The organism is uncultured Sphingobacterium sp., assembly GCF_964277905.1.
GTDB classification, from domain to species: Bacteria; Bacteroidota; Bacteroidia; order Sphingobacteriales; family Sphingobacteriaceae; genus Sphingobacterium; species Sphingobacterium siyangense.
On record NZ_CAXYKD010000048.1, the window covers coordinates 230,685 to 288,355 of the forward strand.

General features: G+C 40.9%; 44 protein-coding genes (2 of these 44 cut by a window edge). 33 read left to right on the forward strand and 11 right to left on the reverse strand.

From position 1 onward, the window contains the following. The 9 genes from ACHWSC_RS22695 to ACHWSC_RS22735 all read left to right on the forward strand — a co-directional run. Positions 1-109, forward strand: the 3' end of a protein-coding gene (locus ACHWSC_RS22695; RefSeq protein ID WP_088161045.1) for a hypothetical protein. It extends 149 nt beyond the left edge of the window; the window shows 109 of its 258 coding nt (coding positions 150-258); its start codon lies off the left edge, out of view; its stop codon occupies positions 107-109. Between the two features lie 186 nt (positions 110-295). Then, complete coding sequence (serC, locus tag ACHWSC_RS22700; RefSeq protein WP_088161046.1) at positions 296-1,366, forward strand: 3-phosphoserine/phosphohydroxythreonine transaminase; 1,071 nt, start codon at positions 296-298, stop codon at positions 1,364-1,366. Between the two features lie 144 nt (positions 1,367-1,510). Continuing rightward, positions 1,511-2,458, forward strand: coding sequence for a D-2-hydroxyacid dehydrogenase (locus tag ACHWSC_RS22705; protein WP_075991985.1), 948 nt, complete (start codon positions 1,511-1,513; stop codon positions 2,456-2,458). A 125-nt stretch (positions 2,459-2,583) separates the two neighbouring features. Beyond that, entirely contained in the window at positions 2,584-3,897 is a 1,314-nt protein-coding gene (locus ACHWSC_RS22710) for an aspartate kinase (RefSeq protein ID WP_088161047.1), read from the forward strand. Positions 3,898-3,912: 15 nt separating this feature from the next. Further along, on the forward strand, positions 3,913-5,073 hold the full coding sequence (gene lysA / locus ACHWSC_RS22715; protein ID WP_075991987.1) for a diaminopimelate decarboxylase: 1,161 nt from the start codon (positions 3,913-3,915) through the stop codon (positions 5,071-5,073). 137 nt (positions 5,074-5,210) lie between these two features. Further along, positions 5,211-5,963, forward strand: a complete 753-nt coding sequence (locus ACHWSC_RS22720; protein WP_394678275.1) for a prolipoprotein diacylglyceryl transferase — start codon at positions 5,211-5,213, stop codon at positions 5,961-5,963. Between the two features lie 5 nt (positions 5,964-5,968). Continuing rightward, positions 5,969-6,208: a hypothetical protein gene (locus ACHWSC_RS22725; protein WP_046675824.1), complete on the forward strand. Its 240-nt coding sequence runs from the start codon at positions 5,969-5,971 to the stop codon at positions 6,206-6,208. An 11-nt stretch (positions 6,209-6,219) separates the two neighbouring features. Further along, on the forward strand, positions 6,220-7,623 hold the full coding sequence (locus ACHWSC_RS22730) for a radical SAM protein (protein WP_120334702.1): 1,404 nt from the start codon (positions 6,220-6,222) through the stop codon (positions 7,621-7,623). Positions 7,624-7,738: 115 nt separating this feature from the next. Then, entirely contained in the window at positions 7,739-10,075 is a 2,337-nt protein-coding gene (locus ACHWSC_RS22735) for a mechanosensitive ion channel family protein (protein WP_145328515.1), read from the forward strand. Between the two features lie 55 nt (positions 10,076-10,130). Here ACHWSC_RS22735 and ACHWSC_RS22740 read toward each other — a convergent pair whose 3' ends face one another. Continuing rightward, a complete protein-coding gene (locus ACHWSC_RS22740) occupies positions 10,131-10,961 on the reverse strand; it encodes an AraC family transcriptional regulator (protein WP_120334700.1) in 831 nt (276 codons plus the stop codon). Positions 10,962-11,068: 107 nt separating this feature from the next. On the opposite strand from ACHWSC_RS22740, the gene ACHWSC_RS22745 reads away from it, so the two are divergent. Both ACHWSC_RS22745 and ACHWSC_RS22750 read left to right on the forward strand, forming a co-directional pair. Further along, a complete protein-coding gene (locus ACHWSC_RS22745) occupies positions 11,069-11,983 on the forward strand; it encodes an AEC family transporter (protein ID WP_248933427.1) in 915 nt (304 codons plus the stop codon). A 242-nt stretch (positions 11,984-12,225) separates the two neighbouring features. Beyond that, a complete protein-coding gene (locus ACHWSC_RS22750) occupies positions 12,226-12,672 on the forward strand; it encodes a DoxX family protein (RefSeq protein WP_075991990.1) in 447 nt (148 codons plus the stop codon). 38 nt (positions 12,673-12,710) lie between these two features. Here ACHWSC_RS22750 and purL read toward each other — a convergent pair whose 3' ends face one another. Then, the gene (gene purL / locus ACHWSC_RS22755) at positions 12,711-16,442 is read right to left on the reverse strand and encodes a phosphoribosylformylglycinamidine synthase (protein WP_145327470.1); all 3,732 of its coding nucleotides are present in this window, start codon (positions 16,440-16,442) and stop codon (positions 12,711-12,713) included. 509 nt (positions 16,443-16,951) lie between these two features. Here purL and pheT point away from each other — a divergent pair. The 4 genes from pheT (at position 16,952) to rny (ending at position 21,947) form a co-directional block, all read left to right on the forward strand. Next, on the forward strand, positions 16,952-19,348 hold the full coding sequence (gene pheT, locus ACHWSC_RS22760) for a phenylalanine--tRNA ligase subunit beta (RefSeq protein WP_394678276.1): 2,397 nt from the start codon (positions 16,952-16,954) through the stop codon (positions 19,346-19,348). A 40-nt stretch (positions 19,349-19,388) separates the two neighbouring features. Further along, positions 19,389-19,694, forward strand: coding sequence for a hypothetical protein (locus tag ACHWSC_RS22765; RefSeq protein WP_046675830.1), 306 nt, complete (start codon positions 19,389-19,391; stop codon positions 19,692-19,694). A 54-nt stretch (positions 19,695-19,748) separates the two neighbouring features. Then, the gene (locus ACHWSC_RS22770; RefSeq protein ID WP_046675831.1) at positions 19,749-20,039 is read left to right on the forward strand and encodes a cell division protein ZapA; all 291 of its coding nucleotides are present in this window, start codon (positions 19,749-19,751) and stop codon (positions 20,037-20,039) included. 354 nt (positions 20,040-20,393) lie between these two features. After that, complete coding sequence (gene rny / locus ACHWSC_RS22775; protein ID WP_088161054.1) at positions 20,394-21,947, forward strand: ribonuclease Y; 1,554 nt, start codon at positions 20,394-20,396, stop codon at positions 21,945-21,947. Positions 21,948-22,066: 119 nt separating this feature from the next. Here the strand turns inward: rny and ACHWSC_RS22780 are convergent, their stop codons facing one another. Beyond that, the gene (locus ACHWSC_RS22780) at positions 22,067-22,720 is read right to left on the reverse strand and encodes an HAD-IA family hydrolase (RefSeq protein WP_120334697.1); all 654 of its coding nucleotides are present in this window, start codon (positions 22,718-22,720) and stop codon (positions 22,067-22,069) included. Positions 22,721-22,861: 141 nt separating this feature from the next. Here ACHWSC_RS22780 and ACHWSC_RS22785 point away from each other — a divergent pair, with 141 nt between their 5' ends. Next, on the forward strand, positions 22,862-23,389 hold the full coding sequence (locus ACHWSC_RS22785; RefSeq protein ID WP_075991994.1) for an Mpo1-like protein: 528 nt from the start codon (positions 22,862-22,864) through the stop codon (positions 23,387-23,389). 143 nt (positions 23,390-23,532) lie between these two features. Here ACHWSC_RS22785 and ACHWSC_RS22790 read toward each other — a convergent pair whose 3' ends face one another. Together ACHWSC_RS22790 and ACHWSC_RS22795 are read right to left on the reverse strand one after the other, a co-directional pair. Beyond that, on the reverse strand, positions 23,533-24,858 hold the full coding sequence (locus ACHWSC_RS22790) for an ABC transporter permease (protein ID WP_201664871.1): 1,326 nt from the start codon (positions 24,856-24,858) through the stop codon (positions 23,533-23,535). Further along, a complete protein-coding gene (locus ACHWSC_RS22795) occupies positions 24,851-25,786 on the reverse strand; it encodes an ABC transporter ATP-binding protein (RefSeq protein WP_394678277.1) in 936 nt (311 codons plus the stop codon). Before ACHWSC_RS22795 ends, ACHWSC_RS22790 begins: the two co-directional genes overlap by 8 nt. Positions 25,787-26,091: 305 nt before the next feature. Here ACHWSC_RS22795 and yihA point away from each other — a divergent pair, with 305 nt between their 5' ends. The 3 genes from yihA (at position 26,092) to ACHWSC_RS22810 (ending at position 29,350) form a co-directional block, all read left to right on the forward strand. Then, the gene (gene yihA / locus ACHWSC_RS22800) at positions 26,092-26,721 is read left to right on the forward strand and encodes a ribosome biogenesis GTP-binding protein YihA/YsxC (RefSeq protein WP_075991997.1); all 630 of its coding nucleotides are present in this window, start codon (positions 26,092-26,094) and stop codon (positions 26,719-26,721) included. A 17-nt stretch (positions 26,722-26,738) separates the two neighbouring features. After that, a complete protein-coding gene (locus ACHWSC_RS22805) occupies positions 26,739-27,593 on the forward strand; it encodes a UbiA-like polyprenyltransferase (protein ID WP_394678278.1) in 855 nt (284 codons plus the stop codon). 80 nt (positions 27,594-27,673) lie between these two features. Beyond that, positions 27,674-29,350 carry a PNGase F N-terminal domain-containing protein gene (locus ACHWSC_RS22810; RefSeq protein WP_088161059.1) on the forward strand — a complete coding sequence of 559 codons (1,677 nt, stop codon included), beginning with the start codon at positions 27,674-27,676 and terminating at the stop codon, positions 29,348-29,350. Positions 29,351-29,426: 76 nt separating this feature from the next. On the opposite strand, the gene ACHWSC_RS22815 is transcribed toward ACHWSC_RS22810, so the two are convergent. Further along, complete coding sequence (locus tag ACHWSC_RS22815; RefSeq protein ID WP_046675839.1) at positions 29,427-29,885, reverse strand: Lrp/AsnC family transcriptional regulator; 459 nt, start codon at positions 29,883-29,885, stop codon at positions 29,427-29,429. Between the two features lie 160 nt (positions 29,886-30,045). Here ACHWSC_RS22815 and ACHWSC_RS22820 point away from each other — a divergent pair, with 160 nt between their 5' ends. Both ACHWSC_RS22820 and ACHWSC_RS22825 read left to right on the forward strand, forming a co-directional pair. Then, positions 30,046-31,113: a PLP-dependent cysteine synthase family protein gene (locus tag ACHWSC_RS22820; RefSeq protein WP_394678279.1), complete on the forward strand. Its 1,068-nt coding sequence runs from the start codon at positions 30,046-30,048 to the stop codon at positions 31,111-31,113. A gap of 99 nt (positions 31,114-31,212) precedes the next feature. After that, positions 31,213-32,901, forward strand: a complete 1,689-nt coding sequence (locus tag ACHWSC_RS22825; RefSeq protein ID WP_394678280.1) for a protein-disulfide reductase DsbD family protein — start codon at positions 31,213-31,215, stop codon at positions 32,899-32,901. A gap of 529 nt (positions 32,902-33,430) precedes the next feature. Here ACHWSC_RS22825 and ACHWSC_RS22830 read toward each other — a convergent pair. Both ACHWSC_RS22830 and ACHWSC_RS22835 read right to left on the reverse strand, forming a co-directional pair. Then, positions 33,431-35,953: a DUF5686 and carboxypeptidase-like regulatory domain-containing protein gene (locus ACHWSC_RS22830; protein WP_201668828.1), complete on the reverse strand. Its 2,523-nt coding sequence runs from the start codon at positions 35,951-35,953 to the stop codon at positions 33,431-33,433. Positions 35,954-36,329: 376 nt separating this feature from the next. Then, positions 36,330-38,009: an RluA family pseudouridine synthase gene (locus tag ACHWSC_RS22835; RefSeq protein ID WP_394678281.1), complete on the reverse strand. Its 1,680-nt coding sequence runs from the start codon at positions 38,007-38,009 to the stop codon at positions 36,330-36,332. Between the two features lie 339 nt (positions 38,010-38,348). On the opposite strand from ACHWSC_RS22835, the gene ACHWSC_RS22840 reads away from it, so the two are divergent. From ACHWSC_RS22840 to ACHWSC_RS22880, 9 genes are all read left to right on the forward strand, one after another. Further along, a complete protein-coding gene (locus ACHWSC_RS22840) occupies positions 38,349-38,822 on the forward strand; it encodes a Dps family protein (RefSeq protein WP_201664852.1) in 474 nt (157 codons plus the stop codon). Between the two features lie 148 nt (positions 38,823-38,970). Then, on the forward strand, positions 38,971-41,430 hold the full coding sequence (locus ACHWSC_RS22845; RefSeq protein WP_376749010.1) for a glycoside hydrolase family 31 protein: 2,460 nt from the start codon (positions 38,971-38,973) through the stop codon (positions 41,428-41,430). Positions 41,431-41,432: 2 nt separating this feature from the next. Beyond that, a complete protein-coding gene (gene glgB / locus ACHWSC_RS22850; protein WP_394678282.1) occupies positions 41,433-43,391 on the forward strand; it encodes a 1,4-alpha-glucan branching protein GlgB in 1,959 nt (652 codons plus the stop codon). A gap of 35 nt (positions 43,392-43,426) precedes the next feature. After that, entirely contained in the window at positions 43,427-44,839 is a 1,413-nt protein-coding gene (locus tag ACHWSC_RS22855) for a glycogen synthase (RefSeq protein WP_394678283.1), read from the forward strand. 6 nt (positions 44,840-44,845) lie between these two features. Further along, positions 44,846-46,129, forward strand: coding sequence for a glucose-1-phosphate adenylyltransferase (locus ACHWSC_RS22860; RefSeq protein ID WP_075992008.1), 1,284 nt, complete (start codon positions 44,846-44,848; stop codon positions 46,127-46,129). A 168-nt stretch (positions 46,130-46,297) separates the two neighbouring features. Beyond that, a complete protein-coding gene (locus ACHWSC_RS22865; RefSeq protein ID WP_088161069.1) occupies positions 46,298-47,059 on the forward strand; it encodes a hypothetical protein in 762 nt (253 codons plus the stop codon). Between the two features lies 1 nt (position 47,060). After that, on the forward strand, positions 47,061-47,843 hold the full coding sequence (locus ACHWSC_RS22870) for a zinc-dependent peptidase (RefSeq protein WP_394678284.1): 783 nt from the start codon (positions 47,061-47,063) through the stop codon (positions 47,841-47,843). A 129-nt stretch (positions 47,844-47,972) separates the two neighbouring features. Continuing rightward, positions 47,973-49,754, forward strand: coding sequence for a glycoside hydrolase domain-containing protein (locus ACHWSC_RS22875; RefSeq protein ID WP_394678285.1), 1,782 nt, complete (start codon positions 47,973-47,975; stop codon positions 49,752-49,754). Positions 49,755-50,056: 302 nt separating this feature from the next. Next, positions 50,057-51,790, forward strand: a complete 1,734-nt coding sequence (locus ACHWSC_RS22880) for a thiamine pyrophosphate-dependent enzyme (RefSeq protein ID WP_120334681.1) — start codon at positions 50,057-50,059, stop codon at positions 51,788-51,790. A gap of 155 nt (positions 51,791-51,945) precedes the next feature. Here ACHWSC_RS22880 and ACHWSC_RS22885 read toward each other — a convergent pair whose 3' ends face one another. Further along, positions 51,946-52,134: a hypothetical protein gene (locus ACHWSC_RS22885; protein ID WP_075992013.1), complete on the reverse strand. Its 189-nt coding sequence runs from the start codon at positions 52,132-52,134 to the stop codon at positions 51,946-51,948. 265 nt (positions 52,135-52,399) lie between these two features. On the opposite strand from ACHWSC_RS22885, the gene ACHWSC_RS22890 reads away from it, so the two are divergent. Beyond that, on the forward strand, positions 52,400-52,888 hold the full coding sequence (locus tag ACHWSC_RS22890; protein ID WP_394678286.1) for a hypothetical protein: 489 nt from the start codon (positions 52,400-52,402) through the stop codon (positions 52,886-52,888). Here ACHWSC_RS22890 and ACHWSC_RS22895 read toward each other — a convergent pair. Further along, positions 52,871-53,254: a diacylglycerol kinase gene (locus ACHWSC_RS22895; RefSeq protein WP_394678287.1), complete on the reverse strand. Its 384-nt coding sequence runs from the start codon at positions 53,252-53,254 to the stop codon at positions 52,871-52,873. The two genes, ACHWSC_RS22890 and ACHWSC_RS22895, sit on opposite strands and share 18 nt — an antisense overlap. A gap of 181 nt (positions 53,255-53,435) precedes the next feature. On the opposite strand from ACHWSC_RS22895, the gene ACHWSC_RS22900 reads away from it, so the two are divergent. Then, a complete protein-coding gene (locus ACHWSC_RS22900) occupies positions 53,436-54,614 on the forward strand; it encodes a MalY/PatB family protein (RefSeq protein WP_182981058.1) in 1,179 nt (392 codons plus the stop codon). Positions 54,615-54,778: 164 nt separating this feature from the next. Here the strand turns inward: ACHWSC_RS22900 and ACHWSC_RS22905 are convergent, their stop codons facing one another. Then, positions 54,779-56,941, reverse strand: a complete 2,163-nt coding sequence (locus ACHWSC_RS22905) for a S46 family peptidase (RefSeq protein WP_394678288.1) — start codon at positions 56,939-56,941, stop codon at positions 54,779-54,781. Positions 56,942-57,167: 226 nt separating this feature from the next. Between ACHWSC_RS22905 and ACHWSC_RS22910 the strand changes: the two genes are divergently transcribed. After that, a protein-coding gene (locus ACHWSC_RS22910) for a hydrogen peroxide-inducible genes activator (RefSeq protein WP_120334676.1) crosses the window boundary here: on the forward strand, positions 57,168-57,671 show its 5' portion. It continues 435 nt past the right edge of the window; only the first 504 of its 939 coding nucleotides appear in the window; its start codon is at positions 57,168-57,170; its stop codon lies beyond the right edge, outside the window.

Below are 57,671 nucleotides of genomic sequence, written 5' to 3' on the forward strand. Positions count from 1 at the left end.
TGCCTTTATTGGCGATCAATCCGCCCGTAATACCCATCTTCAACTCAAGGCTAAGGAGTATTTGCAAGATAATCAGGTAGATATGGCTTGGAAAGTGCTGCTTATTTGATGTTTTTTGCATTGAACTAGGTGTTTATTGTGCGATCTTTTTATTGAAATCATTTAGAATTTTATAAATTTTCAATAAAAAAACAGATTAGTTGAAAAATATATAATTTTATTTTACCTTTGGTTTTTAAACAACGGATTGCTTAGCTAGGGTTAAAGAATAGCAATCAAACAAACTATAACATCAATGAAACATAATTTTGGAGCAGGTCCATGTATTCTGCCAAAGGAAGTATTTCAACAAGCCTCAGAAGCTGTAATTGATTTTAACAACACCGGTTTATCAATTTTAGAGATCTCTCACCGTTCCAAAGAGTTTGAAGCAGTGATAGACGAAGCCACACAACTAGTACGCGAGTTATTGGCAGTACCTCAGGGATATTCGATTCTTTTCCTTCAAGGAGGGGCTAGTTTGCAATTTGCAATGGCGCCGTTGAATCTTTTACCTGAAGGAGGTAAAGCTGCTTATTTGGATACTGGTGTCTGGGCTACAAAAGCATTAAAAGAAGCTAAAAAATTCGGTACAGTAGATGTTGTAGCTTCGTCGATTGATAAAAATTATTCCTACATCCCTAAGGGATATGCCATCCCAACAGATGCTGCATATTTTCATTATACAGCTAACAATACCATTTACGGTACTGAGGTTTTTGATAAACCTGAAACGGCATTGCCAGTGGTTGTTGATATGTCTTCTGATATTTTCTCACGTGAGATCAATGTTGCTGACTATGATTTGATCTATGCTGGTGCTCAAAAAAATATGGGCCCTGCAGGTGTTACACTTGTGATTGTTAAAGATGACATCTTAGGTAAATCAGGACGTGTTCTTCCGTCGATGTTGGATTATCAATTGCATATCAATGGTGGTTCAATGTACAATACTCCACCGGTATATTCGATCTTTGTTTCGATGTTAAACCTTCGTTGGTTAAAAGCAAAGGGCGGTGTTTCTGTATTGGAGCAAGAGAATATCATCAAAGCTCGTGCTTTATACGATGAAATCGACCGTAACCCATTGTTCAAAGGTACTGCAGCTGTTGAAGATCGTTCACGCATGAATGTTACTTTTGTAATGGATACACCAGAGTTGGAAGCTGAATTTTTGGCTTTGGCAAAAGAGCGTAATTTGATCGGAATCAAAGGTCACCGTTCTGTAGGTGGATTTAGAGCTTCGATTTACAATGCTTTACCATTAAGTAGCGTAAATGCGTTGATTGATGCAATGAAAGAATTTGAGGACACGCATACGGCATAAGGCAGTGTGCATGTTGCTGAAATTTAGCAGTTGACAAACAGATAATTAGTTAGATTAAGAATTATAGAGGTCGTATCGTATTCACCTGGTTGGATCTTCCGATGAGTTGAACGGCACTGATACCTTTAAAAACGAATTATAAAGATGAAAATATTAGCGAATGACGGTATCGATCCACTAGGAAAGAAAATGTTGGAAGATGCAGGTCATAGTGTAGATACAACTCATATTCCGCAAGAAGAGCTTCCAGAAAAGCTCCTTGCTTATGATGCAATCACGGTACGTAGTGCAACTAAAGTACGTCAGGCCCTGATTGATGGCTGCCCTAACTTGAAAGTTATCGGCCGTGGTGGAGTAGGCATGGATAATATTGATGTAGACTACGCCCGTTCAAAAGGGATTGCTGTTGTCAATACCCCTGCAGCATCTTCTTTATCAGTTGCTGAGCTGGTTTTTGCTCACCTATTGAATGGTGTACGTTTCTTATACGATTCTAATAGAAAAATGCCTGTAGAGGGTAATACAAAATTTGGCGCCCTTAAAAAAGCTTATGGAGCTGGTACTGAGCTTCGTGGTAAGACGATCGGTATCGTTGGATTTGGTCGTATCGGTCGCGAAGTTGCCAAAATCGCCATTGGTCTGGGAATGGATGTGGTTTACACGGATTTGTTCGAAGGACCAAAAACATTGACCATAACACTTTCAGGTGGTATCCAAGTTGAGGTACCTATTCAACAAGTGGAGATGGACAACTTATTTAAAGTTTCAGATTTTATCTCTTTACACGTTCCATTTTTGGATAAACCAGCTATCGGAGCTGCAGAGTTCCCATTATTGAAAGATGGTGTTGGCTTAGTTAATGCCTCGAGAGGCGGCGTTATTGATGAATTGGAATTAGTGAAAGCATTGGATTCGGGTAAAGTTGCATTCGCCGGTTTAGATGTATTCGATAATGAACCTACTCCACGCGAAGAGATCTTAAAACATCCAAAAATTTCGTTGACGCCACATATTGGGGCGGCGACCAATGAAGCTCAAGAAAGAATCGGCGAAGAATTGGCCGGTCTACTGATCGAAAACTTGAAGAAGTAATTCTTCCGCATAACATATAAGATATGCGGCACAAAACTTTCATGATTTTGTGCCGCATTTTTTTTAATATAAATTCATGAATTGCCTATATTGGCACACAGAAATTTAATAATTGTAACTTCAGTATGAAAGTTTTAAAATTTGGTGGTACTTCCGTGGGAAGTGCAGCACGTATCAAAGGGTTGTTGGATATTGTAAACCCTGCTGAACGTCAGATCGTCGTATTGTCCGCAGTTGCTGGAACGACAAATGCTTTGGTTGAAATAGGTCAAGCTTACACAGCAGGTAAGAAGGACGAAGCTAAAGATTTGGTCAAGAAGCATAAGGATAAGTACGAAGACCTTATTAAAGAACTTTTCAGCACTGAACAAGGTTATAAAAATGGTAAAGAATTGATCGATTACCATTTTAATCTGATTTCTACCTTAGCCAATGAATTATTTACACCTATTGAAGAAAAAGTTATTCTGGCGCAAGGTGAATTGATGTCTACTGCTTTATGGCATTTCTATTTGAACGAAATCGGTATAAAATCCGTGTTGTTACCAGCACTGGATTTTATGAAAATTGATGAGGATAATGAGCCTATGGTGGAATACATTGGCGAAAAACTAAGTCATATTTTGGCACAGAGCCCAGAAAATACGTTATTTATCACACAAGGTTTTATTTGCCGAAATTCATTTGGTGAAATCGATAATTTGCGCCGTGGTGGTTCAGATTATACGGCTTCATTGATCGGCGCAGCAATCCGTGCGGAGGAAGTTCAGATCTGGACGGACATCGATGGGATGCACAATAATGATCCTCGTGTTGTCAAAGGAACAACACCGATTGCACATCTAAGCTTTGATGAAGCTGCGGAGCTGGCTTATTTTGGTGCTAAAATTTTACATCCACAATCGGTATTCCCAGCGCAAAAATATAACGTTCCAGTTCGGTTGTTGAACACGATGGAGCCCAATGCGAAAGGGACATTGATCAGTAAGGACGGTGCTCAGAAAGGTTGTATTCGCGCCATTGCCGCGAAAGACGGTATCACGGCAATCCACATCCATTCATCCCGTATGCTACTTGCCTATGGTTTCCTACGTCGTGTTTTTGAAATATTCGAACGTTATAAAACACCAATCGATATGATCACAACTTCGGAAGTGGCGGTATCGTTGACCATTGATGATACAACCAATTTGGCTGATATTATCAAAGAAGTGGAGGATTTTGGTTCTGTAACAGTAGATGGTGATCAGACCATTGTATGCGTTGTAGGCGATTTCGGTTTGAATAGCCATGGTTATGCTGCTCGCGTACTTGACGCTGTAAAACACCTTCCAGTTCGTATGATTTCTTACGGTGGTTCAGACTTTAACGTGTCGATTCTATTGAATTCAGATCATAAAACAGAAGCATTACGTTCATTGCACAATCGTTTATTTTAAGAAGTAGGTTTTTATATGATAAATACAGGTATCGCGGCGAAGTTTGCAGAGAAAGAAACGCCGTTTTATTATTATGATCTGAATGTGTTAAACAAGACCCTGGAGGCTGCGCATGCTGCGTCCCACAAACGGGGATTTCATGTTCACTATGCATTAAAGGCCAATTTTAATGACGAGTTATTGAAGGCGATTCAAGAGATCGGCTTTGGTGCGGATTGTGTGAGTGGCAATGAGGTAAAGAAAGCCATTGAATGTGGCTTTGATTCCAAGAAAGTCACTTTTGCGGGAGTTGGTAAATCTGATAAGGAAATCAATTATGCGCTCGATCAAAATATTTTTGCTTTTAATGTGGAGTCCATTCAGGAGCTTGAGGTCATCAATGAGCTTGCCTCAAAGAAAGGTGTAAAAGCAAATGTGGCTTTACGGATCAACCCAAATGTGGATGCACACACCCATCATTATATTACAACAGGGCTTGATGAAAACAAATTTGGTGTGCCCAATGCCGATTTGGAAAAATGTGCAGCCGTGCTTAAAAAATGTGAATCTATTGAATTGGTTGGTCTTCATTTTCACGTAGGTTCACAGATTACGGATATGACCGTATTCAAAAGCCTGTGCGTGAAGGTCAATGAATGGAAAAACTGGTTTGAGGAACGCGGTACACAAATCCGTGTATTGAATGTCGGTGGCGGATTGGGGATTGATTATAAAAATCCTGATGGAAATACAATTCCTGATTTTGAAGCTTATTTTGATATTTTCGACCGCTTCCTGGAGCGTACAGCACAGCAAGAAGTGCACTTTGAATTGGGGCGGGCTTTGGTCGCACAATGCGGAAGCCTTGTAAGCCGCGTGTTGTATGTCAAAAATGGTGTCAAGAAAAATTTCTTGGTATTGGATGCTGGAATGACTGAATTAATGCGCCCGGCCTTGTATCAGGCCTATCATAAAATTGAAAATATCAGCGCGACAGACAGCGCCGAATCCATTAACTACGATGTGGTTGGGCCAATCTGTGAATCGTCCGACTGCTTTGGTAAGGAAGTACCACTTCCGGTTTCAAAACGTGGCGACTTAATTGCCATTCGTTCTGCAGGTGCTTATGGCGAAGTGATGGCGTCGCGTTATAATCTACGTGAGGAAATACGCTTTGTATATAGCAATCAGCTATAAGCTCCCGTTTTTAGAATATTTATTTAAAAGCCAGTCTGTTCTTCAGACTGGCTTTTTGGTTTTAAGAGTTTTGTCCTATGTGCAGAAACTTTTGTTTATCATTTTCTTGATCGTCTTTCGTATACTTGTTTATGCTTATGGCGATTGAATTTCCGGTTACGATCGATTTGTTTGGGAAAACATTTCTCTTACATCCTTTTATGGAAGGATTGGGGATGTTTATTGGTATGCGTTATTATCAGTTGCTCAAATGGAAGGATCAGGAAAGTTTAGGGCATACCAATTCTCTTCTTATTGTTATTGCTGCCGGTCTAGGGGCTTTAATTGGCTCACATGTCATCGGTTCTCTCGAACGCCCGGCTGAATTGCTCAATGCGACACATAAATGGGCTTACGTCTGGGTGAACAATACGATAATCGGTGGTTTGGCGGGAGGTTTGGTTGCCGTGGAAGGGATGAAAAAGATCATGGGTAAAAAAGAAAGTACCGGTGATCGGATGGTCTTTCCCTTGATTAGTGCAATTTCCATTGGTAGGGTAGGTTGTTTTTATACGGGTGTATTCGAGCAGACCTATGGTTTACCCACAACGTCTCCATTGGGGATGTATCTGGGGGATGCCTATAAACGGCATCCGGTAGCGCTGTATGAAATCGCATTTTTACTGCTGTTATTTGTGGGACTCCAACTTTTTAAACGGCGATACAATTATCGAAATGGCGTGTTGTTTCAGCTTTTTATGCTTAGTTATTTTAGTTTTCGTTTCCTGTTGGACTTTATTAAGCCACGGGCAATTATACTTTTGGGGCTAAGTACCATACAAATTACCTGCATCGTGGTGATAATTTATTATATTTATTTATTAAAAAATGAACGTTTAATCAAAAAATAGAAATTATGTATTTGCTTGAGGGGTCATTTGGATCGGAAAGTACCGCGATGTTGGGACTTTTTCTACTTACTATAGGTGCTATTGTGATTGGTATTGCACTTTTGGTTATTATTATCGGCTCGATTATTAAAGCTGGAAATAAAGAATCAAAATTCAATGTCAATCCCTGGCTTAAAGTATTGTTGGGCGGAATTGGAGCAATGTTGGCAGGGGGACTTGCCTGTGGACTTACCTTTATGAACTAGAGATCAGCTTTATGCCAGTTAGAAACTATACATACTATGATTACACCATCAGCCTATGTCCAACATGCCTTTCGCGTGTTGGTGCCAAGATTATTATCGAGGATGAGCAGGTATTTATGACAAAAAACTGTCCTGATCATGGCTTTTTTAAAACACTGATTGCAACTGATGTTGACTATTATAAGAACATTCGGAATTATAATAAAGCCTCAGAAACACCTTTGAAATTTGATAATGAAGTACATTATGGCTGTCCCTATGATTGTGGCTTATGCGTCGATCATGAACAGCACAGTTGCCTTTCTATTATCGAAGTGACCGACCGCTGTAATTTGACCTGTCCAACCTGTTATGCCATGTCATCGCCCCATTATGGACGACATCGCTCGCTGGAAGAAATTGAACGGATGTTTGACAAAATCGTCGAAAGTGAAGGTGAACCGGATGTGGTTCAGATCAGCGGTGGAGAGCCAACCATACATCCTGATTTTTTTAAGATTTTAGACATTGCGAAGACAAAGCCTATTAAGCATCTCATGCTCAATACGAATGGGATCAGAATTGCAAATGATCCTGGTTTTGCTGAGCAACTCGCGACTTATGCGCCTGAATTTGAAATCTATCTCCAGTTCGATTCCTTTCGCCCATCGGTGCTTGAGAAATTCCGGGGCAAAGATCTTACGGATATCCGAAAAAAGGCCATAGACAAATTAAATGCACTCAATCTAAGTACAACCTTGGTCGTCGTCCTGGAAAAAGGAACCAACGATGATGAAATAGGGGAAATTTTGGATTACGCCTTACAACAGCGATGTGTACGGGGGGTAACCTTTCAACCGGTGGAAATTGCCGGTCGAAATGCGGCCGATGCACAGCAACATAAAATGACATTAACGGAGGTACGTCAGGAAATCCTGAATCAATATCCACTATTGGACCCACATGATATTATTCCTGTTCCTTGTAATCCTGATGCTTTGGCAATGGGCTATATACTGAAAATAGGAGCGGAGCGTATACCTTTGACCCGACATATTGATCCTGCTATTTTGTTAAATAGCCAATCGCGCAACACCATTGTATATGAACAGGACAAAGGTGTTCAGATGCAATTGCTGGATATATTTAGCACGGGAATTTCTGTGGATAAGGTAAAGCCAAAAGTAAACCAGTTGCTTTGCTGTTTACCCGAGGTCTGCGCACCTGATCTTGATTACGACAATCTTTTCCGAATTATCATTATGAATTTTATGGATGCCTATGATTTTGACGTTCGCGCAGTCAAAAAATCATGTGTCCATATCGTCAACAAAGACTTGAAATTAATTCCTTTTGAGACGATGAATTTATTTTATCGTGATGATAAAGTAAAACGACTGGAAGAACTAAAACTATCGGATGCTATTCGATTTTAACGGGAGATAAGTTATTTTTGTCGAAGAAATACCTTTGGTCTTTTCTTTGCAAGATGTAGTGTTCATCGCATTTGGCTACACATTGTCAGGTAAGGAAATCAACAAAATTAGAAGTATGAAATTGGGCATTGTTAAGCGTTTTATTTTTGTCTTAAGTCTCTTGGCTTTTCAGTTGCATGTGTTTGCACAGGATTCAGTTCAGGTTAGAAGAAATCAGAGTAACGATCGAACCGCGGCACATGTTGGCTTCAATAAAAGGTCAGCTGTGGATTCCACACGTGTTGGCAATGACTCCTTGCGCAATGACCTGAAGAAGGTCAATTTGACTTTTCTTGCTAATATTCGAACAGGTTCAATGGCGGATTTCGTTGCGCAACTGAATGAGAAATCCAATACGTATACTGCGACCAATACAGGATCGGCCAAAGACAGCATTGCTGCAATTAAAAATAGTATTCACGAAGAAATTAGGCAGCTGAAGTCTATTAAGGGCAGTATCAGTAATTATTCAAACAGTCTTAATATTACCCAGGATCAGATCAGAAATTTGGTCAACCGTTATGATATTAGTACCAGTAATCATAGTCGAGCGTACCAATACCTTGATAATGCTCAGCTCAAGCTGTCGGCAAAAATGGATTCTCTAGAAGCCATCAACCGTACGATAGATGAACTTATCGCCAAGAACCAACGCCATTTGCTGCGTCTGGATGCTGTGCATGAAGTGAAAAATGTAAGTAAAAAGGTCGATTCTACATCGAGCAAAAGTTCGATCTGGAAAGCGAATACGGCGGCGATTTCAAAGGATGTAATTTTAAACAATATACGGAGTAATTATAGTAACAATACAGCGATAGACAAATATGTTAATCGGACCGATTGGGCGAGCCGTATCCTATTGATTGTATTGGGATTGGGCTATTGCTACTGGATTGTGCGGGTGTCCTATATCCTTCGACAGAATGATCCTGAACATAAACTTGCGATTGATGCTATCGTTGGGAAAACAATTATTTTTCTCTTGACACTGTTGCCTTTTGTAAACTTCTTTACACCAAGTTTCATTCTGCAGGCTTCCCAATTGGTCATTATGTTAATCTTCATGTTTTTGCTAAGGCATCGCATGAGCGGGTTACAGCGTAAAATTGCCATTATCCTCATTGTATTCTATCTCCTGGATGTATTTGTCAATATGATCGTAAGCGATGACCTCTTTTTAAGGATCGTTTGTATCGCCTTTAATCTGATTGCACTGGGACTTGTTAGCTACACAAAGCGACGAATCAAAAATGCAGATAGTCCGGGGTATATCAGCAATTTTATTTATGTCGTTTTCGCTATCCTTAATATCACGGCAATTACCTTGAATGTGATTGGTCATGTTGAGCACTCGCGGAGCTTTAGTATTGCCTGTGCCGTTGGTTTAGTCCAATCCTTTACGTTGCAGTATTTTGCAGACATGATTAAGGCAGATGTACGTAATCAGTTTAAAAAAGATCGATTGACTGCAGGATTCTGGATGCGTTTTAACGAACAGCGTACATTGGCTATCATCACCGAAATTCTTCGGATCGTATGTGTGCTTTTGGCCATTATTGTGTTGGCAAACAACTTACAGTTTATAGAAACATTATTGGCCGCGAGCGAAGTCTTTTTTGGCAAAGTGCGCAGCATTGGAAGCATATCTTTTACACTCGGCAACCTTGTTGTGGCTGTTTTACTGCTTCTGGTGGCCAACTGGTTTCAAAAAAATATCAGTTTGATTGTTCTCGGCGGTGAAGACGGTCAGCTTAGCCAGGTCTATAATCAGAAGATGACCCTATTTCCGCTCTTTCGGTTGGCGATTATTCTGATTGGTTTTTTTATGGCAATCTCTGCCCTGGGAATGAGTTTGGATAAACTTACCGTTGTCATCGGAGCACTGAGTGTTGGTATCGGTCTGGGCATGCAGAATATCATCAATAATTTTGTATCGGGCATTATTCTGGTTTTTGACAAGCCATTTCGGGTGGGCGACCAAATTGAACTTGCCGACAAAAAAGGGCGGGTCAAAGAAATCGGTATACGTGCCAGTGTCCTCAAAACTGCAGATGGTGCCGACGTTATCATCCCAAATGGTGATTTACTCTCTGGAAGAGTCGTCAATTGGACTTTATCACAGGAATACAGTAAAACAAGCTTTGTACTCCATATCGATCGACAGGCCGATCTGGACAAAGCGAAAGAATGGATTAAAGATGCGATGATGTCCAGCCCACATTATATACAGGATAGAGATAGCGGGATCAGCATACAGGATATCAGTGCCGAGATGATCTACCTGAGTGTTTACTGCTGGGTAAACGCCGCAGCCAATGCCTCGTCGCTTAAAAACGATGTGCTGCTTGTGTTATACAAAAAGTTTGAAGCGGAGGGCTTGAAATTTTATAGTGTCATTCCACCCAAAAATTAGTTTATCAATTGACTTTTTCTGACGAGTATACATAATGGATTATCGGGAGCGCTTATTATTTAGTCAGATGGGTTCGGAAATATAACGGGCTGAATCCCTTGGCGCGTTTGTAGAAATGGGAAAGATGGCTCTCGTCGGTAAATCCGAGTTCTGCAGCAATTTGTTTCAAGGTATAATCTTTGGATTTAAGTCTGTTCTCGATGAGTTCGATTCGGTAGCTGTTGATATAGGCTCTCAAACTGGTGCCGAAGTTCTTCTTAAAGTAGATTCCAAAATAGGATGGAGCAATATTAAATTTCTGAGCCAGCAGGCTGACCTGAAGTTTTTCGGGCGAAAAAATATAGCGATGAATATAAGCCGAAATCGATCGGTCTACATATAGTTCATGCTGCTGGGGTAAGCGTTGTGTTTCTGATATTTCTTTGTAGAGCCCAAAGATCGCAACGAGTTGGTCAAATAGCCAATCAGAACGCTCGTTGACAGTGGCATTACTATACAGTCGGACAGCTTCCAGGATATGTGAATAAATCAGGCGATGGTGCTCGTCCATATACAGTTTGCGTTCCTTTAATCCTTTATCGTTCATTAGCTCCATAATCCACGCATAGCGCTTTAGATTACGTTTATTCTGCAGGAAGTAGGTGTCTGTAAATAAAATAAACAAAAAATGGGTCTTTTCTTCAATGTTAAAATAATGCTTGTCTGCCGGACTAATTAAGAACACATCGCCAGGTTCATAATTCAGTTCAAATTTGTTGATCACATGGGTTCCTTTGCCCGAACGAATATAAACAAGCTCATAATAATTTTGCTCGTGTGGAGGCAAATGAAAACTATCCTCAATAAATTCACTGATCCGTAAAGGTTCAAACTGTTTTTTGCGCATTGCTCTCCTGATATATATCTTTAAATGTACATAAAAATAATGTATTTGTACATGTTATTGCCTGCTCTACTATCGCACCTTTGTGTCGTATAAAATGATAAGAAAACATGATTAATTTTATAATGATTGCATTTTGCATCGCAGCGGGGATGTTGTTAAGGCGAACAAATTTAATTCATTCCGAAGCACATAAAGGGATCAATACCTGGATTCTTTATTTTGCCCTGCCGGCGGTGTCTTTCAAATATATTCCGAAGATCGTATGGTCATCAGAATTACTGTTTCCCGTGTTTTCGGCGATCCTCGTTTGGGCAGGCAGTTGGTTATTTATGGAAGTATACTGTCGGCGTAAAAATTATAAGCAGCGCTCCCGCAGTAGCTTGGAATTGGCAGCAGGTTATAGCAATACGTCCTTTATAGGCTTTCCATTGATCATAGCTTATTTTGGGGAAGCCCAGTTGCCGATTGCAATTATTTGCGACCAAACTACATTTATTCTACTTTCTACTGCCGGAATCATCAATGCACTAAAAGCGAATGTCCAGGATGGCGAAACGATCGATGTCAAATTTATGCTTCGAAAGTTAGTCAGCTTTCCACCCCTGATCGGTTGTATAACAGCCTTAATGCTGTCTCAATTTGTTGACCTTTCAGTTGCTGAGCCTTTTTTCGATAAGTTGGTGGCCACCGTTGGGCCCTTGGCCTTATTTTCTATTGGTTTACAGTTGAAGTTTGATGGTTGGCGACAACAGATTTCGCAGATCAGTACAGCGATGAGTTATAAATTGATTCTTGCCCCAGCATTGGTATTACTATTTGCATTACTACTTGGTGTGAAGGGAGCTGTTGCGCGGATCAGTATATTCGAAGCAGCTATGCCAACCTTGGTCACTTCGGGGATCATTGCCGAGCAATACCATCTGAATACCAAGCTGGTCAATCTGGTTATCGGTTTTAGTATTGTTGTGGGGCTGCTAACAACAGCATTTTGGGATTTTGTTATTCGACTTTTTTTCTCCTAACCTACAGTTGCGTTGATTGATTGATTGATTGATTGATTGATTGATTGATTGATTGATTGATTGATTGATTTTGAATACAGCGTAGGCCTGATTTGGCAGCGATTAGTCTTATCCGAAGTATTGTGTAGTCGTGGGGGTGTATTCACTTCGTAACATTTTGATAGTGAATCATCTCATGCGAACAACTTTTTTGCTGTTCAACTGTTATTAGGCTATAACCATCTATAAAAAGGAGGTATGTTATGAACCTGATACACAAAATTGAACATTGGGGCGATGCTCATCACCCACAATGGATTGATTACCTAAGAATAGCCTTAGGGGTCGTTATTTTTGCCAAAGGTGTAAGTTTCGTAAATGATAGGGATGTTGTTCAACATATGATTGAGCAAAGTAGTTTCCACTTATCATCATGGGGTGCTGTTCACTATGTGGTTTTTACCCATTTGGTGGGAGGGTTGTTCCTAATTTTAGGTTTTCAAACCCGTCTGGCCTCACTACTGCTATTTCCGGTACTGGTAGGGGCTGTATTTTTTGTTAATATCACCCACGGGTTTAGTTATTTGAATTCCGAATTGTGGCTTTCTATAGTCGTATTCTTTTTGCTGATCTTTTTTATGGTCATGGGCTCTGGAAAATACTCCCTAGATCAAATGATGAACAAACCAGGATACAAAAGGGATATCTAAAAAAAAGCTCCTTCATGCATGAAGGAGCTTTTCTTTTTTTATTTGCCTTGCTCGTCAATCCATTGGCGCGCATTAACGAATGCTTCAATCCAAGGAGAAACTTCGTCCTGACGACCTTTTGGATAATTTGCCCAATGCCATTGGAACACCGAACGCTCAATATGTGGCATAGTAGCCAAGTGGCGTCCAGTCTTATCGCAAACCATTGCTGTATTATAGTCCGAACCATTTGGGTTATGCGGATATTGCTCATACGCATATTTTGCAACGATATTGTATTGCTCTTCAGCATACGGAAGGTTGAATTTTCCCTCCCCATGTGAGATCCAAACACCCAATGTACTTCCCGCTAGTGTCGATAACATGACGGAATTGTTTTCCTGAACTTTTACAGATACAAAGTTTGACTCGTGTTTTCCGGAAGTGTTGTGTAGCATTTTTCCGTGGATTTCATGCTCAGGATTGATCATTTCAAGTTCCATAAATAGCTGACAGCCATTACAGATACCAACCGAAAGTGTATCCGGACGAGCAAAGAAATCGGTTAGGGCTTTTTTCGCTTTTTCATTGTAAAGGAAAGCTCCAGCCCAACCTTTTGCCGAACCCAATACATCTGAGTTCGAGAAACCGCCTACAGCACCGATAAATTGGATGTCTTCCAATGTCTCGCGACCAGTTATCAAATCGGTCATGTGAACATCTTTTACATCAAAACCTGCCAAGAACATGGCGTTAGCCATTTCGCGTTCGGAGTTGGAACCTTTCTCACGAAGGATCGCAGCTTTCGGACGTGCCTTAGTTCCGTCAATGTTAGGTTTCTTACCATCAAATTGACTTGGGAAAGTAAAGGCTAGGGGTTGATTTTTATAATTATCAAAACGTTGTTGCGCTGTTCCATTTTTAGATTGCTTTGAATCCAAAAGGAATGATGTTGTAGACCATACATCACGTGTTGCTGCGACATCAAAGCTGAATACCGCTTCTTGATTTTTAATCGTTACCGTATTACCTTCGATCACCTGACCAATTTTAACCGCGTCCACAGCAGCTTCCTTGACAATCGCTTCAAAAGCAGCGTCGTCTTTCGCCTGCAGGACAAGTGCAATATTCTCATTAAAGAAGGCTTTTACGCTATCAGATTCATTTAATGCTGAAAGGTCATAGTTGGCGCCGAGATTAACATCGGCAAAGGTCATTTCCAATAAGGTGGTAATCAAGCCCCCCGATCCGACATCGTGACCAGCTTCGATCTGTCCTTCGTTAATTAATTGCTGTACGGTATTGAATGCTGTTTTGAAATAAGCAGCATCTTGAATGGTCGGTACTTCAGTACCTAATTTATTGATGATCTGCGCAAATGACGAACCGCCTAATTTGAACTGATCTTTTGATAAGTTGATGTAATAGATCGATCCGGCCTTTTTGTTCAGCACAGGTTCTACCACTTTTGTGATATCAGTACAATTTCCTGCGGCAGAAATGATCAATGTGCCTGGGGCAATGACGTTTTCGCCGTTTGGATATTTTTGCTTCATCGACAAAGAATCTTTTCCCGTTGGGATATTGATTCCCAATGCAATGGCAAAATCCGAGCAGGCTTTAACAGCTTGGTATAAGCGGGCATCTTCCCCCTCATTATTGGCCGCCCACATCCAGTTGGCCGATAGGGAGATTCCTGCGAGGCCATTTTTGATTGGCGCAAATACGATGTTGGAAAGCGATTCGGCAATAGCCGTTCTACTTGCCGCCGCCGGATCCACCAAGGCAGCAACAGGGGAGTGACCTATTGTTGTCGCAATACCTTCTTTACCTTTATAGTCAAGTGCCATAACACCGACGTTGTTCAACGCTAATTGCAATGGACCTGCACATTGTTGTTTGGCAACACGGCCACCAACACAACGGTCTACTTTATTGGTTAACCAATCTTTCGAAGCAACAGCTTCCAATTGTAATACTTGGTTTAAGTAGTTTGGAATGTCGGCTGCATCATAAGCAAGATCCGCATAATTGCGAACGACGGTTTTATCGCGCATGAAAGTTTTTGGCGATGAACCAAAGAAATCTTCAAGGGCGTAATCCATTGGTTTTTCACCTGTACTTTTCGATTCGAAAGTAAAGCGGTGGTCGCCAGTGACATCACCTACAGTGTACATTGGTGCACGTTCGCGATCTGCAACACGTTTTAACGTGTCAATATCATCTTCAGCGATCACAAGTCCCATACGTTCTTGCGATTCATTACCGATAATTTCTTTTGCCGATAGTGTAGGATCTCCTACAGGAAGTGCATCCAGGTCAATTAAACCTCCGGTCTCTTCAACAAGTTCAGATAAACAGTTTAAGTGGCCACCTGCACCATGATCATGGATAGAGACAATTGGGTTATGATCGGACTCTACTAAGCCACGAACAGCATTCGCTGCACGTTTTTGCATTTCGGGATTGGAACGTTGAATCGCATTAAGCTCAATTCCAGAACCAAATGCTCCTGTATCTGCAGAAGATACAGCGGCTCCACCCATTCCGATGCGGTAATTTTCACCACCTAGGATAACGACTTTATCACCAGTTTTCGGCGTATGTTTTTTCGCTTGATCTAGTTTTCCATAGCCAACACCACCAGCTTGCATAATGACTTTGTCGTAACCAAGTTTACGGCCATCCTCTTCATGCTCAAAGGTCAATACAGAACCTGTAATGAGGGGCTGACCAAACTTATTACCGAAGTCAGAAGCACCGTTGGAAGCTTTGATCAGGATGTCAACTGGGGTTTGGTATAACCATTGACGCTCTTGCATCGCATTTTCCCATGGGCGTGTTTTGTTGAGTTCCTTTGCCGGCTCAGTTACTGTTCCTGCCTGAAGGTCCAATTTATTTTGTTCCAATCGCGAATAAGCAGTCATATATACAGCTGTACCCGCCAATGGAATCGCTCCTTGGCCACCGGCCATACGGTCGCGGATTTCACCACCTGACCCAGTAGCAGCCCCCGAAAATGGTTCTACAGTAGTTGGGAAATTGTGTGTTTCGGCTTTTACTGATAAAACCGAATCAAATGCTTTCTCTTCGTAAAAATCAGGTTTGTCGGCAGATTTAGGCGCAAATTGTGTGACACGTGGCCCTTTAACAAAGGCAACGTTATCTTTATAAGCAGAAACAATCTCGTTCGGATTGGTTTCAGAAGTCTTTTTGATTAATTTAAATAGGGAAGTGGGCTGCTCTTCGCCATCAATGATAAAGGTACCATTGAAAATCTTGTGTCTACAGTGTTCAGAATTTGCTTGTGAAAAAGCGAATACTTCCGAGTCTGTAAGCAGACGACCCAACTTGGTCGAAAGATTATTGAGGTAGTCTACTTCTTCTGGATTTAGCGCAAGGCCCTCAGATTTGTTGTAGGCCTCGATGTCTTCAATTTCCAATATCGGTTCAGGTGTGATGTTGACGGTATACATGTCCTGTGTCAACATACTGAACTTTTGTGAAATCATTGGATCGAAGTCATTGAAATCCGCTGGTACCGGTTGAAATTCTTCTATACGAACAATTCCTGCAATGCCCATATTTTGTGTGATTTCTACGGCATTGGTACTCCAGGGAGTAACCATCGCAGCGCGGGGTCCTACAAAGTAATGGTTAAGGTTTTGGTCGTCTAGTTTTTTGGCGTTGCCGAATAGCCAGTTGAGTTTAGTAATGTCTTCTTGTGATAAAGAGTTTACGCTTTGAACACCATATACAGTGTTCGATGGGTTCTCAAAGAAATGAATCATTATAAATGTTTGTTTTGAACGTTCTTCAAATTAAAGCACAAAGTTACATATTTATTTTGATGGAAATGCTTGAATTTTCATTAAAAAATAGGCTCAGGTTGCGTTTACTGGAAAAGGCCAAAATTGCTGTTTTGTGTAAATAAGTGTAAAGTTGTGTTAATTCATGTAAATAAAAGTTATAATTAATAATTGCATTCGTTTCGTTCGGGGAAAGCCCCTACATTCGCAGCATTCATCACCTATGAATAAATATGATTATCCTTGGGAAGGGGTTTATGAACTCCTTCATACGATCTCTTCCTTCGGTATGAATCTAAGCTCCAAATAGCTACCTTGGCTCTATCGTATCAACTTTCAAAAAAGATAAAATCGCTTGCTGCCTAGCCTAATGAAGTCTTTTGAGGAGCCTACCTACCGTATTAAATTCAGACCAACTGTTGATGAAGGGTAAATTGACGTTGGATATAAACTCAAATTTATCTAAGTTTGTGCATCAAATCAAATTCGAGATGAATATTTCATATAATTGGTTAAAACAACACGTTAATATAGATTCGACACCGGAGGAACTATCGCTTATCTTGACAAATACAGGATTGGAAGTAGAAGCTTTGGACGTCGTGCAGAGTATCCCAGGTGGATTGGATGGTTTGGTTGTTGGTGAAGTGAAAACTTGTGAACAGCATCCTAATGCCGATAAATTAAGAGTAACCACCGTTGATGTCGGTGGACCGGAGTTATTGCACATTGTATGTGGCGCACCAAACTGTCGTACAGGATTGAAAGTCATTGTTGCTACAGTGGGTACGACATGCCATCCGCTTACAGGAGAGCCTTTTAAAATTACCAAATCTAAAATTCGTGGTGAAGTTTCCGAAGGTATGTTGTGTGGAGAAGATGAAATCGGTTTAGGTACATCCCATGCCGGTATCGTTGAATTACCAGCTGATGTTGCTGTGGGGACCTTAGTGAAAGATCATTTCAATATCCAGGATGATTACCGTTATGAAATTGGTTTAACACCAAATCGTGCAGATGCAGCTTCGCATTTAGGCGTTGCAAGAGATATTGCGGCACATTTTCGTACACAATTGTTAAAAGCAGATGTTTCTGCATTCAAGGCTGCTGAGGCTGAGGGAACGACGGTGGTCGTTGCAGATGCACAGGCGAGCCCACGTTATAGTGGTATCAATATTACTGGTGTTCGCGTTGGCGAATCTCCAGATTGGTTGAAAGAGAAATTAAATGTTATCGGTGTTCGTCCGATCAATAATATTGTCGACGTCACAAATTATATATTACACGATTTAGGTCAGCCATTGCATGCTTTTGATGCTGATAAAATTGCGGGAAATAAAGTCCTTGTTCGTCTTGCGACTGAGGACGAGAAATTTGTTACTCTGGATGGTGTGGAGCGTACCTTGTCTGCAGAGGACTTGGTGATTGCCGATGCTGAAAAACCGATGTGTATTGCGGGGGTTTTTGGTGGAGCACATTCTGGTGTATCAGCCGAAACGACCAATGTATTTTTGGAGTCAGCTTATTTTAATGCTGTTTCTGTACGGAAGACTTCCAAAAGACATGGTTTAAAAACAGATGCTTCTTTCCGTTTCGAACGGGGTACCGATCCAAATATTACGGTTGAAGCATTGAAGCGCGCTGCTTTATTGATTCAAGAAATTGCAGGTGGAACGATTTCATCTACCCTAAAGGATGAGTATCCTGTTGTGATTAAACCGTTTTCATTTCACGTGAGCTATGCGAATGTGGTTCGTTTGATCGGTCAGGCGATTCCAAATGAAGAAATTAAATCCATTATTGTCGCTCTTGGCATTGAAGTCACTTCAGAAACTGAAACAGGCCTTGATGTGTTGGTGCCGGCATATCGTGTCGATGTCACACGTGAGGTCGACGTTGTGGAGGAAGTGTTGCGTATTTATGGTTATAACAATATTGAGTTGAAGTCACAAATTAAGGCCTCTTTAAATACGGTTGAAAAGCCAGATAAGGAAGTTGTCTTAAATCAATTGGCTGATCTGCTCATTGCAAATGGATTTCGTGAGATTCTGTCCAACTCCCTAACAAAGCTGGACTATGCGGATGATAGCGAAACGGCGGTTAAATTGTATAATCCATTGAGTTCGGATTTAGATACGATGCGTCAAAATATGGTGTTTTCTGTTTTGAGTGCGATTGAATATAACCAAAAACGAAGAAACTTTGATCTGAAATTCTTTGAATTCGGTAAGACTTATGCGCTGGATGGTGAAGGTTATAAAGAAACACAACACCTGGTTTTTGCCATGGCGGGTAAAAATGAAGCTGAGCAATGGAATAGCAAAAAAGATGCAGTTAATTTCTATAACCTAAAAGCAGCCGTAGATACTGTTATCAAAAGGCTGAAAATTGAAGGGATTCAGATACAAGATGCTGCAAGTTCACATTTTGCCTATGGTTTGAACTATATGAAAGGGCAGAAATGTCTGGTTTCATTTGGTGCAATTGCAAACGCAGATTTGAAAAAAGCAGATGTTGAAGGTCAGGTTTTCTTTGCTGATTTTGACTGGGATGTTTTGATGAAAATTATTCGTAAGAATAGCATCCAATATAAAGAAGTTTCCAAATTCCCGGCTGTACGCAGAGATTTGTCGCTCTTGATCGACGAAAATGTAAGCTTCGATAAGCTACAATTTGTCGCTCAGAAGACCGAACGCAAGCTTTTAAAGGAGGTAAATGTGTTTGACGTGTATAAAGGTGATAAAATTCCGGAAGGGAAAAAGTCTTATGCTCTGAGCTTTATCTTGCAGGATGAAGAAAAAACACTTACTGATAAGCAAATTGATGCGATAGTTCAAAAATTAATTGTTAATTTTGAGAAGGAACTAGGCGCGGAAGTGCGTGGTTAATTAGAGATACAACATTAATTGGTAATATTCAATTTATATTATGGCAACATTGTCTTCACAAATGAATCTGATCGTTGAGAAAACGAAAAATTTAATTCAATTGTGCGAAGTCTTGCAAGAAGAAAATGATTTGCTTAAATTAGAGGTACAATCCTTAAAAGTGGCTTTCGATGCGAGCAACGATAAGAGCAAGCAATTGGAAGAGAAGGTCAAAGCGTTGGCAGTTGCCCGTACGTTAGATTCTGAAACGGATAAGGAAGCAATTAATGAAAAAATACTTGACACAAAACAAAAAATTAACGATTTTGTGCGGGAAATAGACAAGTGTATTAGTTTGTTGAAATAGTTGGGAGAAGTGTTATCGGATTCAAACTAATACAACGTTAAAAAGCTCAAAGAAATGGGAGAGATTTCCATAAAAATAAATATCGCAGATCGTGTTTATCCCCTTCGGGTGGAGAGCGCGGAAGAAGAAGTAATTCGACACGCTGCGAAATTGATAAATGAAAAAGTAAAGGAATTGCAGGAAAACTATACTGTGAGAGATAAGCAGGATTTGTTATCCATGTGTGTATTGCAATTTGCGACGCGTATGCTTAATGCAGAGCGGCAGTCTCAAAACCACGAAGTGGGTTTGGAAAATTCAGTACAGGAACTTGATCAGTTGTTGACGGATTTCTTTAAAAAATAAATTTACGTTCTTTATATTTAGAGCTTAAACGACGAATTTGCCGCAATTAAATTCGGGTTGTCACTATTTTAAACTTAACGCTTCAATATTACAGGCGCAAAAAGATATAGGCCATTTTGCGAAAGCCATCTGGGTCATAATCTAAGCCTAATTATGTAATCACGAAGTTTAATAATACATGAGACCTGTTTAAATTTAATTGCGGTTTTTTTTTGTCATGAAGTCCTGATGCACTTATCGGGATCGCTACTGAGTTGGCGCATACCAAAGGTAAGGGAAAAGGCTGATTGATGATTTTACTGGAATTTGAATATAATTAATAAAAACAAACATAAATAATACAATTATACATACATGGACATCGCAATTTATAGCATAATTTCTCTGATTGTTGGTGTTGTTATAGGTCGTTATCTATTGGTTCTGTTATTTAAAAAACAAGAGCAGGAAGCCAAGGATAAGGTAAATAGCATACTGAAAGATGCAGAGCAGGAAGGGGAACACATTAAAAAGAAACGCCTGTTAGAGGCCAAAGAAAAGTTCCTTCAATTAAAATCTGAACACGAAAAGGAAGTCAATCAACGTAACAATACCATCAACCAAAAGGAAAATACGTTAAGACAAAAAGAACAGTCAATTAACCAAAAGCTTGAAAACATCAATCGCGATAAGCAAGATGTGGATACCAAGAAAAAGCAATTGGATAAATTGGTTGAACTGAATGAAAAGAAATCTGAAGAAGTAGAAACGCTCAAATTACAACAGATTAAGCAATTGGAAAGTATCGCTGGCGTCACTGCTGACGAAGCAAAAAATCAATTGGTGGACTCGTTGCGCGAAGAAGCCCGCTCACAAGCGATGATTCAAATCAAAGATATTGTGGATGAGGCCAAATTGACGGCGACTAAAGAGGCGAAAAAGGTTGTTATTCAGACCATCCAACGCACTGCTACAGAATCTGCAATCGAAAATACGGTTTCAATTTTCAATATCGAAAATGATGAAATCAAAGGTCGTATTATTGGTCGTGAAGGTCGTAATATTCGTGCATTGGAAGCTGCAACAGGCGTAGAAATCATTGTAGACGATACACCTGAAGCAATTATCCTATCTGGTTTCGATCCCGTACGTCGCGAAATAGCGCGTTTGGCTTTACACCGTTTGGTAACAGATGGTCGTATCCACCCGGCACGTATTGAAGAGGTTGTTGCTAAGACGCGGACGCAAATAGAGGATGAAATCGTTGAAATTGGTGAACGTACCGCGATCGATTTGGGAATCCATGGTTTGCACCCCGAATTGATTCGTATGGTAGGGCGTATGCGTTACCGTTCGTCTTACGGACAGAATCTTTTACAACACTCGCGTGAGGTAGCTAATTTTGCAGCAACAATGGCGGCAGAACTAGGTCTGAATGTTAAACATGCGAAACGTGCTGGATTACTACACGATATAGGTAAAGTGCCTGATGATAATCCGGAGTTGCCACACGCTATTTTAGGGATGCAACTTGCAGAGAAATACAAGGAACACCCTGATGTATGTAATGCAATTGGTGCTCACCATGATGAGATCGAAATGACTGCCTTAATATCTCCGGTTGTTCAGGCTTGTGACGCGATCTCTGGTGCACGCCCGGGCGCACGTCGTGAGGTTGTGGAAAGTTATATCAAGCGCCTAAAAGAGTTGGAAGATTTGGCTTTATCGTATCCTGGGGTTGAGAAAACCTTCGCGATACAAGCTGGCCGTGAGCTACGTGTCATCGTTGAGAGTGAGAAGGTGTCTGATGCACAGTCGGAAATACTAGCTGCTGATATCTCTAACCGTATTCAAACGGAAATGACTTATCCAGGGCAAATTAAAGTAACTGTAATTCGTGAGACAAGATCAGTGTCTTACGCAAAATAGATCCTAAGGATCCATTATAAAAAAAGCTCCAAACATTTCGTTTGGAGCTTTTTTTATGCAATTCTACACGTTTCCCTCAACTTGATCATTTCAGCCATTCCATTCTCCAAAGGATGGACTTAATATCGGAAAAATTCCATCAGATCTGTCACCGTAGCCAATAGATAGGTCGGATCTTCCTGTTCGAGTTCGGCTTGGCTACCATAGCCATACAGTACACCAACAGCATCCATGCCTGTTTCTCGGGCACCAATCAGATCATGTTTGCGATCTCCGATCATGAGGCAGTCTTGTGGACGTGTTAACTTGGCCTTTTCCATGACATATTGGATGACACTGGTTTTGGTCGGTCTGGAATCGTCCAAAGCGCTTCCACCCGCAAAATCAAAATAGGTATTTATAGCAAAGTGCTGTAATATTTTGTGGGCGAAAATTTCGGGTTTGGAGGTCGCAAGGTAGATGTTGTACCCTTTTGTTTTCAGCAATGCTAAAAGCTCGGGTATGCGATCAAACAGGATATTCTCATACAGCCCTATGGTTGAAAAGCGTTCCCGATATTTTTCTACACAGGCAATAGCTTCGCTTTCCTCAAATCCAAAGGTATGTATGAAAGAATCTTTAAGGGGCGGGCCGATCAAGGGTTTGAGGCTATTCAGATCTGCTGTATGGATGCCTTTGGATTCCAAGGCATAGGCAATACATTTCGTAATTCCTTCTGCGGGGTCGGTCAGGGTTCCGTCCAGATCAAATAAGATATGTTTGTAAGACTTCATGCTGCAATATTACGGAATAGAATAGGAGTAAGCGAGTTTGTATGCGCTGAAAGCATATAATGACCTGCAGCAGACCAAAAAATAAGGAATATTATCATCTTTAAGGCCTAAGGCATGCCCAATATTTGTTAAATTTGCCGAATGAAACAAAAGAAGAAAGTTCAAGAAGTCGAACCTTTACGTCCCGTAGATAAGTATTTTGCGGAGCTGGATGCTAATTTTCAGGATCCGACCAACCGTCTGATTCAAGCCATCTTTTTACCATTATTGTTTTTTGGTATCATGGGCTGCATCTGGATGATCCCATTTCCACAGTTCGAGTTCTTGGTCAAACTCAATTGGCATACTTTTTTGAATTGGGGCTCTTTCTTCATCGCTATTGTCATTTATTATTATTTAAAGCTGTCTGCAACGTTATCCTATGCGATATTATTCTCTATCGGGGGCATGAGTTTCTTTATTGTGCAATTGGAATACGCACAAAAGAATGGTGGCCCGGCTGTCATCTGGGTGTGTTTGGGAATCGCATTGCTAGCTATTGTAGCGCTGTTTATCGGTAAGGGAAAGGAAAAGAAGAAAATCACAGGACAGCAGTTTCTACAGTTTTTACTTGTCGGACCGATATGGTTGTGGCATTTTGTCTTTAAAAAATTGAATTTAAGATATTAACCGATCGGTTTTTAGGTGCTGAGCGTACTATTTATGATCGTAGCCTAATCGGGATACTTGTATATAAAAGAAAAGGGCCAAATTGCTTGCAATTTGGCCCTTTTTATGTTGCTGTAGTTATGCACAGCTGGTTCAGAATACGGCTAGCTTTTGTAATTGAACCATTTGATGATTTCTTTGAGACTTGCTTTTTTACCATAGATCAAAATACCGACACGATAGATGCGGGCAGCAACCCAGGTCACAAATAAGAAGGTCAGTATGAGCAAGGTCAATGAGGTCAGAATCTGCCATAGGGGTACACCAAAAGGTATGCGAACGAGCATAGCGATAGGCGAGGTGAATGGAATAAAGCTTAACCATGTTGCAATCGGTCCATTGGGATCATTGATAATGACGCCAAAAGAAAGAATATAGGTCAATAGCAAAGGCATGGTAATGGGCATTGAAAACTGATTGGCCTCTGTTTCATTGTCGACAGCTGAACCAGCAGCAGCGAAAATAGCACTATACAGCAGATATCCGGCAATAAAAAACAGAAAGAAGAAAATGATGACTTCCGTGAAATTAAAACTTTGGATCGAAGTAAGGATAGAAGCAGAATCATTCTGGGCCATTGCTTTTGATACGGTACTCATATTACCCGCTCCAGGTTGGCTCGCGGCAACCTCCTGCATATCCTGAGGATTGACAAATAGGAGCGTTGCTGTGATAAATAAGCCTCCTGTAAGCACTAGCCACATGACAAATTGTGTCAGTCCAACCATACCGATCCCAACAATTTTACCCATCATGAGCTGAAAGGGTTTGACCGAGGAAATAATGACTTCGATGATACGGTTGCTCTTTTCTTCGATAATACCGCGCATTACCTGGGCACCATAGAGAAACAGCGATAGGTATACTAAGATAGCCAAAGCGACACCAAGCCCCATTGCAATGGCTGTATTGCTGTTCTTTTCTTCACCGTCTGCTGTTATTTCTTTTGCATCGATGGTGACTTTGGGTTTAATGGACTGGATAATCTGCAGGTCGATTCCCTTGGCTTTATATTCCTTTTCACGGATGATTTCTTCCAACTGGCCGCTAATGATCTCCTGTGTGACAAAACTTGTTTTGCCGCCGGTAATCAGTTCGGCTCTTTCGCTTGTTAAAATATCTTTTGGAATATAAAGGATCGACTGTTTTCCTTCGCTTTGTGTAAGCTGCGCTTTTTGGGCCTGGAGGTCCAATTTGGATACCGTATAACTTACATTTTTATTGCTTTGAAGTTTGCTGGCAAAGTCGCCTTGCTCATCTAAAATAAAGACTTCGGTGTGCGAATCTTTGAAGCTCTTTTTTGTCAGATAAAACATGCCTGCATACAGTGCGAAAAAGAACAGGGGCACGGCAAAAGTCATGACAATAAAAGATTTTTTCTTGACACGTGATAGGTATTCCCGTTGGATGATAAGTAATATTTTATGCATGATCGTTAGCTGTAGGTGAGACTTGTGTGACTTTTTGGATGAAAATATCCGCCATGGAGGGAACGATTTCAATGAGTTGATTGAGCTGTATTTGGGGTATGAAACGCATTAATACATCATTGATATGGCTATTGTTATTTAGCTGAATTGTAGTGATGTATGTTTTTTCATGCTTTGTTGACGTGATGACCTCAAATAGGGTGTCGTCGGACAGAAGAAAATTATCTTCGCTTGCTGTATATTCCAATCGATAGGTTTGATTTCGGTATTCTTTTTTAATCGCTTGTACAGAACCATCCAGTATTTTTTTGGATCGGTTGATGAGGGCGATATTATCGCAAAGCTCTTCCACAGTCTCCATGCGGTGTGTGGAAAATATAATGGTCGCACCTTCTTGATTTAAGCGGAGAATCTGTTCTTTTATGATATTGGCATTTACGGGATCAAATCCCGAAAAGGGCTCATCTAAGATAATCAATTGTGGTTGGTGAATGACTGTAGCGACAAATTGTACTTTTTGCTGCATCCCTTTACTCAGATCTTCTATTTTTTTGTCTAACCAGGATGTGATGTCCAGGCGTTGGCACCAATCTCGGATGCGTGTTAAGGCTTCTCGCTTGGAAAGCCCCTTAAGCTGCGCCAAATACAACATTTGATCACCGATTTTCATTTTTTTGTACAAACCCCGCTCTTCGGGTAAATAGCCGATTTGAGCAATATGCTGTGGGCCCAAGGGTTCGCCATTAAACAGAATTTCGCCGGAATCGGGGGCGGTAATTTGGTTAATAATACGGATCAGGGATGTTTTTCCCGCCCCGTTTGGCCCCAATAGCCCAAAAATCTTACCCTTTGGGATTTGAATGGATACATCGTCCAATGCACGGTGATTGGCGTAATCTTTGGTGACATGATTGATTTCGAGTAACATCTATTTTAAGGTTTAATTTATTCGTTCTTTGGGTTTTTAAGAACCTTGCTTTTTTTCCAAAGACTGACGTTTATTTATGTAGTTAGTATCTTGTACGGCTGAATTGTTACAGCATCCCTGAAAAATTTTATGCATATTTTCGCTTCGGAATACACTTATTCGTTTGACTAATCGTTTGTAGTGAAAGTTAAAAATAATTAGGGACATTTTATTATCCTGCCCATAAAATCGGAAGTCAAGCTTTTTTATGGAATAGAAGCGGTACAAATCTTGTCAAAGGGATTCATTTAACGTACCTTTGTTCCATGGAAGTGAAAAAAGCCGAATTCGTGTGCAGTAACACGAGAGTTGACAAATTACCTGCACCTAATTTGCCGGAATATGCGTTTATCGGACGTTCAAATGTCGGTAAATCATCGTTGATCAATGCAATGACCAACAAGAAAGGACTTGCCAAGACCTCCCAAAAACCTGGTAAGACGCAGTTGATCAATCATTTTATCATCGACGATACATGGTATTTGGTGGATTTGCCAGGTTATGGTTTTGCTAAGGCCTCTAAAACAAGTCGTAATGAATGGGAAAAGTTCATCCGGAGATATCTTACCCATCGGGACAATTTGCAATGTGTTTTTGTGTTGGTGGATAGCCGTCATGAACCACAAAAGATTGATCTTGATTTTTGCTATTGGTTGGGCGAATGCGGTTTACCATTTATGTTGGTTTTCACCAAAGCCGATAAGCAATCGACTGTTAAATCCGATGCGAATATTGCGAAATTTAAAAAATCATTGCTCCAATGGTTTGAGGAGGTGCCGCCGATTTTCCTAACGTCTGCGGAGAAGAAAATGGGTCATGAGCCTATTTTAGAAGCTATCGATGAAGTTAATGGTCGCTTTGTTCGCCCTGAACTCGACGGAAACGAACAGTTTTAGCTAGATTTTAAGTTCAGATGAAAAAATACTTGTCCTTAGTTTTATTTGCCCATAGTGTATTTGCATTGCCATTTGCCTTTATTGGCTTCTTTTTGGCATTGCACACAACGGACTATGCCTTTTCGTGGAAATTATTGGTTTTGATGCTCGTTTGTATGGTGACGGCCCGTAATGCTGCCATGGCATTCAATCGTTATCTGGATAGAGATATTGATGCCATTAATCCAAGAACGGCCATGCGTGATATTCCTGCTGGAAAAATTTCCGCTAAAAATGCATTGGTTTTTACGCTGGTAAATTGCCTGATTTTTATTGCAGCGACGTATTTTATCAATTCTCTTTGCTTTATGTTGTCGCCCATTGCACTTTTTGTCGTGCTTTTTTACTCCTATACAAAGCGCATAACACCCTTATGCCATATTGTATTGGGAGCAGGGCTGGGATTGGCTCCAATAGGCGCATATATGGTTATTACAGGACAATTTGCGACCGTTCCGGTACTTTATGGTTTCGCTGTGTTGACCTGGGTGAGTGGCTTCGATATTATTTACGCTTTGCAGGATGAAGCCTTTGATCGGGCAAATCATCTTAATTCTATACCCGTGTGGTTAGGAACGAAGGGAGCTATGCGCGTTTCGGAATGCCTGCATGTGTTTTCTTTTATATTTATTTTAATACCAGCATTTTTGATGCCGGTAGGCTGGATTTATTATTTAGGTGTGGCCTTTTATGGGGCATTGCTGATTTACCAGCATACCCTATTTTCATCGACTAATTTAAGTCGGGTCAATCGCGACTTTATGACAACAAATGGTTATGCCTCGGTGATTTTTGCAGTATTTTACCTCTTGGATATCTGGTTGATCAAATAAACGTTTTAGCATAAAATAAGAAAGGCTTTAGGAATTCCTAAAGCCTTTCTTATTTTTGCATCTAAACCAATACACATGCTATGAAGAAAAGTATTCTTTTTACGTCTATTTTATGTTTGTCATTGTCTTCGCAGGCGCAAAAGCTGTCGAATTATGTCATTCAATATAATCAAAGTTTTAATGGGAATACAGCTGCCAATCAAAATGCCATTCTAGTCTATGCCAATGAAAAGGAGACTTTTGTTAGTTCGGCAAAAGAAATGAACGGACAGTTGGCGCCGCCATACGAACGGGTTGTGGTGGAGCGTTCTGGAGGCAATGCTTTACTTAAAATTGCTAAACTCAAAGACGGATCAATCATTCTAACCAAAGATTCGCTCGCGCTTTCGAAACAAAAATTTAACGCCACAAACGAGACTAAAACAATCTTGGGCTATCCCTGTAAAAAAGTGGAGACGAGTATCAATTCCAATAAAATAGAAGTTTGGTATACCGATAAATTAGGGGTCAAAGGTGCACCCACGGAACTTGGTCAGGACCTTGGTCTGGTACTCGAGGTAATCCGCAATGGGAATACACGTACCTTTGCCACCAAAGTAGAAAAGGTAAAGACTATACCGGATCAACTGAGGCTAAAGGGAACTGAAAAACCTTACGATGAACTTTCCTATAAAGATCTTATCTGGAAGAACCGTTTTATCCAAATACCTGTTTTTCGGAAGGAGAGTATACGTTTTTCGGATGGTGTAAAGTCGGATTCTATTTTGCGTTTTGCTAATGGGACAGTTTTGGTAAAAAAGGTGAAAATCCCAAAAATAAAGACAAGCGACAATGTATTTGTTCAGTTGGTCGAACAATCGAAGGGTGATGCCTATGATCGCACTGGATCAGTTTTTATCATTCCCACCAACAAGGCACAGAGCTTTTTGGACGGCATGAAAAATGGTATGGGTACCCTTCCTAAGTATGAAAATGGCAATGGTAAAGCCTATCAAGGGGTTGTAAAAACAGCATCCTTTGAGCCTATTGTTGAATTGATGCGTTTCTTTACACCTTTTGGTGTTAAGCAGTTTAACTATCTTCAGTTAAAGGATAAGGTTTGGCAAGACTCGGTGCTGTACCGTCAGGACGTAACCGAATTGGCCGGTATGTTGAGCGAGCAGGAGGTCTATGTGGGTGCATTCATTGGTAACTATGATAAAAATGGACATGAGGTGAGTGTTGAGCTGACGATACATCCGGGCTTCGATGCCGAGTCAAAAGGCAGTCTGAAAAAGACGATGTCTTTATTTACGACGACCAATGTCATGGAAATGGGCGGTCAGGAGTACGGATCTATGTTTGACAAGGAGAAAGGTCTTACTGTTTCATTTCATTTGGACCAGGATGCTAAAAACGTGCAATTACGCTACATTACGACAGGGCATGGAGGCTGGGGCAATGGTGATGAGTTTGTGCCTAAAGAAAACCGCATTTTCCTAAACGATTCATTGCTCTTTAAATACACCCCTTGGCGCAATGATTGCGGTTCGTATCGTTTGTCAAACCCAGCTTCAGGTAATTTTGCTACAGGGCTGTCTTCATCCGATCTGAGTCGCTCCAATTGGTGTCCAGGTACAGTAACACCGCCGATCTACATTGATCTGGGGGATTTAAAAGCTGGAGACCATACGATGCAGGTACAGATCCCACAGGGAGCACCTGAAGGAACAAGTTTCAGCAGCTGGAATGTGACGGGTACCTTGTTATTCGATTAATTAGTTTTTCATTGCTGTCATGTACAATAGCATTATTGCACATGACAGCAATATTCCTTCGTTTTTAAGACAAAGATTAAAGGGGGTAAGCTGTCTCGCTTTTTGTCTCCGATAATACAAAGTAGGTCTGTACGGTGTTTACTTGAGGTAATACGGCCAGTCGATGCCGCAGAAAAATATGATAAGCATCCATATCTTTGGTTGCTATACGTAACATAAAGTCGTAAGAGCCTGCCATTTGGTAACATTCCATCACTTCCGGGAATTTAGCCACCTCTTTTTCGAATTCATTCAATACTTCAAACGTATGCGCCTTGAGAAAAACCTGGGAAAATGAGATTAACCCAATGCCTATCTTGTGGCGATCCAAAATTGCCACCGTTTTTTTGATGTAACCCAACCGCTTTAGCTTTCTAACACGTTCATGAACAGCTGCAATAGATTTGTTGAGCTCAAAGGATAGCGCTTTGTTACTCATTGAGGCATCTTGCTGTAGGAGGCGCAATAATTTTACATCGATTTCATCCAATTCCATAATCTGAATATTTTCGGTACGGCTGTAAAAATACGCTATTGTTCTGAATTATTTATTGGTTTTTATGTCTTTTAATTTAATTTTTATTGAAATTATAATGATGTATTGAATATTATCTTGTCAATGGTCAATTTTGCAACAGAATAATCATTTATAAGAAATGGCTGAACAAGAATTATTAAGTGCGTGTCTGTCACCTGCATTGGACAAGAGATTCAAACATCTGTGGCGATTAGTTGGAAATACGCCGATGTTGGAACTACAGTATACTTACAAAGGTAAACCGGGGCGAATTTTCGTGAAATGTGAGAACTACAATCTGACCGGTAGCATTAAGGATAGGATGGCTCTTTATATTCTATACAAAGCGTATATGAATTGTCAGATTCGCCCGACTGATGTCGTTATTGAAGCCACAAGTGGAAATACAGGGATTGCTTTTTCAGCAATCGGTAAAGCGCTTGGTCATCAAGTAAAGATTATTATGCCTAACTGGTTGAGTAAGGAGCGTACCGATATTATTCGAAGTATGGGGGCGGATATTCAGTTGATAAGCAAGGAAGAAGGTGGTTTTTTAGGAAGTATTCGTTTAAGTGAAGAGCTTGCTGCAAAGGGCGGTGTTTTTCTTCCACGACAATTCGAGAATCAATATAATGCCGAAGCGCATGAGAAAACTACAGGTTACGAGATTGTAAAGCAACTGGAAGAACAGGGCTTAGTTGCTGATGCTTTTGTTGCTGGTGTGGGAACTGGTGGTACGGTAATGGGTGTGGGTAGAAGCTTAAGAAAAGTAAACCCAAATGTTCGTGTACATCCGCTGGAACCGGCAGAAAGTCCAACTTTGACTACAGGACATAAAGTAGGTTCACACCGTATTCAGGGAATATCGGATGAGTTTATTCCTGCTATTGTGGATTTAAATGAACTCGATACAGTGGTTTGTGCGAATGATGGTGATTCCATTATCATGGCGCAGAAACTATCGCGCCAGTTGGGATTGGCTGTTGGTATCTCTTCGGGAGCAAATGTAATCGGAGCGATTAAATTACAACAGGAGCTGGGTGATGAGGCTGTCGTGGTGACGCTACTTTGTGATGATAACAAAAAATACCTAAGTACTGATTTGGTGAAAGATGAGCCGGTAAAAGAAGGATATCTTTCTACAGACGTTGATTTTTCGGGTTTTCAACCGATCTGTAGACTGCCAAATCCGGTATTTGGCGCTTAAAAAGATTTAGTTTCATATGTTTATAGTTAACTCGGGGAGTCTCTAGCTCCTCGGGTTTCATTTATTCAAAAACCAATATATACCTAAGAATAACACAAAATGAGAGTCAATTTCAAATTATTTATCCTTCTCATGTTGCTGATAGTGCCTGTGGCCATGTTTGCCCAAGCGGATACAACAACAACAAACAAGTTGGAGGGGCTTGAGTTTACGGACGGTACGATCAGTCCAGATTCACTATCTTTTGAGGAATCTCCGGATACCGCTACCGTAAAGGCCGACTCGAACAAGACCACAGTAGCGGCAGTAGCAACAGGTGGAAAAGCTGCTGGGGCAGAAAAGAAATCATTGTGGAGTATCTTTATTGCAGGCCTTATAGGCGGTTTTGCAGCATTATTGATGCCTTGTATTTTTCCGATGCTACCCCTGACGGTGAGTTATTTTACGAAACAGTCGGGAAGTCGTGCCAGTGGTATCAGTAAAGCCCTGTTGTATGGATTATTTATTATTGTGATTTATGTTGCTTTGGGGATGATTATCACGATCGCATTCGGATCTGATGCACTTAATGCGCTTTCGACTAACGGTATATTCAACTTCATTTTCTTTTTGTTGTTGGTTGGATTTGCGGCATCTTTTTTTGGTGCATTTGAAATTACTTTACCAAGCTCCTTTGTCAATAAAATGGATGCCAAATCAGATAAAGGTGGTTTGGTCGGCTTGTTCTTTATGGCCTTCAGCTTGTCATTGGTTTCATTTTCTTGTACAGGACCGATTATTGGGACGTTGTTGGTTGAGGCAGCTTCGAAAGGGGAAAGATTAGGTCCAGCAATTGGGATGTTGGGATTCTCCATTGCCCTGGCCATTCCTTTTGGTTTGTTCGCCATGTTTCCTTCCATGCTTAAATCCTTGCCGAAATCCGGTGGTTGGCTGAATAGTGTGAAAGTAGTGTTGGGATTTTTGGAACTCGCTTTAGCTTTGAAATTTTTATCCAATGTCGACTTAGCTTACCACTGGAATTGGTTGGATAGAGAGGTGTTCCTGTCGCTATGGATTGCTATTTTTGCTTTGATGGGTCTATACTTGATTGGCAAGATAAAGTTCTCCCATGACAGTGAGCTGAAATTCCTATCTGTTCCCAGAACGATTTTGGCAATTGTTGTTTTTTCCTTTGTGGTCTATATGGTGCCCGGTTTATGGGGGGCACCTTTAAAATCGATTTCTGCTTTTTTACCACCGTCGGCAACACAAGACTTTGATCTTTCTTCGGGTGTAAGTGCTGGTGCTGCTGCACATTCAGACGGGAAGGTGAAAAAATATGCTGAAATTTTTCATGAAAGAGGCACGCCAAAAGGATTTGATCCTTATTATGATTACGACCAGGCATTAGCTACGGCTAAAGAATTAAACAAGCCCGTTTTAATAGATTTTACGGGTTGGAATTGTGTCAATTGTCGTAAAATGGAAGCGAATGTTTGGACAGACCAAGCGGTGGCCAAATTATTAAAAGAAGAGTTTGTTATGGCCGAACTTTTTGTGGATGATAAGACCGAGCTGGCTGCCAATGAACAATTTGTTTCCAAATATAGTGGCAAAAAGATCAATACAATCGGTAAGAAAAATAGCGATTTTCAAGCTGCTACATTCGATAGCAATTCACAGCCACTGTATGTAATTGTCGACCCGACGGGCAAAAAACTGGTGCCTCAGAGCGGTGCCAACTACAATGTAGAAGAGTACAAGGCATTCCTGCAAAGTGGTGTGGATGCATTTAAACATAAAAACTAACCATCGTCATATTCTAATTTTATCCTCCTTGTTATGTGCAAGGGGGATTTTTTTTGATAAAACATCGCTTTTTATGCCTCCAGGGCTTATGCAGTGGGGCTGTCTTCATATTGTCTTCGTATTGTCTTCGTACCAGCTTCGGACGGGGACAATCTTGCAACATATATTGACCAAACCCTGACCAGATAATTCCTGGTCAGGGTTTGGTCAACAACTGTACAGCACCTGTTCAATATCTGTTGCTTGTCCGAAGCAGGTCCGAAGCAGGTCCGAAGCAGGTACGAATCTTTCCCCGAACCCTACCTGAGGTGAATGTGCCGCCCCACCAAGTAATCCAGGTTTTCTACCTTCGCGGTCTTCATACCCATCACTACCATCTTATCCACCTATTTATCCTCCAGGTGGCGATGGCGACGGTGGTGGCGATGGTGGCAGGGGAGCCGATGTTGCGGAAGCATAAGGCAAAAAAAGAAGCCCTGTCATTTGTATGAACAGGGCTTCAAATTATACTATAAATTTATGGAAACTATTAGAAGTCAAATCTGACCCGTGCGCGAATACCCCAGGCTGGTGCATCGACGTGATCAAGATAGTTTAGACGTTTTACGTAGTCTACACGTAATATTTTGAAAATGTTGGATAGACCGATACTGGCTTCCATATAAGGTTCTGAACCGAACGTATAGGAGCTTTGTGTGCCATCCGCGTTGTGCTGCCAAGTGAATACCTTTGAACCATAGTTAGGGTCGTCAGGATTGTTTTCTTTGCGCAGTCCACCGTATACTCCTTTGAAGCTAAATACCTCACGTAATTTAAGTTTTTTGATTAACGGAATCTTGTTCAAAAGGAAACCGTTCATATAATACTGCACGTTCAACGAGGCATTATGGTCACTCACAAACTCAAGGAAGTTCATTAAGTTATACGAGTTCAATTGATAAGCATAAGTCTGATTGGCGCGGTGGATTGTCAAGAAAGGGAATGGGATCTCTTTCCCTGCAATATAATTCCCCTCAGCTGTTACGTCAGCAAATCCAAATTGACTAAAATAAAAGCGCTTGAATGCACCAACATTAAAGTTGTGGTAATTGTATTCACCCTTCGCTAATCCTTTGATTCCAGCGGTATAATTGAACGTGAAGATCGGATATTGATTGAATATAGGTGTCCGGTAAATCTTTCCTTGATAAAACTCTTCATGTGGAGCATATCTGAAATTTACAGACACTTCGGTCGAGTTCAGTTCATTGAACAGTCTACTTTCATTGTTGGCATCGACCATTTGGTAAGTCAGACTTCCAGCAGGTGTTTGTCTGTTGATATTGAAAGCAGCACCAATAGCCAGGTGATTTAAAAATTCTTTTTTATACTCTAAGCCATAATTTGTTTCATAGATGTAACGGTCATTATCTCCGCGTTTGAAAGATAACAAGAAGTTGTCTTCCTGAATAAATTCCAGTTTTTGTCCCGGAATCTTCGTATCCTTTTTATAAGAGGCCCTGATGTAGTGCATCGGGAAGGAGTATACTGATTTGTTGTTGAACGCATAAGTTCCACTGAAAAAGTATTTCCATTTCTGATCTTTAAAACCATAGGCCGCATAAGTTTCAGCATAGAAACGCTTGCTTAACGATTCTGTCGTACGTCCGCCGACACGTAAACGGAAACCTTCTACGGGGTTAAAGCTATAGAATGTATTGACTGGGCCGATTTCAACTGGGCCAGCCTGTTTGTATCCTGACAGCAATAACGCGGCGATATCCATGAACGAACGGAATGAAGGGATCTTTTGTAATGTATCAATATTATGATAGATGTTCAGTTCATTTTGCGCAAGAGCAAGCGGACGTTGTGTTTCAAATAAGGATTTTGTCGCTTTCTTATTTTCGACGTTATAGGCAATAACCGTAGACGGACCATCATAGGTACTATCAGGTTGCTGAATGCCGACTTTGTAATTATTGTAATCCACTGTTCGGCTTCCACGTATTCCCATGCCTTTTTCCGTTAAAGAAAAATCAATACCCAGGGTGCTTGTTTTTAGGTAGAAGCGACTTTTGCTGTCTTTCTCAAATTTAAGCTGTATCTGAAGGTCACGGACAAAGTTTAGATTAATGTCATCAGCAACAGTCATATTGGCGCCCTGCACGGCATAATTTCCGTCTAAAGTAACGTACAATTGACCTTTGAATAACATGTCTGCCTTGTTGCGTGGAAAGAAGCTTAATTCGACCAACCAAGGTTGTACAGTCTTAATGGTGTCCGTAATATAAAACTTATAAAAAGTAGGTGCGGAGTTTGCAATCGGACTTAAAAACTGATTGGTAACCAAAGAAATGTTGTTGTCATAAATATCAACTTGTTCGTACAGTTTATTGAAGTAGGCTGTCAGACCATCGTTGTCAATAAATCTTGGGTCAAATTGTGCCCGTTGGTCACCAAGGATATACTGTTTGGTTTTGCTTGGATCTTTACGGTAATATACCTTGGACATTTTTTCCTCAATGAAAGCAGGCAAAACATATTTGTTGGCAGTTTTAGCCGAGTCGTCCGTTTCAAAAAGAAATTGATAGTTTTTGAATATTTTTTTATTGACAAATTTCTCCGAAAGATTGCTTAATCCTAAAGACATCTTCTCGTATTGGTCAAATTCAGCATATTGTTGCCCTGAAAGTCTATTTTTTTCCTTATTCTCGATGACTTTTCGAATCAATGCGACAGCAGGATTATCTTTGTTGCTGTATTTTTTCTTTTTGGCCTTGACGACAACTTCTTCCAGCATGTTGTCCTGTTGATCCATCAGAATTTCTTTTGTTTGCGTGGCATCATTCGTAACAAAAGCGTCTTTGCTGTCATACCCAATATAACTTGCTCTGATTTTTACATAAGATGTTGGAAAGACAAGTTTGTATTCACCATTTGCATTGGTCGATGTGGTGGTTCCAGCAGAAGCCGGGGCGCCAACAACGGCTACGGTAGCATAGGGTATAGGATTCTTGGTCTTTGCATCTCTAACGGTGCCGGTTACGGTTTTGTTTTGGGCAAAAGCCATGGACACCGTTAGCACGAGCGTTATCGAAAAAAAGAGTTTAGTTATGAAGGTTGTTGCGTTTATTTTAGCTCTCATTATATTGCTATAATCTTGAAAATTCAAAATTGTTTTCCTGTTTCTACTTTATTTTTGACTTTATAGGTATTAAAATCAAAAAATCAGTGAACAAAGGAAACAAAAAATTAAGAATAATTAAAATTTTATTGTAATGTAATAAAGGAAAGTAATTGAATTACATTTCTTTGTAAATAGCTGTTTATTAGTTTGTTGTGCTAAATTATTGATTTGGGTCAATAAATTTTACATTACATTTTGACTTGGCGATGATTTTCCGCTGCTTTATTTACTGACTTTTGTAACGATATAGTCAGCGCTATCAAAAATCTGGCTCGATTTCGAAGGTCATTTCTTGCTTGGAACGAGGATGAATAAAGGTAATTGAAGCTGCGTGGAGGTGTAATCTATTGGCTTTTCTGCCATAGAGATCGTCACCAACAATAGGTGTATTTAGGCCATTTGGATGGACGGCATGCATGCGAAGCTGGTGGGTGCGGCCAGTCAAGGGGTAAAACCTGACCCTCGTTTGATTATTCGCTATCGCAATTTTTTCCCATTTTGTCTGCGCTGGCTTGCCATAAGTGTAGCATACCATTTGCCGGGGTCTATCATCCAGATCTACGCGAAGTGGGAGGTCGATCAAGCCTGATGCGGCTTCGATAATACCATCCAGTAAGGCAATGTATGTTTTTTTGATGGTATGTTGTATAAATTGATCCTGAATAAATTTATGCGCCTCTTTGTTTTTGGCAACAACCAACAAGCCGGATGTAGACATGTCGAGGCGGTGGATAATAATGGGGCCCGCATTTGGGTAGCGTTGAAGAATACGGTTGTAGACCGAATCCTTTACATATATTCCCGGGACAGACAGAAATTCGGCCGGTTTGTTGATGATGATGATATCCTCATCTTCGTAAATTTGAGGCAGTGCTATATCCAAAGTCGTTTCCTGTTGCATGGGATTGGGATCTACGACCAAGCCTTCGAGCATATACCCTAAAATCGGTTCACATTTTTTGCGGCAGGCAGGGTAGTAGTTTTTGTGCCTGCGTATTTCAGAAGCAGGTGAGCAGCCCCACCAGAATTCGGCCAGAGCAAGGGGTGTTAACTGGTTTTCATAAGCATATTGCAGCAATTTTGGCGCTGCACATTCCCCCGATCCGGCAGGCGGTGTTGTGCGGTCAAATTCATCGAATATGCCGACTACATTTTTGTGTTGCCCTTTTGCGTTGCGAAAATTATATTGTTCGAAAAGCTGTTTTTGAAGATTTCCTGAGCGCATTTTGCGTTCCTCTTTTAGCGCAGTAATCGTCGATAGCAATTGGTGTAAATGGTTACTTTCTGTCTCCAGTGCCAAATGCATTTCATATTGAAAACGTTGAAGCTGTTGTTTGTCTTTTAAACTCTGGCTCCGCATGTCTTCCATCAATAACTCGTACTCCGCATCCGATAAACTGACCTTCAATTTTGTACGGGTTTCTTTGCGTTCCTTCTTTTGAATTCTCAATTTCGATTTTAGTTCATCGAGTGATTTATCCCATCCGTTTTTTAATAGACCAAGATTACGTTGGGCGTTTGCCAGCTCTTCACTTGTTTCAAGATTTTCTATTTTTCGGTTCAGCGCATTGAGATGCACCTCTTCGTTTAGGAAAAAACTGTTTTCTTCCAACATATCGAAGATGGGAGGTACAAAATGCCGGTGTTTGTTGCTTCCGGCCAGTTTTCCCGAAACAGCGGCTAGGTAGCCAAGCTCATTATGTTGGTTTCTGACAACCAGTACACCGAACATTTTTCCAATAGCGAGTCCGTCCACGGCGGCGTCTAGGCCAAAATTGTGGGTCCAATCGCTTTGGGTTTCGATGTAGTATTGGAGTTCTTGTGCGGCGGTGACGGCAAGGGGGTGCGGTTCATAGCAAAATGGAAAAGTAAATCGTATCGGAAGTTCAATAGCTGAAATATCCTGTTTGAATTGATGAAAATATGTATTGTTGTCCATTTTGTCCGCAGCGCTCCCTCAAAATAAAGATGTTCGCAAAAATACAACATTATGTGCTTTAAATAATAGCTTGATCGATTTTTGTTTAAAATGTTTCGTATATAAGGTCGTGTTTGGGTTTAATTGCTGTCTATAAAGATCAAGGTCACTCCAGCTTCGGTATTTTCATTTTTTCGGTATAGTAGACCCTTTGCAGCTATACGAAATACAAGTCAGTTTTGGCATAATGGGTTGAGGTAACTGTTGTGAATTTGAGTGGCTTTTTATTTGGTTTTTACCGCATTTTTGGGTAAATTTAACTAAGCATTTAAAACATATAGTTAACAAAAGATTATACATATGAAAACTTCAATTGGAATTAAAGATGCGGACTTGAAAAAAGTTGCAAAGTTGCTAAATGTGCTGTTGGCAGATGAACACATTATCTACATGAAAACGCGAAACGCGCATTGGAATGTAGAAGGTGCGGATTTTCATGCTGCTCACTTATTTTTGGAATCACAATACGATGAACTAGCTGAAGTGATCGATGAAGTAGCAGAACGTGTACGTACTTTAGGGCATTATGCGGTAGGTACCTTTGATAAATATTTGAAATTGACTCGTTTAACGGAGTCTACTTCAGAAAAAACCGACAGTCAGTCCTATTATAAGGAATTGTTGGCTGACCATGAATCTATAGCGATGTCAATTCGTGCCGATATTTCCGTGGTTGAAGGAACTGCAGATAATGGTACGGAGGACTTTCTGGTCGGATTATTAGAAAAGCATGAGAAGATGGCTTGGATGCTTCGTGCGCATTTCATTAAGTAAGCTGTAGAACTTTATCCACAGGTATTGAAAAAAATCCCGTCTATCCCGATAGGCGGGATTTTTTTTTGTGTTTTGTTGTCAGCGCAGGATTAATTTTCTATCTTAAAGAGGAATTAAGCCTTCAGAAACTTTTTAACATATTACAACTATGCTTGAAGACGACAACCTAAATCAAACCACACTAAATGAGGAGGAAAATGATGGTACTTTGGAGAGTATGCATCATGTGAATAATCCGGTATTGGATTTACCTAAAATTGAAAAGAAATACCTTGAAACCATAGTAGCCCACAATCAAAACGATAAGTCTTATTATTTTTCTGACGGCAAAGCCAAGGTAGAAATAAAGATCGTCACGGACGAGATCGTCAGGGTGAGACTGGCTCCACAAGGGACTTTTTTGGAGGATTTTTCCTATGCCTTGGCTAAGAAAGATCATCGTGTTAGTATACATCAATGTAAGGAAGAGACTGACCATTATCTGGTTCATACGAATACAATTTCTTGTAAGATCAATAAGAATGACTTTTTGATTTCTTTTGCTGATCGTTCAGGGAAGCTGTTTAACGCTGATTTGGCACCGATGCACTGGGAGGAAAATCCTGATTTTGGAGGGTACTATGTATATAGCACGAAAGTGGCCTTTGAAAATGAAGCTTTTTATGGACTTGGGGACAAGGCCACTAAATTGAATCTGAGAGGTAAAAGACTTAAAAACTGGAATTCAGATACCTATGCTTTTGCTTACGATCAAGATCCATTGTATAAAACTATTCCATTTTATATCGGCTTAAAAGATGGTGAGGCCTATGGGATTTTCTTTGACAATACCTTTAAAACGTATTTTGATTTCGCTGCGGAAGATCCGGGAAAAACAAGCTTTTGGTCCGAAGGCGGGGAACTGCAGTACTATTATATCCATGGTCCGCATATTATCGATGTTATCCGTCGTTATCATACGTTGACAGGTACGCATTACCTGCCACCCTTGTGGGCAATTGGTTACCATCAGTGTCGCTGGAGTTACTATCCCGAAGCGAATGTCCGGAAGGTTGCTGAGGAGTTTCGGAAGCGACAGATTCCATGTGATGCTATTTACCTTGATATCGATTACATGGAAGGATACCGCTGTTTTACCTGGAATAAACAGTATTTTCCTAATCCTAAAAACATGATCAGTGATTTGGCCAATGATGGTTTTAAAACCGTGGTGATGATCGATCCGGGTATTAAGGTTGATGAGAACTACTGGGTGTTCAGGGAAGGAAAAGAGAATAAATATTTTTGTCGTCGAGGGGACGATTATTTTATGGAAGGATTTGTGTGGCCCGGACGTTGTCAATTTCCTGATTTTACCAATCCGGAGGTTCGCCAATGGTGGGGCACATTATACCAAGGGCTTGTGGAAGATGGTGTTGCAGGCTTCTGGAACGATATGAATGAGCCGGCGGTATTTGGCCGCGGAACATTCCCCGACGATGTACGTCACCAATACGACGGCCATCGGGGGTCACATCGTAAGGCACATAATGTCTATGGCATGCAGATGGTCCGTGCTACCTATGATGGCTTAAAGAAATTGTATAAAAATAAGCGCCCATTTACCATTACCCGAGCGGCTTATGCGGGTACACAACGCTATTCGTCGGTTTGGACCGGCGATAATCTGGCGAGTTGGGAACACCTCAAGCTGGGAACCTTGCAATTGCAGCGTCTATCGACTTCGGGGATGTCCTTCTGCGGAACAGATATCGGTGGATTTACGGGCGAACCCGACGGCGAGTTATTTACGCGATGGATGCAATTTGGCGTTTTCTCGCCCTTTATGCGTGTGCATTCTGCCGGCGATACCCGCGACCGGGAGCCCTGGAGTTTTGGGGAAGATTGGGAAAAGATCAATCGGAAATTTATCGAACTCCGGTATAAGTTGTTGCCGTATATCTATACCTGTTTCTGGGAGCAGACCAAGTATGGTTTTCCAATATTACGCCCGATTTCCATGGTCGAGCAGCATATACCGACCAACTGGCAACGTGAGGAGGAATTCTGTTTTGGGGATAAAATATTGGTTTCCCCGGTATTGCAGCCAGGACAGAAAAGCAAGATTGTCTATCTACCCGAGGGCACTTGGTTCTATTATTTCAATAATGAAATCTACGTGGGCGGTAAGGAACATACGGTCGCCACGCCGATTGATGAAATGCCGATTTTCATTCGCGGGGGATCTGTTATCCCTGAATACCCGGTGATGCAATATACTGGTGAAAAGAAAATTGAGGAGCTACAGCTCAATGTTTACTTCGCTGAAGGTGTAACCCGTTCGTATGTGTATTCAGATCATGGCGACACCTTTGCGTATGAGCAAGATATTTATCTTGAAAAATGCTTTACGGTTTCGGGGCTCAAAGAATCCTTGTCGATCAAACAAACACGAGATGGACTTTTTACAGAGCGATACGAAGAATATAAACTACAGTTGATCGGCCTGCCATTTCAAGTGAAGAAGGTGAAGACTGATGGTATTGATACAAAAGTACAAGTAGATGAAAAGGGGCGGTATTGGATTAATGTCGCACGAGAATTTGATAACATATTGATAGAGGGTTAAACATGGCCAATCAAGTAATTCCGCACAGTCTCTTTTCTGAATTTGATGTGGCCTTATTCCAGTCGGGTAAGCACTTCAAATTGTATGAAAAGTTTGGTTCACATGAACTGGAAGTCAATGGCGAAAAAGGCGTTTATTTTGCAGTTTGGGCTCCAAATGCAAAATCGGTATGCGTCACAGGTAACTTCAATTTTTGGGATAAGGAGCATCACGCGCTCTTTGTGCGCTGGGATGGTAGCGGAATCTGGGAAGGGTTTATTCCGGGGCTTGGCAATGGAGAGACATATAAATATGTTATCCAGACCTATACTGGTGAGCAACTCGAGAAAGGTGATCCGTTTGCCTTTCGGTGGGAAGTTGCTCCAAAGACTGCTTCCGTTGTTCATTCGACCTGGTACGAGTGGCAGGATAAGCAATGGATGCAGGAGCGTGCCGTTAGAAATAGGCTGGATCAACCCTGGTCGGTCTATGAGGTACATTTAGGGTCCTGGTCGCGGGATCCGGAAAGTCCGGATACTTTGCTCAACTACCGCGAAATCGCCGTGGCACTTGTATCTTATGTGAAGGAAATGAATTTCACGCATGTGGAGTTTATGCCTTTAATGGAGCATCCCTATTATCCTTCTTGGGGATACCAGATAACAGGTTATTTTGCGGCGAGTTCGCGTTATGGTTCTGCACAAGATCTCATGTATCTGATTGAGGAGCTGCATGCCGCCGGAATAGGCGTATTGTTGGATTGGGTTCCTTCGCATTTTCCCGGTGATGCACATGGTCTTTATCGCTTTGATGGCACGAGCTTATACGAACATGAAGATCCCAGGAAAGGGTTTCATCCCGATTGGCAATCCTATATTTTTAACTATGGGCGAAATGAAGTGCGTTCTTTTTTGATCAGTAATGCATTTTATTGGTTGGATCGTTTTCATATCGATGGACTTCGGGTCGATGCGGTAGCTTCTATGCTGTATTTGGATTATAGTCGAAATGCAGGCGAGTGGATTCCCAATGAATTTGGAGGAAATGAGAATCTCGAAGCGGTACAATTTTTAAAAGAGCTGAACGAGGCTGTTTACGGACATTTTCCACATGTGCAGACAATCGCCGAAGAATCTACTTCTTGGCCGAGTGTCAGTCGGCCAACGTATGCTGGTGGATTGGGATTCGGAATGAAATGGATGATGGGCTGGATGCATGATACGTTGGATTACTTTAAAGAGGATCCGATTAACCGCAGTTATCATCATGATCGACTCACCTTTGCGACAGTATATGCTTTCCATGAGAATTTTATGCTGCCGTTGTCACATGATGAGGTGGTTTACGGAAAGCAGTCCCTAATTTATAAAATGCCAGGCGATGAATGGCAAAAGTTTGCCAACTTGAGAGCATTGTACCTCTTTATGTATACTTTTTCGGGAACAAAATTGCTGTTTATGGGCGGTGAATTTGGGCAAACTTCAGAGTGGAATGTAAACCAATCGCTTGATTGGCATCTTCTGGAGTTTGCGCCTCATCAGGGGATGAAAAGATTTGTAGCCGATCTGAACGCGGTTTATAAAGCTCAACCAAGTCTTTACCAAAAGGCTTTCGATGCTGCAGGTTTCGAATGGATAGATGCCGGTGATCGTGAAAATTCGATTGTGGTCTATTGGCGAAAGGGATTTGACTCCTGGGATGATACGGTTGTTGTACTTAACTTAACGCCTGTTGTTCGCGAACATTTCCGTATTGGTTTACCTTACGCCGGTGAATGGGAAGTGCTGCTGAATTCGGATGATTTGACTTATTTCGGTTCAGGTATACATCATCCCGTTGTCCATAGTGAGCACCTGCATTGGATGAACCAAGTACAGTCTGCACAACTTCATTTGCCTCCGCTTGGCGGATATATTCTGAAAAGAAAGAGCGTGGTAAAGGAAGTTGATCCAATTAAACAAAGCGAGCGTATCCCTGTATAAAATCTTGTTATTAAATCTCATGCTGTAAAAGAAGAATGAAAGTATTTCACTTGAGTGTAGAATGTTATCCCGTGGCCAAAGTAGGTGGTCTCGCGGATGTGGTGGGAGCGCTGCCCAAATACCAAACCAAGCTGGGGTGGGAGGCGGCGGTTGTCATGCCCTGGTATGATCGTCCTTTTGTTAGGGATCATGCTTTTAGCCTAGTTCATGAAGGTACTTTTTATCAAGGATCTGAATTGCTGAGCTACGGCGTTTATAAGGAAGATCATCAGGTACTTGGTTTTGAGCTCTACTTGATTAAGATTCCTGGCAAACTCGATCGGCAGGAGGTGTATTGTTATCCCGATGAAGGCGAACAGTTTATCGCCTTTCAACATGCGGTATTGGCTTGGTTTAAAGATAAAGCTATAGTACCTGATATCGTGCATTGCCACGACCATCATGTCGGTTTGATGCCTTTTTTGATGAAGTATAGCAATGACTATAATTTTCTTGCCGACGTTAAAACGGTAGCCACCGTGCACAATGGGCAATATCAGGGCTGGACACATTGGAGCAAAGCCATTCTGTTGCCTGCTTTCGATAGCTGGAAATGGGGATTATTGGACTGGGATGGTTTAATTAACCCACTTGCAGCCCTAATTAAATGTTGCGATGCTTACACAACGGTATCTGAAGGCTACCTGGAAGAGCTTTATGTGGAAGCAAATGGCTTACAGCATCTATTTTATGATGAGCGAAATAAATCTGTCGGTATTGTCAATGGAATTGACTGGGAAATCTGGGATCCCAAAATTGATTATACTCTGCTCGAAAACTATGATGTTGTACAAGCTTTTTCCGGCAAATTGAAAAATAAAGAGGCTTTGGCGAAGCAGTATAAAATCAATCCAGATCGACCACTGCTTGTTTTTATCGGCCGATTTGCAACAGAAAAAGGAGCGGATTTACTACCGGAGATAATTTTGGATTTGACGGAGAAATATCGCGATAGATTAAGTATATTTATACTGGGTGCCGGAGACCCAGCGATCCAGTCGCGTGTGAAATCACTCGTCGATGATGGAATTGATAATTTTGATGTGTTCTTTGGTTATGATGAAAGCCTTGCTCATTGGCTTTATGCCAGTGCGGATTTTCTTTTAATGCCTTCCCGTGTTGAGCCCTGTGGGCTTAATCAGCTCTATGCGATGAAGTACGGTACATTGCCGATCGTGCATCAGGTGGGGGGATTAAAAGATACGGTAATCGATCTGAAAAATGATGGCTACGGTATAGGTTTTGATAGTTTGACAATCACTGAAATTACTGCAGCGATTGTTCGGGCTATAAATTTTTACGACAGTAAAAAGCAGTTTGAGGAGAATCAACGTAAAATGATGCAGTTGGATTTTTCTTGGGATAAATCTGCAGCGAAGTATATAAGTCTATATAACCAAATAATGTAATTTGATATGTCACGTCATAATGTAGTAGCTATCGTCTTGGGCGGAGGAAGGGGCTCACGTCTGTATCCATTGACCGATCAACGGTCTAAGCCAGCGGTTCCCATTGCCGGGAAATATCGCTTGGTGGACATTCCCATCTCGAATTGTCTTAATTCGGGTTTTAACAAGATTTTTGTGTTGACACAATTCAATTCTTCGTCACTCAACTCCCACATTAAGAATACCTACAACTTTAGTATTTTTAGTAAGGGCTTTGTTGATATCCTGGCTGCCGAACAGACCAATGATGGCGATAAATGGTTCGAGGGTACGGCAGATGCCGTGCGGCGATCGTTTCGGAAGCTGGCTAGTATTGATTATGACTATGTACTGATTTTATCGGGGGATCAGCTGTATCAAATGGATTTTGATGCCCTGGTTGACTTTCATGTCGAAAACGAAGGCGACCTGACCATTGCGACTATTCCAGTAAACGCCAAAGATGCCACTGGTTTTGGAATACTGAAATCGGATGAAAAGAATCACATTACCTCTTTTATTGAGAAGCCGAATAGTGAGCAGCTGGTGGACTGGAGTTCAGAAGTGAGCGACCATTTAAAGGGTGAGGGTAGGGAATACCTGGCTTCTATGGGTATTTATGTTTTTTCAAAAGGCGTCCTGAAACGTATGCTTGAAGAGAATCGCGGAATGGATTTTGGAAAAGAAATTATTCCCGATGCAATTGATACGAATAGGGTGCTTAGCTATCAATTTGAGGGTTATTGGACAGACATCGGTACCATAGGTTCTTTCTATGAGGCCAACATTGGTTTGACGGATAATATTCCGGCCTTTAATCTGTTTGATAAAAATACGGTTTTCACCCGTCCAAGGATGTTGCCACCTTCTAAAATTTCGGGTACAACATTGATCAATTCTGTCATTTCGGACGGCTGTATTATCCAAGCGGATAAAATAGACCGTTCCGTCGTGGGCGTTCGTTCGCGGATTGGTACAGGATCTGTGGTGCGCGGTACATATATGATGGGGTCTGACTATTATGAGGATCTCGTCGATATGGAGGATGCAAAGCGGAAAAATATACCTGTGGTGGGTGTTGGAGAACGCTGTTATATTGAGAATGCTATTTTGGATAAAAATTGTCGTATCGGCAACGATGTCCGAATCAATGGCGGACCTCATTTGCTGAATGCCAATCATCCTACCTATACCATTTGTGACGGCATTGTTGTTATCAAAAAAAATGCGGTTATTCCAAACGGAACAACAATAGGATTGACAAGCCTATAAAATTTATAGAACAAGGGAGATAATATATTGTTATCATTGCAAGTTATTCTAATGGAAGTACCGGGAAATACGGCTAATCTACAGGTTCAATTTACGGGTAGGTAGTAAAATAATTGTTTCATGGTACTGTCTTTGCTGGCAAAGAGCATTTTAATATAATGAAATCGTATGCAATTGAGACAGGTTATCTCCCTTTTTTTTATACTGTTTGTCTTTGTAGGTTGTGATACCTCATTGATGGTTCAAGGTAGTGGTGTCTTGCGTGACGCCTCGCGTAGATTTGAACTTCGTAACGGCAATCGAACAGTCGTTTATATTCCAATGCGGCATCTGGGTACACGTGTGTACTATGATCAAATCCAGCGTGCTGTAGATTCTCTTCAACATTCGGGCTATGTTGTTTTTTATGAAAGCATCGCTTATCAGGTGGATAGTGCGGCACAACGTGATCTATATGACCGCAAATTTAGAAAGCTTACAGGCAATCGGCTAGGGTTGCAGCAATGTATTGAAATACCGGGCGATACCTCCCGGGTTCTTCGGGCGCCCATGTACCGTAAACTGGGGCAGCGAATCATTAGTCAGCCCGATTATTCCTTTTTTCTGGTGAATTATGAAACGGCGGTAAATGCGGATATTCCCAAAAATAAATTGCTTGACGAGTTTGAATACCTGTATGGTGCGATCAACCTGGATGATTGTGATTACAAAACACCGCTCCAGGAACCTTATTCCTGCAAACCTATAAAAGCGGCATTAAAAAACAAATTTGATAAAGAATTTGTCATGAAAAAAAGGGAAGAGAACCTGGCTTCGTTAGTTGCTGACGCTCCACAGCAAAAGATTTTAATCTTATTTGGAACCTCACATTTTAAAGGCTTTTTGCGTAATTTGCAGGCTCGGGATCCCAAATGGATACAGATCAAATAATATGCTAGGAAAACTATTCATTGTACTGCTTATACCAGTAACCATTTATGTTGTTTATTACCTGTTAAATCGTACGGCCAAAAATAGCAAAGCGATTAAACGTGTATTAAGCGACGAAGGCAAGGAAATTCTAGAAAAAGAAGTTGCCTATTACCGCAATCTGTCCACTGCGGACAAAGCGGAATTTGAAACCCGCTGTTTAAAATTTTTGGATACGGTCAAGATTGAAGGTGTGGGTGTAGCGGTTGAGCTGAAAGATTATATGATGATTGCCGCCAGTGCAATTATTCCAATATTTGCCTTTAAGAAATGGACTTATCCCAATTTGACCAATATTATGGTTTATCCTTCCCAATTCAATACAGCCTATGAATTTGAAGGCCATGCTGACCGCAATATTATGGGTATGGTGGGTGAGGGAGCCATGAATGGACAAATGATATTGTCTAAATCGGCACTGGAGTATGGCTTTAAGAATCCAAAGGATGGACAGAATACAGCGATACACGAATTTGTGCACTTGATCGATAAAACCGATGGCACAGTGGATGGCATTCCCACACATTTGATGGATAAAGCTTCAGTCATTCCTTTTATGAATCTGATACGGGAAGAAATTACCAAGATAAAAGAAAATAAATCTGATATTGATGTATACGGCATGACCAATCCAGCTGAGTTTTTTGCGGTTGCGTCTGAATATTTCTTTGAGAACCCTGCGAAATTCAAGACCCATCATGCCGAGCTCTATAAAGCACTTTCTGAAATTTTTGAACAAAGTTAGTTATAGATAAATAAAATTTTAGTATTTTTAAGGCAAACAGAAGTTGTTTGCCTTTTTTCTGCGAGCACCCTGCTCCTGGGCTGGAAAGAAGATCATCGCTTCGCTAAAGTTTTGTTAATTATAACTGTTATGCCTAAAACTACAATTTATTCTTCTATTGCCCTGGCTTGTATGCTATTTTGTGGCAGTAATCCGGGATTTTCCCAGCAGCGTTTTGCTACAGGGACAACATTTACTGAAATGGCCGATCCCACAAAGGATACTTTATCCAACTGGTCGAATGTTAAAACCGGCCTACATGCTTCGTTTGTATCGATAGACAAACGTTATCCAAAATCTGTTAATCCAAATCTGACAACACAACGTACGGCGGCTGTGGATGCCTGGAAAGGTGAACAAGTATCGGCGCAAGTATTGTTATGGACCAGTGCTGCCGCAGCAGATGTTGCTGTATCGGCAAGTGAATTAAAGTCTACAACAGGCAAGGTGATCGGTAGCGATGCGGTACAAGCACGTTTTGTTCGTTATGTCATGACTGACGAATTTGCAAGTGGTTGTGGCCATCGTAAACCAGAAGATTTTAAAGCTTCTCTTTCGGCAGATATGTTGGATGATCTGAAAAGTTATGACCTTGAAGCTAAGAAAGTCCGTCCTGTATGGATTACAGTAAAGGTTCCCAAAGAAGCTGCTGCTGGACAATATAAAACGACAATTTCGGTTAAGCAAAATGGTCAGGTAAAGGAACAGTTACAACTTACGGTCAATGTGCAAAATCATGTGCTGCCACCTGCATCCCAGTGGACTTATCATTTGGATCAATGGCAACACCCTTCGGCAGTTGCCCGCGTCAATAATGTGAAAATGTGGAGCGATGAGCATTTTGAAGCGTTGAAGCCTACCATGAAACAACTTGCAGCTGCAGGGCAAAAAGTGATTACTGCGACTTTAAATAAGGATGCCTGGAACGTACAGACCTATGATCCTTATGCGGATATGATCACCTGGAAGAAGGCAAAAGACGGTTCCTGGACCTATGATTATACTGTTTTTGATCGGTGGGTAAACTTTATGATGGACCTGGGGGTCAACAAACAGATCAATTGCTATTCGCTTTTACCATGGAATAACGAGGTACATTATTTCGATGAAAGCAAAAATGAACTGGTCAATGTTATTGCGAAGCCCGGTACAGCTATATTCGAGGAACTATGGACGCCTTTCTTAAAGGATTTTAGTAAACACATTACCGCAAAGGGCTGGTTAAAGATTACCAATATTGCGATGGATGAAAGAGGCCGGGAGGAAATGGATCCAGCAATAGCATTGTTGGAAAAAGTAGCGCCCGAATTTGGTGTTGCATTTGCAGATAATCACAAAAGCTACCAACGCTATCATAAAAGTACCGATATCAGCGTTGCCGCTGGAGATCCTTTTGATCAGAAAGATCTCATTGAGCGACGTAAAAAAGGGTATATCACGACATTTTATGTTTGCTGTTCGGACGAATTCCCAAATCAATTCACGTTCTCGGATCCAGCAGAATCCACCTATATGGCTTGGTATGCGCTAGCGGCAGGCTTCGATGGAGCATTACGTTGGGCATTTAACTCCTGGGTGAAAGATCCGCTGCATGACTCAAGGTTCCGTACATGGCCAGCGGGAGACACTTATATTGTTTATCCACAAGGAAGAAGCTCTATCCGTTATGAACGTATGTTGGAAGGTATTCAAGATTATACCAAAGTCGGCATTCTTAAAGCAAAGTTGGAGAAGTCAAAAGATCAAGCTAACCTAGCGAAGCTAAATGCGAAAATTGCAAAATTGAATACCGCTAAACGCTATGCGGACTGGAATAAAGATCTCAATGATGCAAAGCGTTTTGCCGATGAATTGTCGCGACAAATCAACTAAGGATTTATTAAGTCTATAATCAACAAAAAAGCTGCTTCAATCAATTTGAAGCAGCTTTTTTGTTGATTATAATCTTTTTCTATTTTAAGTGCAGCGGATTGTTGGCTGAAATTTTCGGCGCAGTGTATCCTTGCTTCCCGTTGAGGCTATCCTTGCACATGCGATCATTTTATACGCTTGGGTAATACAGTATTGTTCAGGTAATATCCCAAACCATTACGCTAAATTATTGTTGTTATTAAGTGGCGATAACATAATTTGCATAAGGTCGCTGTCACAAAATCTTAAATTATAGTATAGGTATGAAAAATGTAGCACACCAGATTGTGGGTCTTTTAAAGGATGCGGGAATTCAGCGTATTTATGCCGTAACGGGCGATAGTTTAAATTTTTTCAACGAAGCTGTTCATGCAGATGGAACGATGCAATGGATCCATGTAAGACATGAGGAAGTGGGGGCATTTGCCGCAACGGCAGAGGCTGATTTGCACGGGATCGCCTGTTGTGCGGGAAGCAGTGGACCAGGACATGTGCATCTGATCAATGGTGTTTATGAAGCACACAAGACACGGGTACCCATGCTTGTGATCGCATCAACATGTGCTACATACGAATTTGGAACCGATTATTTTCAAGAAACCAATCCAATCAAATTGTTTGATGATTGTTCTTGCTATAATCAAATGATCACTCGGCCTGAACAGGTGCAACGTATGGTGCAAAATGCATTACAACAGGCTATTTCTAAACGGGATGTGGCGGTTATCGGTTTGCCTGGTGATGTCTCAGAAATGGAAGCGGTTCAAATGAATACCTCAACGAAGGTTTTTTTTACCGAGCCGCAAATTAGACCTTCTGAGATGGAAATTGGGCGATTAGCCCAATATATCAATCAAGCAGAAAAGATAACCTTGTTCTGTGGTGTGGGAGCCAAGAAAGCACAGCAGCAAATTGTAGCGTTATCACAAAAGATCCATGCGCCGGTGGGTTATTCATTTAAAGCAAAGTTGGATATTCAACGCGACAATCCCAATGAAATTGGCATGACCGGACTTTTGGGCATGGCGTCGGCATTTCAAAGTATGCATCATTCGGATCTCATTTTACTTTTGGGGACTGATTTTCCTTATAAAGATTTTATACCGACCAACAAAACCATTGTCCAGATTGATATTGAAGGTGAAAAGCTTGGTCGCAGATCCATCGTAGACTATGGGCTTGTGGGGGATATCGAGCATACCTTAAAAGCGGTATTGCCTTTTGTGGAAGCGCGTTCGGATACAAAATTTCTGGAGAAGCAGCTTGCTTCTTATGAAAAGGTCAAGGAAGATCTCATGACTTATGTGGACGATTCGGGCAGTGAATGCGCGATACAGCCTGAATTTGTTGCGCATACCATTGATCAAAAAGCCAGTGATGATGCGATTTTTCTACTTGATACCGGGATGTGCTGTGTGTGGGGAGCACGTTATATTAATCAGCGAAAGGATCGTATCATGCTGGGGTCTTTTAACCATGGGTCTATGGCTAATGCCATGCCAATGGCTATTGGAGCGGCATTGACACATCCTGAACGTCAGGTTATTGCTTTTTGTGGTGATGGGGGACTATCCATGTTGTTGGGGGATCTCGCAACAATAAAACAATATAACTTACCGATTAAAATCATCGTCTTTAACAACCGTGCACTTGGTATGGTTAAATTAGAAATGCAGGTATCAGGTCTGAAAGATCAGGAAACCAATATGGTCAATCCAGATTTTGCGATGATCGCGCAAGCGATGGGAATACGCGCATTTACGGTGACTCAGCCCCAAGAGGTGGATGCTGTTATCACTGAAGCTCTTGGCATGACGGATGAGCCTGTCCTGATCGATATATATACCAATCCCAATGCATTGGCTATGCCGCCCAAGATATCCTTCAGTCAAATGAAAGGGATGACAGAAAGTATGGCAAAATTAATGTTGTCGGGTAATTTCGAAGAAGTATGGGATACCATTAAGTCGAACTATAAACATTTGAAATCGCTTTAATCACTTGTGATATTCGAATTGTTAAACATATTAAAAGCCCCTCGAAGCATAACAGCGGAGGGGCTTGTTTTGTGTTAAAAGTGACTTGAATGTGTGGCTGTCAGACCATAAGATGCTGATCAGCGGATAGTCGAAATTTGGAGGAAAATGTTATCTCAACATTGACGTTGAACAAACCAAAGACTTTTAAGTAATTCTTCTTTACAGCGTCTGAGTTTTTCAACTTTGGATTCGGAAGAAATGGTAACTTGCTCTTTAACAATAATAGCCAAGTCTGTTTCAATGGACAATTTTGTGAGTGATGTACATCCACTATCAAATTTCTTAAAGCTTACATCTTTCATACTAATATTGGTTAAGAATTCCTGAATTTTATAGAGTACAATTTACTAATAAAAATTAGCTTTACAATAAGCCAGCAATAATTTTATTGTTACTAAATTGTTTATTTTTAATAGCTTATATCGTGCTAAAATAGCCGAGTGCCATCTAACTTATAAACAATATTTGCTTGCTTTTTGTTTTCTGAATTTTAAATTTTTAAATGTTAGTTATTTAAAACAAAATTTCTTTTGAATTGCTATCTATACTATCAAACAAAAAAACACGATGAGGATAATCAATTTTGGATTTATAGTGTTGCTGTGTTGCGCTGCTTGCCATCAGGAACAAAAAAAACAGGATACTTCCGCGAAACTCAATGACACTGTTCAAAGTACTCAACCTTTGGATACCGGGAGGTTTCTTACAGGAAAGAGTACGTATCAATACCTTAAAAATGGCGATACCATTTCATTATCAATCACTATTGATGGAGAAAAGGTACAGGGTGATCTAAGCTATGCCTGGAAGGAAAAAGATCGTAATAAGGGACATATTGATGGTGTATTGAAGGGGGATATTTTAACTGCCGATTATACTTTTTCTTCTGAGGGACAGGAATCCGTCCGCCAGGTGATATTTAAACTATCCCAGGAGCGTGCACTGGAAGGTTATGGTGCGATGGAAGAGAAGGCTGGAAAAATGACTTTTGCCGATCCTAAAAAGATAGCTTTTGATGAGAAATTTGCCTTAGAAAATTTAACGAAGGGCCAATGAGATTAGCTTGGGAATAAAAATTAAGAGGCCGATCAATAGTGCAGTGATGCTGCTGATCATCACTGCCGCTGCGGCAACATCTTTAATCTTTTTTATGTTTGGATTCTTTTCTGGACAGATAAAGTCGGCTATATTTTCCAATGCGGTATTTAACAATTCACAGACAAATACAAAACCAATGGAAAAGAGTACAGCAATCCATTCGTGGGTACTTATGTGAAGCACAAATGACAGGATAATGGCAATAATGGCCGCTATACAATGCACCCTGAAATTATGTTCTTCGTGCCAGGCTGCTTTTAGCCCACTGAAGGCATAGTGAAAACTCTTTAATCTAGCACGAAATGAAAAGTTGTTTTTGGCCATAGTTGTCCTACTATTTTCTGTAAAGATAGCGCTTTCTGCTTATCTAGGCATACTGGATTTTTTATTGTATTTAGTCCGAGCTATTCCTTTGCCATATCCATCTGATCCGCTTTCTTGTTCATCCTTTTTACTTTATAGGGCTTTTATTACAAATGCAGCCTAATTTTGAGTAAATTGCTGTATGATCTATAATTTTGATAAAACGATTGTTCGTCGTGGTACCGATTCGGTCAAATGGAATCAACATGATTATGACGATTTGATTCCACTCTGGGTTGCGGATATGGACTTTCCAGCAGCACAACCTGTTGTGGATGCGCTTGCGCAGCGGGTTCAACATGCTGTATATGGGTATGCTACTATTCCAGCTGCTTTTTACAGCGCGGTTATGAGCTGGTCTTCGCAGCGGCATAAATTTGTACTTCAGCCGGAATGGATACTTCCTGTGATCGGTGTCGTACCGGCGCTTTCGGCTTTGGTTAGCGCATTTACCTCACCCGGTGACAAGGTTTTGGTTCAAGAGCCTGTATATCATTGTTTTTTTTCCTCAATAGAACGCAATCAAGCCGAAGTGGTTTCCAATGACTTGATTTACCGCAATGGTGAGTATGCTATTGATTTTGAAGATTTTGAATATAAAGCTAGTGATCCGAAAGTCAAGTTATTTATTTTATGTAGTCCACATAATCCCGCTGGCCGTGTTTGGACTAGAGCTGAGCTTGAACGTCTCGGTGAAATCTGTTTGCGGCACCAGGTCTTAGTCATTTCGGATGAAATTCATTGCGATCTGGTATTTGAGGGCCATACACATATTCCTTTTGGGAGCATCAGTGCAGCCTTTTTGGCGAATTCGATTACCTGTGTAGCACCGAGTAAAACCTTTAATTTGGCAGGACTCCAGGTCGCTACGGTCTTCGTGGCCGATCCTGAACTCAAAAGGAAAGTGCAGCAGGCTTTCTTAGCCAACGAGATAAGTAGCATAAGTCCCTTTGCCATTACAGGCCTGATCGCAGCGTATGAGTCGGGTGGGGAATGGTTGGATCAAGCTTTAAGCTACATTCATGCGAATTATGTTTATTTGAAGGGCTTTATGGCGGAATACCTGCCTGCTTTGCATGTCCTTCCTTTGGAGGGCACTTATCTGGTATGGGTAGATTGCGCGGCTTTGGGGATTTCAAGTCGAAAATTGGGGCAGCTCTTATTGGACGAGGCACATGTACAGGTCAATGTCGGTGCGATGTATGGCAAGGGGAGTGACGCCTTTATTCGCCTCAATATTGCTTGTTCAAGGGAAGTCTTGACAACAGGCTTGTTGCGTTTGAAGACTGTTTTCTCCTCTTTACTGCAAGGAGCAAAATAGCATACGAATAGATGCTGCGTTAGTAGATGAATAGGTTCCGATTTACGGAGAGTTCTTCGTTCATAGTATCATGCCGCCGAGCGAAAAGGAAATAGCGTAATGAACAAAAAAATCCGCCGTATCTCTCGATGCAGCGGATTTTTTTAGGTTTGTTTTAGACCCTATTAAATACCCATTTCTTTCAGAATGAAATGCGCGTTGTCAATTTTATCGGCAACCCAGAGGACATAACGAATGTCGACTCCGATGGATCTGCTGTAACTCTCGTTCCAAGCGAAATCATTAATTGTTGCGTCATAAGCACGGTCAAAATTTACACCGATTAATTCACCATTGGCATTCATTATTGGAGATCCTGAATTTCCACCTGTAGTATCCATATCATATAAGATATTGACCGGCACAGATCCCAGGTCTTTTTGAAGATAAGGGCCAAAATTTTTATTGAGGTAAGCAGTCTTGATTTCTTGTGGGTAGTCAAATTCTGCTAAACCAAGATTTCCTTTTTGAATGATTCCTTCGATTGTCGTAAATGGCTTCATATAAGTTGCATCAGCAGGAGAGTAGCCTTTGATGTGCCCATACGTCAGACGTAAGGTTGAGTTTGCATCAGGAATAAAGTTTTTGGCCTGAAAAATTTCCTTGACGGCAACATAATCGCCCATTAATTTGTTCAGTACCCCTTCACGTCTTTTTTGTTCAGCAGCGAACTGGACAATATCATTGTTCAATTTGCCCTGGAAATCCAATAATTTGTCGTCAAATTTCTGAAGTGCATCGGCATTGGCCAAGACAGTATTTAGTATGTAATTTTGATCGACAAGTTTACTGTTCTGAATAATCTCTGTTGCAAATTCTTGTGCAGTAGCCGTATTAAATTGCAATTTTTGAATGGAGGCCAATTGATTTTTACCTTGGAATGCAATAGCATCTTCCAACATTCTGGAGAAAATACGCTGATCAGCCTGTTTATTGTAGCTTTCGTAGGTTTCTTTAACAGCGATTTTTAATTTTTCGATATTCAGATCGAAAAGCTGCTTGGCAGCTTGGGAAGATTTTTCCTTTGCCAAGTTGGTTTTCAGAACGTTCAGGTCGCGGGCTACTTTCAATAAGCTCGTACTATTGTAAATATTATTTATCCAAAGTTCTTTCAGGGCATCTTGATCGCTCAGCTGATAATAGGCGTCAATATCAGTGAGTAGACTTCCATATTTGTTTTTCAGTTCGGGTTTACTTAAGATAAACGCTGCCAGTGCTTCGTCTTCTTGTTTTTTTGTCGATAGCAAGTCGATTCCTCGTAAGCCCTTGAGTTTACCACGATAGTTTTTCAATACATTCGCATTACGTTTTATGCGTGTTGCCAAGGACAAGGCGATATCGGTATTGTCTTTTCCTGCTTCCTCCATCTGTTTATTTTGGAAATCATACAGGTTGGATACGTAAGGCAAAAGATATTCCTGTTGATATTGAATATATTGTGCTGGTCTGTGTCGGAATGTTTTTCCGGGATAACCAAGGATAAAGGTGAAATCATTTTCCCGTACACCATTTGGATTGACTTTAAGGTGTTTTTTGGGCTGGTAAGGAACGTTATCTTTAGAATAAGGTGCAGATTTTCCGTTTTTGCCGACATAAGCTCTCAGAAAAGAATAATCTCCCGTGTGGCGTGGCCATACCCAGTTATCTGTTTCGCCACCAAATTCGCCGATGTTTTGACGTGGAATATAAACTAAACGAACGTCTTCGATTGTTTTATAACGGAATAGGACATAACTTTTACCGATAAACATTTCCGATACTTCAGCTTTAATCGTGGGATCTTCTTTTTCCGCTTGTTTAACCAGTTCTTGTTGTTTACGTTTGATCGTATTGATACGCTCTACTGGGTCGCTGATGTTGGCGACAGCATTTAATATTTTAGTAGAAACATCCTCATAAGAATCGGTAATTCTTATTTTTAATCCTTTTGCTTCAATTTCCTGTTCTTGATTTTGGGCTACAAACCCGTTTTTTAGGTAATTGTTGATTGCTGTACTGGCGAGTTGAACGGCAGAAAAAGCGCAGTGGTGATTGGTAATGATCAAACCACGGTTTGAGACAAACGACCCTGTACATCCACTGACTTGAACCAGGGCATCTACCAGTCCGACCTGACCGGGATTGTAGATGTCTTTCTCACTGATCTTTAACCCAGCTTTCTTCAATCCAGCTCTATTTAATTCGCTCAATGGAAACATTCCCTCATCGGGATTTGCCTTGCTATAAGGACTGTTTGCCATGGTTAAGAATAAAGCTAGTGCAATTGTCGTACGATTTATAAACTTCATAGGATTTTAACTATCAACTATTGTAAATCTCCAAATTTAAGAAAAGCATTTTGATGAAATCGATTTTTTATGTGAACTAATGTAACAATAGTGGATATACTGGACCTTTTTGGCAAGGTATTTATTGTATAATCGGCAGGCCAAATACTCCTGTTGACTTTAATTATAAAGGATTTGATATTGGTTTACGACAGGATTCGTAATTTTGTGCTTTAAAGATAGTAAGATGACCTTAATCCAACTGGAATATATTATAGCTGTTGATACCTACCGAAGTTTTGTTGCAGCTGCAGAAAAATGTTTTGTCACGCAACCTACGTTGAGCATGCAAATACAAAAACTTGAAGAGTCTTTAGGGGCAAAAATCTTCGACCGGAGCCGTCAGCCTGTTGTTCCTACAGAAATCGGCGAGAAAATTATTCTTCAAGCTCGATTGGTATTGACGGAAAGCCGAAAGATCAATGAGATCGTACAGGATAAAAAAGGGGAAATTGAGGGTACATTAAGGGTCGGTGTTATCCCGACAATCGCACCTTATTTACTTCCGAATGTGCTGACCACATTTATGGAAAAGTATCCGAAGCTACAATTGCAGATTTGGGAATATACAACAGAACGGATTGTGCATGAATTGAAGGTCGGACTTCTGGACTGTGGTGTGCTATCTACTCCCTTAAATGACCCGGGGATTTTGGAATCACCCTTATTTTACGAAAATTTTGTCGCTTAT

What these genes read in the sequence shown, in the direction of transcription:
- serC (WP_088161046.1), top strand. Translation starts at nt 296, where the DNA reads ATGAAACATAATTTTGGAGCAGGTCCATGTATTCTGCCAAAGGAAGTA.
- ACHWSC_RS22705 (WP_075991985.1), top strand. Translation starts at nt 1,511, where the DNA reads ATGAAAATATTAGCGAATGACGGTATCGATCCACTAGGAAAGAAAATG.
- ACHWSC_RS22710 (WP_088161047.1), top strand. Translation starts at nt 2,584, where the DNA reads ATGAAAGTTTTAAAATTTGGTGGTACTTCCGTGGGAAGTGCAGCACGT.
- lysA (WP_075991987.1), top strand. Translation starts at nt 3,913, where the DNA reads ATGATAAATACAGGTATCGCGGCGAAGTTTGCAGAGAAAGAAACGCCG.
- ACHWSC_RS22720 (WP_394678275.1), top strand. Translation starts at nt 5,211, where the DNA reads ATGGCGATTGAATTTCCGGTTACGATCGATTTGTTTGGGAAAACATTT.
- ACHWSC_RS22725 (WP_046675824.1), top strand. Translation starts at nt 5,969, where the DNA reads ATGTATTTGCTTGAGGGGTCATTTGGATCGGAAAGTACCGCGATGTTG.
- ACHWSC_RS22730 (WP_120334702.1), top strand. Translation starts at nt 6,220, where the DNA reads ATGCCAGTTAGAAACTATACATACTATGATTACACCATCAGCCTATGT.
- ACHWSC_RS22735 (WP_145328515.1), top strand. Translation starts at nt 7,739, where the DNA reads ATGAAATTGGGCATTGTTAAGCGTTTTATTTTTGTCTTAAGTCTCTTG.
- ACHWSC_RS22740 (WP_120334700.1), bottom strand. Translation starts at nt 10,961, where the DNA reads ATGCGCAAAAAACAGTTTGAACCTTTACGGATCAGTGAATTTATTGAG.
- ACHWSC_RS22745 (WP_248933427.1), top strand. Translation starts at nt 11,069, where the DNA reads ATGATTAATTTTATAATGATTGCATTTTGCATCGCAGCGGGGATGTTG.
- ACHWSC_RS22750 (WP_075991990.1), top strand. Translation starts at nt 12,226, where the DNA reads ATGAACCTGATACACAAAATTGAACATTGGGGCGATGCTCATCACCCA.
- purL (WP_145327470.1), bottom strand. Translation starts at nt 16,442, where the DNA reads ATGATTCATTTCTTTGAGAACCCATCGAACACTGTATATGGTGTTCAA.
- pheT (WP_394678276.1), top strand. Translation starts at nt 16,952, where the DNA reads ATGAATATTTCATATAATTGGTTAAAACAACACGTTAATATAGATTCG.
- ACHWSC_RS22765 (WP_046675830.1), top strand. Translation starts at nt 19,389, where the DNA reads ATGGCAACATTGTCTTCACAAATGAATCTGATCGTTGAGAAAACGAAA.
- ACHWSC_RS22770 (WP_046675831.1), top strand. Translation starts at nt 19,749, where the DNA reads ATGGGAGAGATTTCCATAAAAATAAATATCGCAGATCGTGTTTATCCC.
- rny (WP_088161054.1), top strand. Translation starts at nt 20,394, where the DNA reads ATGGACATCGCAATTTATAGCATAATTTCTCTGATTGTTGGTGTTGTT.
- ACHWSC_RS22780 (WP_120334697.1), bottom strand. Translation starts at nt 22,720, where the DNA reads ATGAAGTCTTACAAACATATCTTATTTGATCTGGACGGAACCCTGACC.
- ACHWSC_RS22785 (WP_075991994.1), top strand. Translation starts at nt 22,862, where the DNA reads ATGAAACAAAAGAAGAAAGTTCAAGAAGTCGAACCTTTACGTCCCGTA.
- ACHWSC_RS22790 (WP_201664871.1), bottom strand. Translation starts at nt 24,858, where the DNA reads ATGCATAAAATATTACTTATCATCCAACGGGAATACCTATCACGTGTC.
- ACHWSC_RS22795 (WP_394678277.1), bottom strand. Translation starts at nt 25,786, where the DNA reads ATGTTACTCGAAATCAATCATGTCACCAAAGATTACGCCAATCACCGT.
- yihA (WP_075991997.1), top strand. Translation starts at nt 26,092, where the DNA reads ATGGAAGTGAAAAAAGCCGAATTCGTGTGCAGTAACACGAGAGTTGAC.
- ACHWSC_RS22805 (WP_394678278.1), top strand. Translation starts at nt 26,739, where the DNA reads ATGAAAAAATACTTGTCCTTAGTTTTATTTGCCCATAGTGTATTTGCA.
- ACHWSC_RS22810 (WP_088161059.1), top strand. Translation starts at nt 27,674, where the DNA reads ATGAAGAAAAGTATTCTTTTTACGTCTATTTTATGTTTGTCATTGTCT.
- ACHWSC_RS22815 (WP_046675839.1), bottom strand. Translation starts at nt 29,885, where the DNA reads ATGGAATTGGATGAAATCGATGTAAAATTATTGCGCCTCCTACAGCAA.
- ACHWSC_RS22820 (WP_394678279.1), top strand. Translation starts at nt 30,046, where the DNA reads ATGGCTGAACAAGAATTATTAAGTGCGTGTCTGTCACCTGCATTGGAC.
- ACHWSC_RS22825 (WP_394678280.1), top strand. Translation starts at nt 31,213, where the DNA reads ATGAGAGTCAATTTCAAATTATTTATCCTTCTCATGTTGCTGATAGTG.
- ACHWSC_RS22830 (WP_201668828.1), bottom strand. Translation starts at nt 35,953, where the DNA reads ATGGCTTTTGCCCAAAACAAAACCGTAACCGGCACCGTTAGAGATGCA.
- ACHWSC_RS22835 (WP_394678281.1), bottom strand. Translation starts at nt 38,009, where the DNA reads ATGGACAACAATACATATTTTCATCAATTCAAACAGGATATTTCAGCT.
- ACHWSC_RS22840 (WP_201664852.1), top strand. Translation starts at nt 38,349, where the DNA reads ATGAAAACTTCAATTGGAATTAAAGATGCGGACTTGAAAAAAGTTGCA.
- ACHWSC_RS22845 (WP_376749010.1), top strand. Translation starts at nt 38,971, where the DNA reads ATGCTTGAAGACGACAACCTAAATCAAACCACACTAAATGAGGAGGAA.
- glgB (WP_394678282.1), top strand. Translation starts at nt 41,433, where the DNA reads ATGGCCAATCAAGTAATTCCGCACAGTCTCTTTTCTGAATTTGATGTG.
- ACHWSC_RS22855 (WP_394678283.1), top strand. Translation starts at nt 43,427, where the DNA reads ATGAAAGTATTTCACTTGAGTGTAGAATGTTATCCCGTGGCCAAAGTA.
- ACHWSC_RS22860 (WP_075992008.1), top strand. Translation starts at nt 44,846, where the DNA reads ATGTCACGTCATAATGTAGTAGCTATCGTCTTGGGCGGAGGAAGGGGC.
- ACHWSC_RS22865 (WP_088161069.1), top strand. Translation starts at nt 46,298, where the DNA reads ATGCAATTGAGACAGGTTATCTCCCTTTTTTTTATACTGTTTGTCTTT.
- ACHWSC_RS22870 (WP_394678284.1), top strand. Translation starts at nt 47,061, where the DNA reads ATGCTAGGAAAACTATTCATTGTACTGCTTATACCAGTAACCATTTAT.
- ACHWSC_RS22875 (WP_394678285.1), top strand. Translation starts at nt 47,973, where the DNA reads ATGCCTAAAACTACAATTTATTCTTCTATTGCCCTGGCTTGTATGCTA.
- ACHWSC_RS22880 (WP_120334681.1), top strand. Translation starts at nt 50,057, where the DNA reads ATGAAAAATGTAGCACACCAGATTGTGGGTCTTTTAAAGGATGCGGGA.
- ACHWSC_RS22885 (WP_075992013.1), bottom strand. Translation starts at nt 52,134, where the DNA reads ATGAAAGATGTAAGCTTTAAGAAATTTGATAGTGGATGTACATCACTC.
- ACHWSC_RS22890 (WP_394678286.1), top strand. Translation starts at nt 52,400, where the DNA reads ATGAGGATAATCAATTTTGGATTTATAGTGTTGCTGTGTTGCGCTGCT.
- ACHWSC_RS22895 (WP_394678287.1), bottom strand. Translation starts at nt 53,254, where the DNA reads ATGGCCAAAAACAACTTTTCATTTCGTGCTAGATTAAAGAGTTTTCAC.
- ACHWSC_RS22900 (WP_182981058.1), top strand. Translation starts at nt 53,436, where the DNA reads ATGATCTATAATTTTGATAAAACGATTGTTCGTCGTGGTACCGATTCG.
- ACHWSC_RS22905 (WP_394678288.1), bottom strand. Translation starts at nt 56,941, where the DNA reads ATGAAGTTTATAAATCGTACGACAATTGCACTAGCTTTATTCTTAACC.